The sequence below is a fragment of the Teichococcus aestuarii genome (genome assembly GCF_003116135.1).
GTDB lineage: Bacteria > Pseudomonadota > Alphaproteobacteria > Acetobacterales > Acetobacteraceae > Pseudoroseomonas > Pseudoroseomonas aestuarii.
The window spans coordinates 109,263-165,375 of sequence record NZ_PDOA01000001.1; the positions used below are offsets into that span (position 1 = coordinate 109,263).

Annotated in this window: 47 protein-coding genes, 3 tRNA genes and 2 pseudogenes (2 of these 52 only partly in view); 31 read left to right on the plus strand and 21 right to left on the minus strand. The window is 70.6% G+C overall.

What is annotated here, in order from left to right; translation table 11 throughout:
* Positions 1–1,821, plus strand: the 3' portion of a protein-coding gene (locus CR165_RS00560) for a methyl-accepting chemotaxis protein (protein WP_109515015.1). Its footprint begins 246 nt before the window's first position; the window shows 1,821 of its 2,067 coding nt (coding positions 247–2,067); the start codon falls outside the window, past its left edge; the stop codon is at positions 1,819–1,821.
* A gap of 8 nt (positions 1,822–1,829) precedes the next feature.
* On the opposite strand, the gene CR165_RS00565 is transcribed toward CR165_RS00560, so the two are convergent.
* The 9 genes from CR165_RS00565 to CR165_RS00605 form a co-directional block, all read right to left on the minus strand.
* Positions 1,830–3,020, minus strand: coding sequence for an alpha-hydroxy acid oxidase (locus CR165_RS00565; protein WP_109515016.1), 1,191 nt, complete (start codon positions 3,018–3,020; stop codon positions 1,830–1,832).
* A 486-nt stretch (positions 3,021–3,506) separates the two neighbouring features.
* The gene (locus tag CR165_RS00570; protein ID WP_109515017.1) at positions 3,507–4,514 is read right to left on the minus strand and encodes a YsnF/AvaK domain-containing protein; all 1,008 of its coding nucleotides are present in this window, start codon (positions 4,512–4,514) and stop codon (positions 3,507–3,509) included.
* Between the two features lie 26 nt (positions 4,515–4,540).
* Positions 4,541–4,963 carry a DUF2382 domain-containing protein gene (locus CR165_RS00575; protein WP_109515449.1) on the minus strand — a complete coding sequence of 141 codons (423 nt, stop codon included), beginning with the start codon at positions 4,961–4,963 and terminating at the stop codon, positions 4,541–4,543.
* Positions 4,964–5,051: 88 nt separating this feature from the next.
* Positions 5,052–5,789: a metallophosphoesterase gene (locus tag CR165_RS00580; protein ID WP_109515018.1), complete on the minus strand. Its 738-nt coding sequence runs from the start codon at positions 5,787–5,789 to the stop codon at positions 5,052–5,054.
* A complete protein-coding gene (locus CR165_RS00585; protein ID WP_109515019.1) occupies positions 5,786–7,216 on the minus strand; it encodes a cryptochrome/photolyase family protein in 1,431 nt (476 codons plus the stop codon). The genes CR165_RS00580 and CR165_RS00585 overlap by 4 nt, the downstream gene beginning before the upstream one ends.
* Complete coding sequence (pdeM, locus tag CR165_RS00590) at positions 7,213–7,920, minus strand: ligase-associated DNA damage response endonuclease PdeM (protein ID WP_367604193.1); 708 nt, start codon at positions 7,918–7,920, stop codon at positions 7,213–7,215. The genes CR165_RS00585 and pdeM overlap by 4 nt, the downstream gene beginning before the upstream one ends.
* Positions 7,921–8,008: 88 nt before the next feature.
* Positions 8,009–10,561, minus strand: coding sequence for a ligase-associated DNA damage response DEXH box helicase (locus CR165_RS00595; RefSeq protein WP_109515021.1), 2,553 nt, complete (start codon positions 10,559–10,561; stop codon positions 8,009–8,011).
* Positions 10,562–10,626: 65 nt separating this feature from the next.
* The gene (locus CR165_RS00600) at positions 10,627–11,127 is read right to left on the minus strand and encodes a hypothetical protein (protein WP_245906029.1); all 501 of its coding nucleotides are present in this window, start codon (positions 11,125–11,127) and stop codon (positions 10,627–10,629) included.
* A complete protein-coding gene (locus CR165_RS00605; RefSeq protein ID WP_181377954.1) occupies positions 11,124–11,618 on the minus strand; it encodes a hypothetical protein in 495 nt (164 codons plus the stop codon). Before CR165_RS00605 ends, CR165_RS00600 begins: the two co-directional genes overlap by 4 nt.
* A gap of 146 nt (positions 11,619–11,764) precedes the next feature.
* On the opposite strand from CR165_RS00605, the gene CR165_RS00610 reads away from it, so the two are divergent.
* Positions 11,765–12,544: an OBAP family protein gene (locus CR165_RS00610; protein WP_109515024.1), complete on the plus strand. Its 780-nt coding sequence runs from the start codon at positions 11,765–11,767 to the stop codon at positions 12,542–12,544.
* Positions 12,545–12,590: 46 nt separating this feature from the next.
* Here the strand turns inward: CR165_RS00610 and pcaB are convergent, their stop codons facing one another.
* The 7 genes from pcaB to CR165_RS00645 all read right to left on the minus strand — a co-directional run bounded on the left by pcaB (position 12,591) and on the right by CR165_RS00645 (position 19,458).
* Positions 12,591–13,943, minus strand: a complete 1,353-nt coding sequence (gene pcaB / locus CR165_RS00615; RefSeq protein ID WP_109515025.1) for a 3-carboxy-cis,cis-muconate cycloisomerase — start codon at positions 13,941–13,943, stop codon at positions 12,591–12,593.
* Between the two features lie 5 nt (positions 13,944–13,948).
* Positions 13,949–14,503 carry a protocatechuate 3,4-dioxygenase subunit alpha gene (pcaG, locus tag CR165_RS00620; protein ID WP_109515026.1) on the minus strand — a complete coding sequence of 185 codons (555 nt, stop codon included), beginning with the start codon at positions 14,501–14,503 and terminating at the stop codon, positions 13,949–13,951.
* Positions 14,500–15,216 (minus strand): protocatechuate 3,4-dioxygenase subunit beta, encoded by a 717-nt coding sequence (gene pcaH, locus CR165_RS00625; RefSeq protein ID WP_109515027.1) that lies wholly within the window; start codon positions 15,214–15,216, stop codon positions 14,500–14,502. Before pcaH ends, pcaG begins: the two co-directional genes overlap by 4 nt.
* Complete coding sequence (gene pcaDC / locus CR165_RS00630; RefSeq protein ID WP_109515028.1) at positions 15,213–16,370, minus strand: bifunctional 3-oxoadipate enol-lactonase/4-carboxymuconolactone decarboxylase PcaDC; 1,158 nt, start codon at positions 16,368–16,370, stop codon at positions 15,213–15,215. Before pcaDC ends, pcaH begins: the two co-directional genes overlap by 4 nt.
* Positions 16,371–16,453: 83 nt before the next feature.
* The gene (locus CR165_RS00635) at positions 16,454–17,776 is read right to left on the minus strand and encodes a TRAP transporter large permease (protein ID WP_109515029.1); all 1,323 of its coding nucleotides are present in this window, start codon (positions 17,774–17,776) and stop codon (positions 16,454–16,456) included.
* Complete coding sequence (locus CR165_RS00640; RefSeq protein WP_109515030.1) at positions 17,773–18,276, minus strand: TRAP transporter small permease; 504 nt, start codon at positions 18,274–18,276, stop codon at positions 17,773–17,775. The genes CR165_RS00635 and CR165_RS00640 overlap by 4 nt, the downstream gene beginning before the upstream one ends.
* Before the next feature lie 138 nt (positions 18,277–18,414).
* The gene (locus tag CR165_RS00645; protein ID WP_109515031.1) at positions 18,415–19,458 is read right to left on the minus strand and encodes a TRAP transporter substrate-binding protein; all 1,044 of its coding nucleotides are present in this window, start codon (positions 19,456–19,458) and stop codon (positions 18,415–18,417) included.
* 221 nt (positions 19,459–19,679) lie between these two features.
* Here CR165_RS00645 and CR165_RS00650 point away from each other — a divergent pair, with 221 nt between their 5' ends.
* Positions 19,680–21,023: a globin-coupled sensor protein gene (locus tag CR165_RS00650; RefSeq protein ID WP_109515032.1), complete on the plus strand. Its 1,344-nt coding sequence runs from the start codon at positions 19,680–19,682 to the stop codon at positions 21,021–21,023.
* A 21-nt stretch (positions 21,024–21,044) separates the two neighbouring features.
* Here CR165_RS00650 and CR165_RS00655 read toward each other — a convergent pair whose 3' ends face one another.
* Together CR165_RS00655 and CR165_RS00660 are read right to left on the minus strand one after the other, a co-directional pair.
* Positions 21,045–21,956 carry an ABC transporter permease gene (locus CR165_RS00655; RefSeq protein WP_109515033.1) on the minus strand — a complete coding sequence of 304 codons (912 nt, stop codon included), beginning with the start codon at positions 21,954–21,956 and terminating at the stop codon, positions 21,045–21,047.
* Positions 21,946–22,764 carry an ABC transporter ATP-binding protein gene (locus tag CR165_RS00660; RefSeq protein ID WP_109515034.1) on the minus strand — a complete coding sequence of 273 codons (819 nt, stop codon included), beginning with the start codon at positions 22,762–22,764 and terminating at the stop codon, positions 21,946–21,948. Before CR165_RS00660 ends, CR165_RS00655 begins: the two co-directional genes overlap by 11 nt.
* 210 nt (positions 22,765–22,974) lie before the next feature.
* Between CR165_RS00660 and CR165_RS00665 the strand changes: the two genes are divergently transcribed.
* Together CR165_RS00665 and CR165_RS00670 are read left to right on the plus strand one after the other, a co-directional pair.
* On the plus strand, positions 22,975–24,420 hold the full coding sequence (locus CR165_RS00665; RefSeq protein ID WP_109515035.1) for an NAD(P)H-hydrate dehydratase: 1,446 nt from the start codon (positions 22,975–22,977) through the stop codon (positions 24,418–24,420).
* Positions 24,421–24,529: 109 nt separating this feature from the next.
* Positions 24,530–25,927, plus strand: a complete 1,398-nt coding sequence (locus CR165_RS00670; protein WP_109515036.1) for a malonyl-CoA decarboxylase — start codon at positions 24,530–24,532, stop codon at positions 25,925–25,927.
* A 63-nt stretch (positions 25,928–25,990) separates the two neighbouring features.
* Here the strand turns inward: CR165_RS00670 and CR165_RS00675 are convergent, their stop codons facing one another.
* Entirely contained in the window at positions 25,991–26,773 is a 783-nt protein-coding gene (locus tag CR165_RS00675; RefSeq protein ID WP_367604194.1) for an EAL domain-containing protein, read from the minus strand.
* Between the two features lie 168 nt (positions 26,774–26,941).
* Between CR165_RS00675 and CR165_RS00680 the strand changes: the two genes are divergently transcribed.
* Positions 26,942–29,335 carry a 1-deoxy-D-xylulose-5-phosphate synthase N-terminal domain-containing protein gene (locus CR165_RS00680; RefSeq protein ID WP_109515038.1) on the plus strand — a complete coding sequence of 798 codons (2,394 nt, stop codon included), beginning with the start codon at positions 26,942–26,944 and terminating at the stop codon, positions 29,333–29,335.
* Between the two features lie 48 nt (positions 29,336–29,383).
* On the opposite strand, the gene CR165_RS00685 is transcribed toward CR165_RS00680, so the two are convergent.
* Entirely contained in the window at positions 29,384–30,586 is a 1,203-nt protein-coding gene (locus CR165_RS00685; protein WP_109515450.1) for a pyridoxal phosphate-dependent aminotransferase, read from the minus strand.
* Positions 30,587–30,736: 150 nt separating this feature from the next.
* On the opposite strand from CR165_RS00685, the gene CR165_RS00690 reads away from it, so the two are divergent.
* The 25 genes and pseudogenes from CR165_RS00690 to CR165_RS00810 all read left to right on the plus strand — a co-directional run bounded on the left by CR165_RS00690 (position 30,737) and on the right by CR165_RS00810 (position 55,829).
* Positions 30,737–30,821, plus strand: a tRNA-Leu gene (locus CR165_RS00690).
* 44 nt (positions 30,822–30,865) lie between these two features.
* A pseudogene (locus tag CR165_RS25500) lies at positions 30,866–31,231 on the plus strand (trigger factor); the annotation flags it as partial.
* 627 nt (positions 31,232–31,858) lie between these two features.
* Positions 31,859–32,647: pseudogene (tig, locus tag CR165_RS00700) on the plus strand (trigger factor); the annotation flags it as partial.
* Between the two features lie 215 nt (positions 32,648–32,862).
* Entirely contained in the window at positions 32,863–33,504 is a 642-nt protein-coding gene (gene clpP, locus CR165_RS00705) for an ATP-dependent Clp endopeptidase proteolytic subunit ClpP (protein WP_109515039.1), read from the plus strand.
* A 157-nt stretch (positions 33,505–33,661) separates the two neighbouring features.
* Positions 33,662–34,918, plus strand: coding sequence for an ATP-dependent Clp protease ATP-binding subunit ClpX (gene clpX / locus CR165_RS00710; protein WP_109515040.1), 1,257 nt, complete (start codon positions 33,662–33,664; stop codon positions 34,916–34,918).
* Positions 34,919–35,062: 144 nt separating this feature from the next.
* Entirely contained in the window at positions 35,063–37,480 is a 2,418-nt protein-coding gene (lon, locus tag CR165_RS00715; RefSeq protein WP_109515041.1) for an endopeptidase La, read from the plus strand.
* 253 nt (positions 37,481–37,733) lie between these two features.
* Positions 37,734–38,015 (plus strand): HU family DNA-binding protein, encoded by a 282-nt coding sequence (locus CR165_RS00720; RefSeq protein WP_109515042.1) that lies wholly within the window; start codon positions 37,734–37,736, stop codon positions 38,013–38,015.
* A 127-nt stretch (positions 38,016–38,142) separates the two neighbouring features.
* Positions 38,143–38,214 (plus strand) — tRNA-Val (locus tag CR165_RS00725).
* A 121-nt stretch (positions 38,215–38,335) separates the two neighbouring features.
* A tRNA-Asp gene (locus tag CR165_RS00730) sits at positions 38,336–38,412 on the plus strand.
* A 225-nt stretch (positions 38,413–38,637) separates the two neighbouring features.
* Positions 38,638–39,006 (plus strand): NADH-quinone oxidoreductase subunit A, encoded by a 369-nt coding sequence (locus CR165_RS00735; RefSeq protein WP_109515043.1) that lies wholly within the window; start codon positions 38,638–38,640, stop codon positions 39,004–39,006.
* Between the two features lie 7 nt (positions 39,007–39,013).
* The gene (locus CR165_RS00740; RefSeq protein ID WP_109515044.1) at positions 39,014–39,574 is read left to right on the plus strand and encodes a NuoB/complex I 20 kDa subunit family protein; all 561 of its coding nucleotides are present in this window, start codon (positions 39,014–39,016) and stop codon (positions 39,572–39,574) included.
* Entirely contained in the window at positions 39,567–40,232 is a 666-nt protein-coding gene (locus tag CR165_RS00745) for an NADH-quinone oxidoreductase subunit C (protein WP_245906031.1), read from the plus strand. Before CR165_RS00740 ends, CR165_RS00745 begins: the two co-directional genes overlap by 8 nt.
* Complete coding sequence (locus CR165_RS00750) at positions 40,229–41,446, plus strand: NADH-quinone oxidoreductase subunit D (protein WP_109515046.1); 1,218 nt, start codon at positions 40,229–40,231, stop codon at positions 41,444–41,446. The genes CR165_RS00745 and CR165_RS00750 overlap by 4 nt, the downstream gene beginning before the upstream one ends.
* Positions 41,443–42,102 (plus strand): NADH-quinone oxidoreductase subunit NuoE, encoded by a 660-nt coding sequence (gene nuoE, locus CR165_RS00755; protein WP_109515047.1) that lies wholly within the window; start codon positions 41,443–41,445, stop codon positions 42,100–42,102. Before CR165_RS00750 ends, nuoE begins: the two co-directional genes overlap by 4 nt.
* A gap of 4 nt (positions 42,103–42,106) precedes the next feature.
* Positions 42,107–43,417 carry an NADH-quinone oxidoreductase subunit NuoF gene (gene nuoF, locus CR165_RS00760; RefSeq protein ID WP_109515048.1) on the plus strand — a complete coding sequence of 437 codons (1,311 nt, stop codon included), beginning with the start codon at positions 42,107–42,109 and terminating at the stop codon, positions 43,415–43,417.
* A gap of 4 nt (positions 43,418–43,421) precedes the next feature.
* On the plus strand, positions 43,422–45,488 hold the full coding sequence (gene nuoG / locus CR165_RS00765) for an NADH-quinone oxidoreductase subunit NuoG (protein ID WP_109515049.1): 2,067 nt from the start codon (positions 43,422–43,424) through the stop codon (positions 45,486–45,488).
* 6 nt (positions 45,489–45,494) lie between these two features.
* A complete protein-coding gene (gene nuoH / locus CR165_RS00770) occupies positions 45,495–46,505 on the plus strand; it encodes an NADH-quinone oxidoreductase subunit NuoH (protein WP_109515050.1) in 1,011 nt (336 codons plus the stop codon).
* A gap of 71 nt (positions 46,506–46,576) precedes the next feature.
* The gene (nuoI, locus tag CR165_RS00775; RefSeq protein WP_109515051.1) at positions 46,577–47,065 is read left to right on the plus strand and encodes an NADH-quinone oxidoreductase subunit NuoI; all 489 of its coding nucleotides are present in this window, start codon (positions 46,577–46,579) and stop codon (positions 47,063–47,065) included.
* Positions 47,066–47,191: 126 nt separating this feature from the next.
* The gene (locus CR165_RS00780) at positions 47,192–47,893 is read left to right on the plus strand and encodes an NADH-quinone oxidoreductase subunit J (protein ID WP_109515052.1); all 702 of its coding nucleotides are present in this window, start codon (positions 47,192–47,194) and stop codon (positions 47,891–47,893) included.
* Between the two features lies 1 nt (position 47,894).
* Positions 47,895–48,206 (plus strand): NADH-quinone oxidoreductase subunit NuoK, encoded by a 312-nt coding sequence (gene nuoK / locus CR165_RS00785; RefSeq protein WP_181377956.1) that lies wholly within the window; start codon positions 47,895–47,897, stop codon positions 48,204–48,206.
* A gap of 4 nt (positions 48,207–48,210) precedes the next feature.
* Positions 48,211–50,127, plus strand: a complete 1,917-nt coding sequence (gene nuoL / locus CR165_RS00790) for an NADH-quinone oxidoreductase subunit L (RefSeq protein WP_109515053.1) — start codon at positions 48,211–48,213, stop codon at positions 50,125–50,127.
* The gene (locus CR165_RS00795) at positions 50,124–51,635 is read left to right on the plus strand and encodes an NADH-quinone oxidoreductase subunit M (protein WP_109515054.1); all 1,512 of its coding nucleotides are present in this window, start codon (positions 50,124–50,126) and stop codon (positions 51,633–51,635) included. The genes nuoL and CR165_RS00795 overlap by 4 nt, the downstream gene beginning before the upstream one ends.
* Positions 51,636–51,640: 5 nt before the next feature.
* Positions 51,641–53,059: an NADH-quinone oxidoreductase subunit NuoN gene (gene nuoN / locus CR165_RS00800; protein ID WP_109515055.1), complete on the plus strand. Its 1,419-nt coding sequence runs from the start codon at positions 51,641–51,643 to the stop codon at positions 53,057–53,059.
* 2 nt (positions 53,060–53,061) lie between these two features.
* Positions 53,062–53,820 (plus strand): biotin--[acetyl-CoA-carboxylase] ligase, encoded by a 759-nt coding sequence (locus CR165_RS00805; RefSeq protein WP_109515056.1) that lies wholly within the window; start codon positions 53,062–53,064, stop codon positions 53,818–53,820.
* Positions 53,821–54,173: 353 nt separating this feature from the next.
* Positions 54,174–55,829: a ribonuclease J gene (locus tag CR165_RS00810; protein ID WP_109515057.1), complete on the plus strand. Its 1,656-nt coding sequence runs from the start codon at positions 54,174–54,176 to the stop codon at positions 55,827–55,829.
* 171 nt (positions 55,830–56,000) lie between these two features.
* Here CR165_RS00810 and CR165_RS00815 read toward each other — a convergent pair whose 3' ends face one another.
* Positions 56,001–56,113: the 3' end of an ABC transporter ATP-binding protein gene (locus tag CR165_RS00815; protein WP_109515058.1), read on the minus strand. It continues 568 nt past the right edge of the window; only the last 113 of its 681 coding nucleotides appear in the window; the start codon falls outside the window, past its right edge — the gene reads right to left on this strand; the stop codon is at positions 56,001–56,003.

Sequence of the window (56,113 nt, forward strand, 5' to 3'; positions counted from 1 at the left end):
GAAACGGACCGGCTGCTGCGCCAGGCGGTGGAGAGCGTCGCCGCCGCCGGGCTCGACGCCGCCCCGGTGCGGGACCTCCTTGCCCGCGTGGCGGAGATGCGCGACCGCGGCCTGGCCGAGATGCGCCGGCCCCTGGCGGAGCGCGATGCCGCGATGCCCACCGCCGCCCAGCAGCTCCGCAACAGCGGCGTGGAGACCATGGCGCGGCTGGCAGCGGCGGCCTCCCGCCAGGTGGTGGAGATGGCGCCGGATGCCGGGCTGGTGCTGGAGGTGGCCAATGCCGTGATGGAGGCCCGCGATTTCGCCGGGCGGCGCAACACCGCCATCTCCTCCTGGGTTCTCGGCCAGCCGGTGACGGCGGCCGGAATGGACGCCGCCCTGCAGCAGACCGGACGCGTGGAGCAGGCCTGGCAGACGGCGCAGCGCCTGATCGCCGCTCTGCCGAGCAACCCGGCGCTTCAGGCGGCGCTGGAGGAGCAGCGCCGTGTCTTCCAGGGAGAGAGCGAGCCGCGCTGGCGCCAGCACCTCGAACGCGCCTGGCAGGCCCTGCAGGGGCGCCCTGTCATCTGGCCCATGCCGGCGGAGGAGTACCGGCCCTGGTCGATCGTGGCCCAGGCGCGGATGCTGTCGCTGCGCGACGCGGCGCTCGACGGCGCGATGGCGCTGGTGGAGGCGGGCGCCGCCAGGGCCCGGCTGCGCCTCGCCGCGGCCCTTGGCCTGGCCATGCTGGCCGCCGCCATGGCCGGGATCTCGGTGCTGCTGCTGCTGCGCCGGGTGGTGCTGCCGCTGCAGGCGCTCACCCAGCTGGTCACGCGCATCGCCGGCGGCGAGCTGAGCCTGGTCGTCCCCGGCCGTGACCGCCGGGACGAGCTTGGCAGCATGGCCTCGGCCATCGAGACGCTGCGCGCCAACTCGGCCGAGCGCCAGGCGATGGCGGCGGCGCAGCAGGAGGAGCAGCGCCAGCAGCTCGCCCGCGCCGAGCGGGTGGACACGCTGCTGCGCCGCTTCGAGGGGGAGACGGCGGAGGTGCTGCGCACCCTGGCGGCCTCGGCGGCGCGCATGGACTCGACGGCGGCGAACATGGTGGACATTGCCGCCAGCGGCAATGGCCGCGCCACGGCGGTGGCGCGTGCCTCGGAGCAGGCCAGCGGCAATGTGCAGACCGTGGCGGCGGCGGCGGAAGAGCTGACCGCCAGCATTGCCGAGGTGGCGCGCCAGGTGCGCGCCGGCGCCGCCCGCGCCCAGGCCGCGGCCGAGGCGGCGGCGAACACCGACCGCACGGTGCGCGGCCTCTCCGAGGCGGCAAGCCGGATCGGCGACGTGGTGCAGCTCATCAGCGGCATCGCCGGCCAGACCAACCTGCTGGCGTTGAACGCCACGATCGAGGCGGCGCGGGCCGGGGAGAGCGGCAAGGGCTTCGCCGTGGTCGCCGGGGAGGTGAAGAACCTGGCCAGCCAGACCGCCCGGGCGACCGAGGAGATCGGCCAGCAGATCGCCGCCATGCAGGCCGAGACGGGCCGGACGGTGCAGGCGATTGCCGAGATCGGGCGGATGATCCGCGAACTGAACGATGCGACCGGCGCCGTGGCGGAGGCGGCCCAGCAGCAGGCGGAGGCGACACAGGAGATCGGCCGCGCCGTGGCCGAGGCGGCCTCCGGCACGCAGGAGGCCTCGCACCACGCCGCCGGCGTCAGCGAGGATGCCGCGCGCACCGGTGCCGCCGCCGAGGAGGTGCGCGGCGCGGCCGGCGACCTCGCCCAGCAGTCCGGCGGGTTGCGCGTCCAGATGGACGGCTTCCTCTCCGCCTTGCGCGCCGCCTGAGGCGGCGGCTACTCCGCCGCTTCCAGCCGCGAGCCGCCGGAGCGCACCACATCGCCCCGGCGTGGCGCGTGCAGCACCTCGGCCGTGATGCCGGGGATGTCCTTCACGCCGGTCAGCGCCATGCAGACATCCAGCTCCTTGCGGATGATCCGCAGCGCCTGGGCGACGCCCGCCTCGCCGCCCGCCGCCAGCCCGTAGAGCCAGGACTTGCCGATCATGCAGCCCCTGGCGCCGAGGGCCAGCGCCTTCATCACGTCCTGGCCGGAGCGGATGCCGCCGTCGAACATCACCTCGATCCGGTCGCCCACCGCCTCGGCGATGGCGGGCAGCACGGAGATGGAGGAGGGGGCGCCGTCGAGCTGCCGCCCGCCATGGTTGGAGACGACCAGCGCATCCGCCCCCGTATCGGCGGCGATGCGGGCGTCGTCCACGTCCAGCACGCCCTTCAGGATCAGCTTGCCCGGCCAGATGGAGCGGATCCAGGCGACATCCTTCCAGGAGAGGGAGGGATCGAACTGCCCGGCGATCCAGTGCGAGAGGGTGTTGATCCCGTCCTTGGCGCCCGGCGCCTCGTTCAGGTTGCCGAAGGTCTTGCGCTTGCCGCGCAGCACTTCCAGCGCCCAGCGCGGCTTGGTCGCCACGTCGAGCATGTTGCGCACGGTGAGCTTCGGCGGCACGGCCAGGCCGTTCTTGATGTCCTGGTGCCGCTGGCCCTGGATCTGCAGGTCCAGCGTCAGCACCAGCGCCGAACACCGGGCCGCGATGGCGCGCTCCACCAGCGAGCGGGCGAAGCCGCGGTCGCGCATCACGTAGAGCTGGAACCAGAAGGGCTTGCCCACCGCCTCCGCCACATCCTCGATCGAGCAGATCGACATGGTGGAGAGGGTGAAGGGAATGCCGAAGGCATGCGCCGCGCGGCAGCCATGGATCTCGCCATCGGCGTGGAACAGGCCGGTCAGGCCGGTGGGGGCGATGGCCACGGGCATGGCCACCGGCTCGCCCAGCATGGTGCTGGCGGTGCTGCGGTCGGAGACGTCGATCATCACCCGCTGGCGCAGCTTGAGGGCCGAGAGGTCGTCGCGGTTGGCGCGCAGCGTCGCCTCGTCATAGGAGCCGCGGTCGGCATAATCGAAGATGGCGCGCGGAATGCGCCGCCGTGCGATGCGGCGCAGGTCCTCGATGTTGGTGACGGGCGGCATGGGGCTCTCCTCGATGGCGCCTGTTCCATCCGGCGCGGAGATTATGGCAAAAAGATTTTACCATACCTGCCGGATACCGACCATTCCTGATCCAATCCGGCCGCCACCCCTCGCCGCCGCCATCGCCGCCTGTCCGGGAAAGCCGATGCTGGAAGGCATCCCGTGCCCTGGCGACCGCCTGGCTCCCGAGCGCAACCTGGCCAGGGCGCCGGGTGTGTCGCGTCCATCGCCGCGGGAGGCGCGGGCGGCGCTGGAAGGGAAGGAGCCGGTGGAAGGAAACCACCCAGGGCGGCACCGCCCTGCGTGGTTCATGCACGGAATGGTGGGGACGCATGCCAGCGCCGCCCCAGCAGCCGGGGCGGCGGATGCGGCGCTGCACGAGGCCTCGCCAGGAGGATAGGCGCCTCGCCGCGGCACTCCGCAAGCGGGACCGGCACGGGCTGGCCGTGCCCTGAGCCGGCCGCCCCGCCCCCGGAGGTCGCGGTATCAGGCGGGGTTACGCGGCATCGGGCTCGTCGTGCCGGAGCGGTCGTCTTCCACCTCCACCTCCTGGCGGCGCAGGTTCTCGTGCACCGTCTCCTGGCGCTGGCTGGCATCCTTGCTCAGCGAGATCTCCTCGACGACCCGGGCCTCCTTGGAAACGACCGCCTCCTCGCCATGCTCGACCGCCTCGATGGTACGCTCGCGGAAGGCGTCATCGGCATCGGTGAGGGGGCGGTCCACGGCATGGCGCTCGACGTTGACATGCTCGTCGCGGAGGGAGACCTGCTCGGTCGCCTGGGTCTCGACCACGTAGGAACGCACGCGCACCCGGCCCCGCTCCGTCTCGCGCTTGCCGACGCGAAGCTGCTCCTCGACCACCGGGATCACGTCGCGCTCGCCGCCCAGGACGGCGGCATCCCGCCTCGTCTGCGGCAGGTCGCTGCCGGTCCCGCCGCTACCGATCCGGTCGCTGCCGGCCCGATCGCTGCCGGCCTGGTCGCTGCCGGTGAGGCCCGCGATGCCGCCCGCGGCGACCGCGTCACCGCCCGCCGCAACCGCGCCACCGCCCATGCCGGCGCCGGAGGCGATGCCGACACCGCCCGGCACGGAGGTCATGCTCGGCGTGGAGGCGGAGGTGCCGGCGTTGTAGCCGCTCCAGCCGCTGCCCCGCCACTCGACCTCACGCGAGTCGAGATCCACGGCGCCATTGCTCTCGAACACGTCCATGGCGTGGTCCACCTGTTCGTCGGCCACTTCCACCGAGACGACGATGCCGCCGCGGCGAATGCCCTCGGAATAGGCGTAGCGGTCCTCGTCCGGCATGAAGAGGTTCTTCAGGGATGCCCAGACGCCCTGGTCCTCCTCGCCCTGCATGGTCCCCGTGGCAGCTTGCTCTTCCCGGCCATGGATGCGGACAAGATTGCGGTCCACCCCATCATGGCTGGTCAGGTGGTCGACGACGTGCTGCGCCGCCTCGCGGGTGTCGAAAAGGCCGGTAATGGTGCAGGTCATGGGCTTCTCCTCAGATCGCCAATTCGTCACGAGATGTCTTTGCCCGGGTCGATGGAGGAATCGTCCGCTTCGGGTGCCAGCCGTTCGACAACGGCATGCTGAACCCGCCGCTCGACGGGTTGCCGCACCCATTCCTCCGTCTCGTCCATGCGGAGATGGATCTCTTCGCGCAGCACCAGCCGTTTCTCGACGACCAGCACCTCCTCGACCACCGGAATGATCAGGACGCCATCCACTTCCCGCGTCGGCGGAACCTCCTGGATTTCACGGTCGACCGGCACACGCTCCACGCTCGCATGGCTGCTGCGCAGGCTTTGCCCGACCTCCTCCGTTATGGTCCCGGTGCGGACCGAGACGCGCACGCGGCCTGTCTCGCGCCGGCGCGCCTCGACATGCAACTCCTCCTCCGCCAACCGCAGAACGGCTTCAGGGTCCGTCTGGGCCGGCATCGGCATTCTCCCGTGGCATCCGGGATAGAACCGCGGGAGGGCGCGGTTGTTCCGAACCGATTGCAGCAAAGGGGGAGAAACCCCCGTTCTACCAGGGCAGGTCGATCCAGGAGAGGTGGCCGCCCTTGCCGGCGCCGGTGTCGAGGAACACCGCCCGGCCGCCGGCGGCGGCCACCGCCACATAGGGGCGGCCATCCAGGCTGCGCATCTCGTGCCCGCAATAGACGGTGATGCCGGAGGGGATGCGGTGCACCCAGTTGTGCAGCCGCTCCGGGTAGCCATCGGCGCGGGTGCGGCTGGTCACCTGGCCGAAGAGCGCGCGCGGCACCAGCCCCTCCGGCTTGTGGGTGCCGGCCTCGGGCGGCGAGGGTTCGCGCAGCATGCGCGGATGGAAGCCGCCATGCACGAACAGCCATGGCCCGAGCCGCAGCCAGGCCGGCGCCTGACCGATGGCCTCCATCGCGCGGGCCTTCAGCACCGGCCCGTCCGGCGCGGCCTCGAGCTGCGCCAGGGTGACGCCCAGCCCCTCGGGGTCCGGCCGCACCAGGGCGCCGGCCAGGGCACGGCGCAGCTTGTGGTCGTGGTTGCCCAGGATGAACAGGCCGCGCCCGGCATCGAGCAGGTCGCAGGCCATGCGCAGCGTGGCCGGATTGTCCGGCCCCCGGTCGGTCAGGTCGCCGAGCTGGAGGACGAAGAGCCGCTTTTCCGCCGCCCCCTCGATGGCGGCGGCGAAGGCGCGGGCGTCGCCATGCACGTCCCCCACCACGCGCAGCCCTGCGTAGTCGTTCCGGATCCGGGGCAGCAGCGCGGTGGCGGAGAGCGTCATTCCACCCCTTTCAACGATCTCAGGGCGGCCAGGGCACGGGCGCGCCCGGCCTCGTGATCGACCACCGGGTTGGGGTAGGTCCGGCCCAGCGCCACGCCGGCGCCGCGCAGCACCTCGGCGGGCGCCTCCCAGGGGCGGTGCAGCCACCTGTCCGGCAGCTTCGCCAGCTCGGGGACGAATTCGCGGACATACTGTCCGCCGGCGTCGAACTTCTCGCCCTGCATGATCGGGTTGTAGATGCGGAAATAGGGCGCGGCATCCACCCCGCTGCCGGCAATCCACTGCCAGTTCAGGCTGTTGTTGGCCAGGTCGCCATCCACCAGCGTGTCCCAGAACCAGGCGGCGCCGTCCCACCAGGGCTGCAGCAGGTGCTTCACCAGCAGGCTGCCGACGATCATCCGCACCCGGTTGTGCATCCAGCCATGCCGCCAGAGCTGGCGCATGCCGGCATCGACGATGGGGTAGCCCGTCTGGCCCCGCTGCCAGGCGCGCAGCAGCGCCGGGTCCGGCTGGTAGGGGAATTTCGCGTATTCGGCGCGCAGCGGCTGCTCCGGCAGGGCCGGGTTGTGCCACAGCACGTGGTGGGCGAATTCGCGCCAGACCAGCTCCTTGCGGAAGGTCTGCCGGGCCGTCGTGTCGCCGATGCCGCCCGCCGCGTGCCAGGCCTGGCGCGGCGAGATCTCGCCCCAGTGCAGGTGCGGCGAGAGGCGGGAGGTGCCGTCCTCGCCGGGGAAGTCGCGCGCGCGGTCATAGCCCTCGGCGATGCCGTCCACGAAGTCGCGCAGCCGGGCCCCGGCGCCATCCTCGCCGGGGGTCCAGTACTCGGGGAAGGCGGCGGCCCAGTCCGGCTGCCGGGGCAGCAGGCCGAGGCCGGCCAGCTTCTCGCCCTGGCAGGGGTGCTTCACGCCCTTCAGCCGGCCCGGCGCCGGGATGGGCGGCGGCGGGTCGCCCAGCGCCATGACGGCGCGCGAGAAGGGGGTGTAGACCGCGTAGGGCTTGCCCTGCTGGGTGCGGATGCGCTCCGGCTCCACCAGCAGGCCGGAATTGTGCAGCGCCAGCGTGCGGCCCTCGGCCTCCAGCGCCTTCGCCACCGCCTCGTCCCGCGCGCGCGCCCAGGGCGCGTAGAGGCGCCCCGCCTGCACCGTCCTCGCGCCGGTCGCGGCGGCGAGGCGCGGGATCAGCGTGGCGGCCTCGCCGCGCAGCAGCAGCAGCGGCGCGCCGGCCCGCTCCAGCGCGGCGGCGAGGGCGGCGAGGCTGTGATGCAGCCACCAGCGATGCGCGCCGCCCGGCGCCCAGCGCCCGGCGGCGGCATCGTCCAGGATATAGACGGGCAGCACCGGGCCGTCCGCGGCGGCATGCAGGGCGGGGTTGTCGGCCAGGCGCAGATCGTGGCGCAGCCAGAGCAGGGTGGGGGGTGTCTCGGTCATGGCACCGATGTGGGCTCGGGCCGCGTCTTGGAGAGGGCCGCGAGGTGCTTCATCGGGCCGACGGCGAAGCTGAACAGCCGCTCCTTCCCCAGCAGGAAGGCACGGCCCCCGCGCGGGAACAGCGCCGCCACGGGCGGCGCGGTGATGGAGAGACCGCCCGTATAGGCGCCGAAGGCCGGCATCAGCAGCCGCCGCGCATCGGCGAGGAAGCAGGGGCGCTCCACCGGGCCGCAGCGCGTGGGCATGGCGGCGCGGGGGTGGAAGTGGCCGCTGACCTCGCCGGGGCGGGCGCCGGGCTGCCCCTCGTGCCGGAACAGCAACGGGCCGAGGGAAAGCTCCTCCACCGCCTCGCCGGGCAGCGCCTCGGGCGGCAGCGGGTCGTGGTTGCCCAGCACCCAGCTCACCCGCCGCCCCGCCAGCAGGTGCAGCAGCGTGGCGCGGTCCGTGGCGTGCAGGCGGGCGGCGCCGGCGGCGTCGTGGAAGCTGTCGCCCAGGAAGACCAGATGCGCCGGGCCGTAGCGCCGCAGCAGCGCCGCCAGCCGCGCCAGCGTCTCCCGCGTGTCGTAGGGCGGCACCAGCTGGCCGCGCGCGGCGAAGTGGCTGCCCTTCTCCAGATGCAGGTCCGAGAGCACGAGCAGCTGTTGCGCCGGCCAGAAGAGCGCGCCGGCCGGATCGAGGGCCAGGCGTTCGCCAGCCAGATGCAAGGGAGCGGAAATCATTGCTTCAACTGCGTTACCGGACGGAGGGCGGGGCGGGAAGGGGCGTTTTGGGGCGCGGGCGCCGATGCGGCGCTCAATGCGCGCCGTGGCGCAGCTTCTGCCGGGCGTAGCGCGGCGGGCGGCGCGCCCCGCGTGGCTCCCGGGGCGGGCGGGGCGTGGGGTGGGGGTCCAGCATCTCCAGCCCCAGCGTGCCGGTGAAGTGCTCGGCGCCCTCGGTTGCCTCCTCCACCAGCGCCTCTGCCTCGGCCAGCAGCGTGTCCTCGGCGGTGCCCGACACCCATTCCCGCCCCTCCTCGATCAGCGCCGGCACGGCGAGCGGCGAGACGCGCTCCAGCTCCACATGGCGGATGCGCCCCTGGATGCGCGCCAGCAGCGCGCCGATGCGGCCGACATCGGTGAGCCCCGCCGCCGCCTCGGCGCGCGTCGCGCGCAGCAGGATGTGGTCCGGCTGGTGGCGGCGCAGCACGTCGTAGATGAGGTCGGCGCCCATGGTCATCTGCCGGCCGGACTTCTCCTGGCCGGGGTGGTTCTTCTCCAGCAGCCCGGCGATGGTGGCGATGTTGCGGAAGGTGCGGCGCAGCATGGAGCTGTCGGCGATCCATTCCTCCAGCTCCTCGCCGAGCAGGTCCTCGGTGAAGAGGGCAGCGGCGTCGGCCACGGGAAAGGCGGACCATGTGGCCACCACATAGTCGGTGGCCAGGAAGCCGAGCGGGCCGAGCCCCAGCCGCTCCATCCGCTTGGTGACGAGCATGCCCAGCGTCTGGTGCGCCAGCCGCCCCTCGAAGCAGTAGGCCACGGTGAACCACCGCCCGCCGCGCGGGAAGCTTTCTATCAGTAGCCCTTCGGCGGGGGGCAGCTCGGAGGCGTGGGCCTGGAGCTTCAGCCAGTCCCGCACGGGCGCGGGCAGGGCCCGCCACTGGCGCGGATCGGCCAGGATGCCGCGCACCCGGCGGGCGAGGTGGGTGGAGAGCGGCAGCCGGCTGCCGGCATAGGCGGGCACGCGCGGCTCGCCCTCGCCGCCGCGGCTGACGATGACGGCACTGACATCGAGCGCCTCGTAGCGCAGCACCTGGCCGCCGAAGATGAAGGTGTGCCCCGGCTCCAGGGTGGAGACGAACCATTCCTCCACCTCGCCCAGCACCGGGCCGCCGCGCAGCCGCACCTTCATCAGCGGCGTCTCGACGATGGTGCCGAGGTTCATCCGCAGCTGCCGCGCCACCTGGGGCCCGCGCACATGGACCAGCCCCTCGGCGTCCTGGAACAGCTTGCGGAACCGCTCATAGCCGGAGAGGGCGTAGCCGCCATCCGCGACGAAGCGCAGCACGTCGTCGAAATCCTGGCGGGCGAGGGCGGCGTAGGGTGCGGCGCGGGTCACCTCGGCATAGAGGTCGTCGGGGTGGAAGGGGGCGTGGCAGGCCATGGCCAGGATGTGCTGGGCCAGCACGTCGAGCCCCCCGGGGCGGGGCGGGTCGCCATCCACCTCGCCGGCGGCCACGGCCTGCACGGCGGCGCGGCACTCGATCACCTCGAAGCGGTTGGCCGGCACCAGCGCGGCGCGGCTGGCCTCGTCCATGCGGTGGTTGGCGCGGCCCACGCGCTGCAGCAGCCGCGCCACGCCCTTGGGCGCGCCGACCTGGATCACCTGGTCCACCGCGCCCCAGTCGATGCCGAGGTCGAGCGAGGCGGTGGCGACCACGGCGCGCAGCTTCCCCGCCGCCATCGCCGCCTCCACCTTGCGGCGCTGCTCGACGGTGAGCGAGCCGTGGTGCAGCGCGATGGGCAGGTTCTCCTCGTTCAGCCGCCACAGCGCCTGGAAGGCCAGCTCCGCCTGGGCGCGGGTGTTGACGAAGACGATGCTCACCGCCGCCGCGCGCAGCCGGGCATAGACCTCGGGCATCGAGGCCAGCCCCATATGGCCGCCCCAGGGCAGCCGCCCCTCGGGGAGGATGACGTCGAGCGCCGGCGCGGCGCCGCCGGTGGCGCGCACCAGCCGCACGCTTTCGGGCCGGGCGTCCGGCGCCACCCAGGCGGCGATGGCCTCCGGGTGCGCCACGGTGGCGGAAAGGCCGACGCGGCGCAGCCGTGGCGCCAGGGTGGAGAGCCGCGCCAGGCAGAGCGCCAGCTGGTCGCCGCGCTTGCCGCCGGCCAGGGCGTGCACCTCGTCCACCACGGCGCATTCGAGATTGCCGAACATCGCCGCCGCCTCGGGCAGGGAGAGCAGCAGGGTCAGGCTCTCCGGCGTGGTGAGCAAAATGTGTGGCGGCTCGGCGCGCTGGCGGGCGCGGCGGTTGGCGGGGGTGTCGCCGGTGCGGGTCTCGATGCGGATATCGAGGCCCATCTCCTCGACCGGCGCCGTCAGGTTGCGGGCGATGTCCACCGCCAGCGCCTTCAGCGGCGAGATGTAGAGCGTGTGCAGCCCCTCATGCGGGGTGCCGGCCCGGGCCGCGCGGTGCAGGCCGGCCAGGCTGGGCAGGAAGCCGGCCAGCGTCTTGCCGCCGCCGGTGGGGGCCACCAGCAGGGCGGATTCCCCCGCCTCGGCGGCCGCCAGCATGGCCAGCTGGTGCGGGCGGGGGCGCCAGCCGCGCGCGGCGAACCAGCTTGCAAAAGGTTCCGGCAATGTTCGCATCGGTGGGGGCGGATATGGCGGTGTTTCCACCCCCTGCCAAGCTTGGCCTTTCCGGCCGGGGGCGTTTACTGCAACGCGCCCCAGCGATCGACCGCCGGCTCCGCGCTGGCCCATTTCCAGCCCTCCGCCTGGCGGCAGGCGGTGGCGACGAACAGCCCCTCGGGCGGCGCCTCCGGCTTGTCGCCGGCCACCGAGAACAGCACCTCGCGGCAGGCGGCCAGCGGCGTGTCGATCACCCGCGTCACCTGGAGCTGTCCGGCGGCGTCGCTGTAGCCGAAGGGCAGCTCGTGGGCGATCTGCCAGGGGCGGCTCTCGCCCGGCGCCATCTCGCCGGCGGCGCGGGCGATGGCGTCCTGCTCGTCCCGCTTCAGCCCGCGCATCCAGCCGCCGATGGCGGCGTTGGTGGCGGAGCGGACGCCGAGGCCCACCGCGTAGCCCACCGCCGGGTTGGCGGTGACGGCGCCGGTGGTGGCGCCCGAGACGCCGCCGGCGATGCCGCCGATCAGGTCGCAGCCGCCCAGCAGCAGCGCGCCCAGCGGCAGCGCCGCCAGGGAAAGGCGCCTCACTGCAGCGCCCCCCAGCGCTCGGTGGCCGGCTCGGCGCTGGCCCATTTCCAGCGCGTGCCGTTCTGGCAGATGATGGCGGTGTAGAAATCGGCCGCCTGCTTCTCGGCCTCCACCGAGAAGACGATCTCGCGGCAGCGCAGCGAGAGGGCGCCGATCTCGCGGCTGACCGTCACCTGCCCCGCGCGGTCCTCGGCGATGGGCAGGCTGTGGGCGATCGACCAGCGCGCCACGCGGCCCGCCGGCAGCGGCCCGGCGGCGCTGGCGATGCTGTCCTGCTCGGCGCGCTGCAGGCGGCGCTGGGTGTATTGCAGCCCCGCCCGCGCCGCCGACTGCACGCCGATGCCGATGCCGGCGGCCACCGCGCCATTGTCCGTCACCGCGTCGGCCAGGGCGGCGCCGCCGATGCCGGCGAGGTCGGCCGAGCCTTCCGAGAGCACGGCGTTGCAGCCCGGCAGGACTGCCAGCAGGGCGAGGAGGAACACGGGCTTCATCGTTGGGCATCCCTCCCGGGCCATGGGTCTGGCTTCCGGGATAGCCCGGTTTTCCACCCCGGGCCAAGCCCGGCCCTGGCCCGGAGGCGGGAACGAGCGCGTGCCCGCCCGGTTCCGCCCCCATCGCCACGGACCGGGAGGATACCATGAACCGCCTGAAATCACCGACGGGCCGCCGCGCCTTCGGCGCCAGCCTGGCGGCCGGGGCCGGCGCCCTGCTCTGCGCCTGCGGCCAGGCGCGCGCCCAGCACGCGGCGGCGCCGGAGGTGCCGGGCGGGCCGCCCTCCACCCGCAGCCGGGCGCTCGGCGCGGGGGCGGCGCTGCTGCAGGCCAAGGCGCCGCTGAACGCCATGGACCTCTACCTGAACGGCTTCCACTTCTACGCCGACGAGGCGGGCCGCCCGGTCGAGGCGCACCACTACTGCACCCACCTGACCGAGGAGATGCACCAGTGCGTCATCTTCGACAGCAACGAGGAAGGGGCGCGGCTGATCGGCATCGAGTACATCGTCTCGGAGCGGCTGTTCCGCGAATTGCCGGAGGAGGAGAAGCCGCTCTGGCACAGCCACCACTACGAGACCACCTCCGGCCAGCTGGCCATGCCCGGCGTGCCGGAGGCGGTGGAGACGGTGGCGATGCGCCAGCTCTCCACCACCTACGGCAAGACCTGGCACACCTGGCAGGTGGACCGTGGCGACGCCCTGCCGCTCGGCATCCCGCGGCTGATGATGGGCTACACCGCCGACGGCCAGCTCGACCCGGCGAAGCTCGCGGCGCGGGACGAGAAGCTGGGCATCGACACGGCGGCGAAGCGCCGCGCCCGCGCCGAGATCCCGGTGCCGGAGGTGGCCCCCGGCGCCAATGCCTGGGAAGGCGGCCAGACCCCGCAGCTCCGCCTCGAGCAGGTGCCCGTGCGGAAGCCTTGAGCCTGCGGCCGGGGGAGGGGAAGCCCTTCTCCCTCCCCGGCGGTGGCTACGGGTCGAGCCGTTGCAGCACCCGGTCGATGAAGGCGTCCGTCGCGCCCAGATAGTTGGCCGGCTCGGTCAGCCGGGCGATGGCCGCCTCGTCGAGCGCCGCGCTGATGCATTCGTCGCGGCGCAGCGCCTCGGCCAGCGGGATGGAATCCGCCAGGGCCACGTCGCAGGCATGGTGCACCGCATCATGCGCCGTGCCGCGGCCGATCAGCTCGGCCAGCGCCATCATCACCGCCTCGGCCATGATGAGGCCGCCGCTGGCATCGAGGTTGCGGCGCATCCGGGCGCCATCCACCGTCAGCCCCTCGGCGATGGTGACGGCCTGGGCCAGCGCGCCATGCGCCAGGGTGAAGGCCTGCGGCAGGGCCAGCGGCTCGGCCTGCCAGGGGCCGGTGCCGCGCTCCTGGTCCACCGCCATGGCGCCGAGCATCTGCGGCACCAGCGCGTGCACGCCACGCGCCTGCGCCAGCACGTATTCGCAGGCGATCGGGTTGCGCTTCTGCGGCATGGTGGAGGAGCCGCCGCGCCCCGGTGCGTGCGGCTCGAACACCTCCGCCACCTCGCTCTGCATCAGCAGCATCACGTCCGTGGCGAGCTTGGAGAGCGCGCCGGTGAGCAGGCCGAGGAAGCAGACGGCCTCCGCCATGGTGTCGCGCGCGACATGCCAGGGCGCGTCCGGCATGGCGAGGCCGAGCTCCTCCGCCAGCGCCTCCGCCACCTCCAGCCCACGCCCGCCCAGCGAGGCGAGGGTGCCGGCGGCGCCGCCGAACTGCACCTTCAGCAGGCGCGGCAGCAGCTGGTCCAGCCGCTCCCGCATGGTGATCAGCGGCGAGAGCCAGATGGCGCATTTGTAGCCGAAGGTGACGGGCAGCGCGTGCTGCAGGTGGGTGCGCCCCGCCATCACCAGCCCGCGGTGCTCCCGCGCCTGCCGGGCCAGCGCCTGGTTCAGCCGGTCCAGGTCGGCGCCCAGCAGCGCGAAGGCCTCGCGCAGCTGGAGCACGATGGCGGTGTCCATGATGTCCTGGGTGGTGGCGCCCCAATGGGTCCAGCGCCCCGCCTCGGTGCCGGCGAGCAACGAGAGCTGCTTGACCAGCCCCACCACCGGGTAGCCGGTGTTGCGCGTGGCGCGCGCCAGCGCCGGCAGGTCCAGCTTCTCGATCGAGGCCACCTCGGCGATGGCCGTGGCGGCTTCCTCGGGGATGATGCCGAGCCGCGCCTGGGCGCGGGCCAGCGCCGCCTCCACCGCCAGCATCTGCCCGATGAAGGCCCGCTCGCCGATCACCGCCCGCATGGCATCGGTGCCGTAGAGGACGGAGAGCACGGCGCCATCGGCTGGGTTGACGGAAAGCATGCGGCTCAGATCTCCAGGAACACGGTTTCGCCCTCGCCCTGCAGGCGGAGGTCGAGCACCCAGCGCGCCGCGCCCTCGGGGCGGGCGATCAGGGTGGCGCGGCGCTCCGGCTCGGCGATGGCGGCGAGCAGCGGGTCGGTCTCGTTCAGCGCCTCGCCCGCGAAGTAGAGGCGGGTGACGAGCGGCTTCAGCAGCCCGCGGGCGAAGATGGAGAGTGCCACATGCGGCGCCTGCCAGCCATTGCCGCCGCCGGCCGCCGGCACCGGGCCGGGGCGCAGCGTGACGAAGCGGTAGCGCCCCTCGCGGTCGGTGGCGCAGCGGCCGAAGCCGTGGAAGGCGCCGTCGTAGCGGCCATCCGCGTCGGCCTGCCAGATCTCCACCATCGCATCCGTCACCGGGCTGCCGGCGCCGTCGGCGATGCGCCCGGCCAGCTCGATGCGGCTGGTGGCGAGGCCGGCATTCGGCCCGTCGGCACGCAGCAGGTCGGCCCATTCGGGATGGTCGATCAGGTGCCAGTAGGGGCCGGCGGTCTGGCTGGCGGTGGCGCGCGCGCCGCTCATTCCGGGTGGTCCTCCTCGAAGGGCGTCGCGGCACGGCCACGGAGCACGATATCGAACCGGTAGCCCAGCGCGTGGTTCGGCTGGGTGATGCCGAGGTCGAAGCGCGCCACGAGCCGCTCCCGCGCGGCGGCATCGGGCGTCGCGTTGAAGATGGGGTCGAGCGGCAGCAGCGGGTCGCCGGGGAAGTACATCTGGGTGATCAGCCGCTGCGCGAAGCCGGCGCCGAACAGGCTGTAGTGGATGTGCACCGGGCGCCAGGCATTGTGGTGGTTGCCCCACGGGTAGGCGCCGGGGCGGATGGTGGTGTAGCGGTACCAGCCTTCCTCGTCGGTGAACACCCGCGCCTGGCCGGAGAAATGCGGATCGAGCGGCGCGTCGTGCGTGTCGCCCGGGTGGGCGTAGCGGCCGGCGGCGTTGGCCTGCCAGATCTCCAGCATGGTGCCGCGGAGCGGGCGGCCATCCTCGTCCAGCACCCGGCCGGCGACAATGATGCGCTCGCCCACCGCCTCGCCGCCGGCATGGCGCGTCATGTCGGGCATCGGCGCGTAGAGGGCCGGGCTCATCGCCGGCGCGGTGGTCTCGGTGGGGCCGTGCGGCACGCGCAGCAGCGGGCGCACGGGGTGGCGCAGCCGCGTGCTGCCGTAATCCGGCACGTCGTAGCCCGGCTGGGTGCCGGGCCGGGGCCGGCGGTAGCCGGCCGGGCTTTCGGTCATGTCGCTTCCTCCATGGCGCGCAGCGTCTCCTTGGCGAGCTTCAGCGCGTGATTGGCCACCGGCACGCCGGCATAGGCGCCCACCTGCAGCAGCAGCTCGGCCAACTCCTCCGGCGTCACGCCGGTCTGGCGCGTGGCCTTCACATGCAGCACGAACTCCTCATGCCGGCCGAGGGCTGCCATCATGGCGAGCGTCAGCAGGCTGCGCGCGTGGCGGGAGAGGCCGGGGCGGGTCCAGATCTGCCCCCAGACGTTGCGGGTGATATAGTCCTGGAAGGGCGCGTCCAGCGCCGTGACGGCGGCGCTGGCGCGCGCCACATGCGCCTCCCCCAGCACGGCGCGGCGCACGGCGAGGCCCGCCTCCAGCGGGTCCGGCGCGGGCGCGGCCAGGGCGCCGAGATGCGCCAGCATCGCCGCCGTCACCGTCTCCGCCGCCTCGTAGTTCGGGATGTGCCGCATCCCTGGCAGAACGACGAGGCCGGCGCCGGGGATGCCGTCGCGCAGCGCCTCGGCCGCCGCGATGGGCGAGGCCGGGTCCAGCTCGCCCACCAGCAGGGTGGTGGGGGCGCGCACGCGGCCCTCCACCCCGGCGGCGCGCGCGTCGCGCAGGGCGGCGGCGGCGCCGGCATAGCCCTCCGCGTCGGTGCGCAGCAGCATGGTGCGCAGGCCGAGGCCGGAGGGCGCGTCGGGCTGCGACACCCAGCGCGGCATCACGGCATCGGCCAGCACCTGCGTGCCCTCGGCCCGCACGGCGTCGATGCGCGCCTGCCAGGTGGCAGGGTCCGGGTACTCCAGCGCGGCGCCGATCAGCAGCAGGGAGGCGACGCGCTCCGGGAAGTCCGCCGCCAGCTGCAGCGCGATGCGCCCGCCGATGGACAGCCCCGCCACATGCGCGCGCGCGATGCCCAGCGCGTCGAGCAGCGCCACCACGTCCCGCGCCAGCCCCTGCATCGTGTGGTCGCCCGGCGTCACGCCGGTGAGGCCGTGGCCGCGCATGTCGGGGCGGATGACGCGGAAGCACCGCGCCAGGGCCGGGGCCTGCGGGTCCCAGACATGCTGGGTGGTGCCGATGGAGTGCAGCAGCACCAGCGGCGGCGCATCCTGCGGACCCTCGACGACGCAATGGACCAGATGATCCGCAATCTGGATGAACATGGCTTTTGCCGATCCGCCTTGTATCGATGTGCCGCGACGGTCGCGCCCGCGGTGGCGCCGGTCAATACCCCGTGAAATGCGGCTCAGCCCAGCCACCGCACCAGTGCAAGGGGCAGCGCCGGAAAGGCGACGCAGAGCAGCAGCCTTACCACGTCCATGGCCAGGTAGGGCAGCACGCCGCGGTAGATGCGGGCCATCGGCACGTCCCGCGCCAGGGCGGCGACGACGAAGACGTTCAGCCCGATCGGCGGCGCGGTGAGGCCGATGCCCACCACCACCAGCACCAGCACGCCGAACCAGATCGCCGTCTCCTCCGGCGCCAAGCCGAAATCGAGCGCGGTGACGACGGGGAAGAAGATCGGCAGCGTCAGCAGGATCATCGCCAGCTCGTCCATCACGGCGCCGAGCAGGATGTAGCTGAGCAGCAGCAGCGCCAGGATGCCGTAGGGCGGCAGCGCCTGCTCCGAGATCCACAGCGCCAGCAGGTCCGGCGCCTGGGTCAGCGCCAGGAAGGCGTTGAACACCTCGGCGCCAAGCAGGATGACAAAGATCATCGCCGTGGTCTCGGCGGTGCCGCGCAGCGCCTGCCACAGCCCGGCAAGGCCCAGGCTGCCGCGCAGCAGCGCCACCGCCAGCGTCGCGACGACGCCGATGGCCGCGCTCTCGGTCGGCGTGAAGACGCCGCCATAGATGCCGCCGACGACGATGACGGCGATGGCCAGCACCGGCAGCACGGCGCGCAGCGCGGCGCGGCGCCCGGCGGCGGAGAGGGCGGGGGCGGGGGGCATCGCCTCCGGCCGGCGCCGCGCCAGCAGCAGGATGGCCAGCATGTAGAGCGCCGCCGCCAGCAGCCCGGGGATGAGCGCCGCCATGAACAGCTTGGCGATGTTCTGCTCCGTGCTGATGGCATAGACCACCAGGATGACGCTGGGCGGGATCAGGATGCCCAGCGTGCCGCCCACCGCGATGGTGCCGGCGGCGAGGCCGGGCTCGTAGCCGTGGCGGCGCAGTTCCGGCAGGGCGGCGCGGCCGAAGGTGGCGGTGGTGGCCACCGAGGAGCCGCACACCGCCCCGAACGCCGCGCAGGCGCCGATGACGCCGATGGCCAGGCCCCCGCGCCGCTGGCCCACCAGCGCCTGGGCGGCGGTGAACAGGTCGCCCGCCAGCCCGCCGCGCTCGGCGATGGCACCCATCAGGATGAAGAGGGGGATGACGGAGAAGGTGTAGCTGGCGAAGAGATGCCAGGGCGTGGCCTTCAGGTAGTTGGCCAGCACCTCCCACCCCACGATGTGCTGGTAGCCGAAGGCGCCCACCAGCAGCATGGCCAGACCCACCGGCGCCCGCAGCGCGATGAGCAGCAGCAGCGCGCCGAAGCCGGTGCCGGCGAGCAGGAACTCCTCGCTCATGTCTTCTCCGCCGGCTGCAGGGCGCAGCGCAGCGCCGCCAGGGCGGTGGCCAGCAGCGCCAGCGCGCCGAGGCCGATGGCCCACCACAGCGGCATGGAGAGCACCATGCTGCGCGTGTCGCTGCGCCACGCATCGAGCGCGCCGAGCACCATGCGCCAGCCCAGCAGCGCCGCCGCAGCGGCCCAGACGAGATTCCAGAAGGCGTCGATGACGCGGCACAGCCCGGTGGGCAGCCAGCTCGTGAAGCTGTCCACCAGGATGTTGGCGCGCCGCAGCGTGCCGAAGGCCAGGAAGCCGAACACGGCGAGGCCCGAGCCGGCCTGCACCAGCTCGAAATCGCCCGGGATGGGCTGGCCCAGCAGCCAGCGGCGCAGCACGCTGGCCGCGGTGAGCAGGGCGGTGGCCAGCAGCATGGCACCGCCGGCCAGCATCAGCGCCCGGCAGAGCAGCGCCACCGGGCCATGCTGCGGCCGGCCTCCGGGGGAGGCGGTCAGGGCCATTGGGTACGGCTCCGGCAGGGGGCGGGGGTCATGGGGGGGCTTCCTGGGGCGGCGGCGTTCGGGCGGGACGCCGGCTGGCCCCGGGCGTGGGGAGCCGGCCGGCGGAGGCGGCGCGGACGGCCCGCCCGGGCCGCGGCTTCAGGCGGCGTAGCGGGCGAACAGCGCGCGGGCATCGGCCAGCAGGGCCGCGCCATCGACATTGCGCCCCTGCATCTGGCCGAGCCATGCCTCCGTCACCGGCGCGCAGGCGGCGCGCCAGCGTTCCGCCTCGGCCGGCTCCAGCTCGATCAGCGTGTTGCCGCGGCGGCGCGCCTGCTCGGAGACGATGACGGCCTGCTCGTCCAGCATGGCGCCCACCATGGCGGCGGCGGCCTGGCCGGATTGCGCATCCAGCACCGCGCGCAGGTCGGCGGGGAGAGACTGGTACTTCGCCTTGTTCATCGCCAGCACGTTGGTGGCGACATAGAAGGTGGGGCTGCCGGGGAAGGCGGTGTGGTTGCGCACCAGCTCCTGCAGCTTGATGGAGGGCACCACCTCCCACGGCACCACGGCGCCGTCCAGCACGCCCTGGGTCAGCGCCTCCGGCACCTGCGGCACCGGCATGCCGACGGGCGCGGCACCGAGCGCGCGCAGCCCCTCGCCGGCCTGGCGGGTCGGGAAGCGCAGCTTCATGCCGCGCAGATCCTCGAGCTTCCGCACCGGGCTGCGGGAGTGGATCAGCCCCCCATCATGCGACCAGAAGCAGAGCGGGTGCACCTCGCCGAACTCCTCGGCCAGGTGCCTCTCGGCGAAGGCCTGGGTGGCGCGGGCATTGGCCAGGCCGCTGCGGTTGGCGGTGAAGGGCAGCTCCAGCGCCTCGATGCGGGGGAAGCGGCCGGCGGTGTAGCCGGGCAGGGTCCAGATGATGTCGGCCACGCCGTCGCGCGCCTGGTCGTAGAGCTGCGGCGGCGCGCCGCCGAGCTGCATGGCGGGGAAGATGCGGATCTTCAGCCGGCCGGCCGAGGCCTCCTCCACCTTCTTCGCCCAGGGCGCCAGGAAGTTGCGGTGCACGTTGGAGACGGCGGGGAGGAAGTGGTGCAGCCGCAGCGTCACCTCCTCGGCGCGCGCGGGGCGGGGGCCGAGCAGGGTGGGCGCGGCGAGGGCGGCGGAGGCCAGCCCCAGCAGATGGCGGCGTTGCACCATGGACGGTTTCCTTATGTCTTCCGGACGGCGGGCGGCGGTCGGGCGGCCTCCAAACTTTCTAACGTGACGCCAGTGACGGCCGCAATCATCTTGCGCGTCCGCCGGGCGGGGCCGGCCGAGGCACGGGGAAAGGCCCACTCAGCGTTTCCTTAATCCTCTTCGTACAGAGTCGAAGCGCCTGAAACATCCAACGCTTGCCGCCCCACGGCCAGAGGTTCCGCATGACAGTTTCCATCCCACCCGAGCTGCGGCAGCGCCTGTCCACCTTCGGCATCACCGCGGAGGATCTGGAAGTGCTTCCGAGCCTGCGCGACTTCGCCGAGAAGACCCTGCCGGGCCTTCTGGAGCGGGGCCTCTCCCGCCTGGCCAGCTGGCCGGAGGCGATGGCGGCCCTGCGCCACCCGGAGGTGCACCGCCTGCGGGTGGCGCACTGGCAGCGGGTGGCCACGGGACAGCTGGATGCGGGATTCCTGGAATCGGCGGAGGCGCTGGGGGTGGCGTTGCACCGCCATGGCATGCCGATCTACGGGGTCGGCCTTTGCGGTGTCACCACCCTGAACCTGATCAGCGAGGAGCTGGGCCTGAACCCGCCCGGCCCCGGCTGGGTGCGGCGGGAGGCGGCCCGCAAATTCGCCCTGCGGCTGAGCCTCTCGCATGTCGCCTGGCTGCATTGCGAGCTGCTGCTGGAGTGTTTCACGCGGGCCGAGAAGGCAGCGCGGACCAGCCTGACCAACCGTCTCGTCGGCACCTTCGAGCAACGCATGAGCGGCGTGGTGGAGGAGCTCGGCCAGTCGGTGCGGCAGATGGAGGAGGCTGTCCAGGTCATCGTCGGCAATGCGGGCCGCATCGGCGAGGTGTCCGGCACCGTGGCGCAGTCCGCCGCGCGGGCGGACCAGGATGTGCAGGCGGCCGCCAGCTCGGCCGAGCAGCTCACCAATTCGGTCGGCCAGATCAGCCGCCAGCTCGGCGAGGCGACCCGCATCGCCGCCCGCGCCGTGGAGGATGCCCGCCGCACGGACACGGTGGTGCAGGCCCTGGCCGAGGGCGCCAAGCGGATCGACGACGTGGTGAGCCTCATCAACAGCATCGCCGGCCAGACCAACCTGCTGGCGCTGAACGCCACCATCGAGGCGGCGCGGGCCGGCGAGGCGGGCAAGGGCTTCGCGGTTGTGGCCAGTGAGGTGAAGAACCTCGCCAACCAGACGGCCAAGGCCACGGAGGAGATCAGCGGCCAGATCGGGCAGGTGCAGGGCGCGACGCGCGAGGCGGTGGCCGCGATCGAGAACATCGCCCGCACCATCGACGAGATCAACCAGATCGCCGCCGCCATCGCCGAGGCGGTCGCGCAGCAGGGCCAGACGGCCGACGCCATTGCCCGCACCGTGCAGCAGGCCGCCGCCGGCAACCGCCGCGTCAGCGAGATGATGCGCGGCTTCGAGGCGGATGCCTCCTCCGCCCGTCAGGTGGCCGGGCAGCTCAGCAGTGCGGCCGGCGGTCTCGGCGGCCATTCCCGCTCGCTGCGCCAGGCGATGGATGGCTTCATGAGCGAGGTGCGCAGCGCCTGACGCAAAGCCCGGGGAAGCGGCTCAGGCGCCGCCCACCCCCGACACCTGCTGCTCACCCTGGCCGCGCATCGCCCAGCCGGTGGTGCGCTGCTCGATGGCGGCGGCCACCGCGTACATGGCCACGCCCATGAAGGCCGTGACCATCAGCCCGGCGAAGACCAGCGGCACGTCGAAGCGGCTGCTGGCCAGCATCATCAGCTGGCCGATGCCCTTGTTGGCCGCCACCGTCTCCGCCAGGATCGAGCCGACGAAGGCCACCGTGATGGCGATCTTCAGCGAGGCGAAGAAATAGGGCATCGCCCGCGGCAGCCCCACCTTGCGGATGATGTCGAGCGGCCGGGCGCCCAGCGCCCGCAGCACGTCCCGCAGCTCCGGCTCCACGGTGGCGATGCCGGTGGCCACGTTCACCACGATCGGGAAGAAGCTGATCAGGAAGGCGGTGATGATGGCGGGCACTGTGCCGATGCCGAACCAGATCACCAGGATCGGCACCACCGCCACCTTGGGCACCGAGTTGAAGCCGATCAGCAGCGGGTAGAGCCCGTGGTAGAGCAGGGTGGATGAGCCGATCGCCACCCCCAGCGCCAGGCCAAAGACGATGGCCAGGCCGAAGCCCACCAGCGTCGTCATCAGCGTCTGCCAGGCATTTTCCAGCAGCGGCTGCCACCACTGCACCATGCTGGCGGCGATGGCCGAGGGGGCGGGCAGGATGAAGGCGTCGATGGCGAAGCCATGCACCGCCGCCTCCCACAGCAGGAAGGTGCCGAGGATGATCAGCCAGGGCAGCATCCCTTGCAGCCGGCGGCGGCGGCGGGCGGCGGCGGCCATCGCCTCCACGCGCCGGGCATTGGCGTCCCCGCGGCGGGGGGCTGGGGCGTCGCCGCGCGGCGGGGCTGGGGCGCCTTCGCCCTGGGGGCCGGCGTCATGCGGCATGGTCGGTCTCCTGCCCCTGGCGGGCGGCGTTGATGTGGTCGCGCAGCTCGTGCACCAGGGCCTGGAACTCGGCGGTGTAGGTGTCATCCAGCCGGCGCGGGCGGGGGAAGGGGACGCGCCGCTCGGCCAGGATGCGGCCGGGGCGGGAGGACATCACCAGCACCCGGTCGGCCAGGTACACGGCCTCCTTCAGGTCGTGCGTCACCAGGATGACGGTGGGCTTCAGCGTCAGGCAGACCTCCTGCAGCTGCGCCCAGAGATCCTCGCGGGTGAAGATGTCGAGCGCGCCGAAGGGCTCGTCCAGCATCAGCAGCTGCGGGTCGTGGATCAGGGCGCGGCAGAGGCTGGCGCGCTGCTGCATGCCGCCCGAGAGCTGGTAGGGGTACTTCCCCTCGAAGCCGGCGAGGCCGACCATGGCGAGAAGCTGCCGCGCCTTCGCCTCATAGGCGGCCCGCTCGGCGCGCAGGCGGCGGCGGTGCGGCTCCACCACCTCCAGCGGCAGCATCACATTGGCCAGGATGGTGCGCCAGGGCAGCAGGGTGGGGTTCTGGAAGGCCATGCCCACCATGGGCAGCGGCCGGTCCACCTCCTGCCCGCCGACGATGACGCTGCCGGCGCTGGAGGGCCACAGCCCGCTCACCAGCTTCATCAGCGTGGACTTGCCGCAGCCCGAGGGGCCCACCACGGCGACGAACTCGCCCCGCGCCACGGAGAGCGTGGCATCGCGCAGCGCCAGCGTGCCCTCGGCCCCGCCATAGCGCATCGAGACCTGATCGATCTCGACGAAAGGTCGCTCCACCGCCGCCATGCCGCACCTCCACCCTGCCGGTCCCGTTGACCGGGGGCCAACTGCCAGCCCAGCCCAGGCGAAGCAAGCGCCGCGCCAGGGGGTGGGGCCGGAAAGCGCGGGCGGCGGCACGGTTCTGCCCGCCCGCTGGGCAATCCGGCCCGGCCGGGCGCAACGCCGCCGGGCAGGGCGCGTTCCCGCCACATCCCGAGCGCGCTAGCCTGGCCTGGCATGATGATCGACGCCCTCCTCACCCCCTCCGAGATGGCGGAGGCCGACCGCGCGGCCGCCGCCGCCGGCCATGCCGGCCTCGCGCTGATGCGCGCGGCGGGCGGCGCGGTGGCGCGCGCGGTGCGCCGGCGCTTCCGCCCCTGCCGCGTTCTGGTGCTGGCCGGCCCCGGCAACAATGGCGGCGACGGCTATGTGGCGGCGCGCCTGCTGGAGCAGGCGGGCTGGCCGGTGGCCGTGGCGCCGCTCGCGGCTCCGCGCCCGGGCACCGACGCCGCCATGGTGGCCGCCGAATGGCGCGGCCCGGTGGTGCCGCTGGATGCCACCGAGATCGGCCGGGCCGGGCTGGTGATCGACGCGCTGTTCGGCGCCGGCCTCGCGCGGCCGCTGGCGCCGGATCTGGCCTCGCTGCTGCGCGGCGTGGCGGCGCCGCTGGTGGCGGTGGATGTCCCGTCGGGGCTGGATGGCGCCACCGGCCAGCCGCTGGGCGGCTTCGCGCCGCAGGCGGCACTCACCGTCACCTTCTTCCGCCAGAAGCCGGGGCACCTGCTGCTGCCGGGGCGGGCGCTTTGCGGCACGGTCGAGCTGGCGCAGATCGGCCTGCCGGAGAGCGTGCTGCCCGGCATCGGGCCGCGCGCCTTCCGCAACGGTCCGGGGCTGTGGGCGCTGCCGCGCCGTGATGCCGGGAGCCACAAGTTCAGCCTGGGCCATGTCACGCTCCTGGCCGGGGCGGAGATGCCGGGTGCCGCCCGGCTGGCGGCCGGGGCCGCGCGGCGGGCCGGGGCCGGTCTGGTGACGGTGGCGGCGCCGGATGCCGCCACCGCCGCCCTGTTCCGCGCCGGCGAGCCGGGGCTGCTGGTGACCGAGGCGCCCCCCGCGGCGCTGCTGGAGGATACCCGGCGCAATGCCTGGCTGCTCGGCCCCGGCCTGCCGGCGGGGCCGGAGGCGCTGGCGGTGCTGCGCCAGGTGGTGCGGGCCGGGCGCGCCGTGGTGGCCGATGGCGGCGCGCTGACGGCTGCCGCCGGCAACCCCGGGGCGCTGCATGGCACGGCGGTACTGACGCCCCATGCCGGGGAATTCGCCCGCGTCTTCGGCCCGCCCGGCGCCGACCGGCTGGCCGCCGCCCGCGCCGCCGCCGCGCGGACCGGCGCGGTAACGGTCCTGAAAGGTGCCGACAGCATCATCGCCGCGCCGGATGGCCGTGTGGCGATCAACGACCATGCGCCGCCCGCCCTGGCCACCGCCGGCAGCGGCGATGTGCTGGCCGGGCTGGTGGCCGGGTTGCTGGCGCAGGGCATGGCGCCGTTCGAGGCGGCCTGCGCCGCCGTGTGGCTGCATGGCGAGGCGGCGTTCCGTGCCCTGGGCGGCGCGCCGCCGCAGGCGCCGCTGGTGGCGGAGGCGCTGCTGCCGGAAATCGGCGCGAGTATCGCCGCACGCCTTTCCTTTTGACCCTGGGCTGCGGCAGATTGCTCACCACATGTTTCATCAGATTTCAGGATCGCGTGGTCCACACTGCCGTCGAGGGTCTCCCGGCCCGGGCTGAATGGAGGAGGGATCAATGTCGGATGTCGCCGTCGCCGAAGTCGGCTTCTTCGATCGGGCGCTGAAGAAGGTCTCGCTGCTGTGGCGGGACATGGCCTCCTCTGTCTCCACCCCGGCCGAGGGGCTGTCCTGGGAGGCGCGGATGCGCGCCTGCCTGGAGGCGCGCGGTGGCGAGGTCTCCGCCCGGGCACGCGCCGCCGACCTGGCGCAGGCCTATCTGGGGCTGGACGAGACAGGACGGGTGGCCTTCTTCAGGGCGCTGGCCGGCTTCGACTCAGACCCGGCAGCGGTGGAGGGGGCAATGCGCGAGGTGAGCGCGGCGCCGGACGCCGCTGCCCGCGCCAGCGCCAAGGCGAAGCTGCGCCGGGTGCTGGAGCCGCCGCGCCTGCGGCTGCTGACGCAGTTCACCTCCATCCCCAACGGCATGAAGTTCCTGGTGGACCTGCGCGCCGACCTGGTGCGGCTGATGGGGGCCGACCCGATGCTGCGGGCGCTGGACGCCGACCTGCGCAGCCTGCTGGGAAGCTGGTTCGACCTCGGCTTCCTCGACCTGCGGCGGATCGACTGGAACTCGCCTGCCGCGCTGCTGGAGAAGCTGGTGGGCTACGAGGCGGTGCACCGCATCCGCACCTGGCGGGACCTCAAGAACCGGCTGGATTCCGACCGCCGCTGCTACGCCTTCTTCCACCCCCGCATGCCGGAGGAGCCGCTGATCTTCGTCGAGGTGGCGCTGGTGAAGGGGCTGTCCGGCTCGGTGCAGACGCTGCTGGACGAGCGCGCCCCGGTGCAGGACCCCCGCGCTGCGGACACGGCCATCTTCTACTCCATCAACAATTGCCAGCGCGGGCTGGACGGCATCTCCTTCGGCAATTTCCTGATCAAGCGGGTGGTCTCGCTGCTGTCGGAGGAGTTCTCGAACCTCAAGACCTTCTCCACCCTCTCCCCCATTCCCGGCTTCCGCCGCTGGCTGGAGGAGCAGCTCATCGAGCCGCACCCGAAGCTGCTGACGGAGGAGGAGAACAAGCAGCTTGTCGAGCTCTCCGGCCTGGCCGACGGCAATGCCGCGCTGCGCGCGCTGCTGGGCGGCCGCCGGCCGCTGACCGAAGGGTGGGGGCCGAAGACCGAGCCGGTGCTGACGCGGCTCTGCGCCCGCTACCTCGTGCTGGAGACCGGCCGCGGCGGCCGCCGTGCGCGCGACCCGGTGGGGCATTTCCACCTCTCGAATGGCGCCCGGGTGGAGCGGATCTGCTGGCGCGGCGACATCTCGGAGAAGGGAATGCGCGAGAGCCTCGGCTTCATGGTCAACTATCTCTACGATCCGGCCAAGATCGAGGATTACCACGAGGGCTATGTCGGCGAGGGCAGCCGCGCCGCCGCCACCGCGCTGCGCAAGCTGGCCCGCAGCGGGCCCTGAACCCGTAGCCCCTGAACCACAGTCCGGGGACGACTAGTCGGCCCTGGTCCCAGGGCGGGGACCTCACCTCGGCAGGGGAGACGGGACGGGAAGGGCGTTGAAGCCGGGCCGCGCGAACAGATAGCCCTGGAACAGCGTGACCCCGAGTTCCCGCAGCACCTGGAGCTCGCCTTCCGTCTCCACGCCCTCCGCCACCACCTGGATGGACAGGTCCCGGCACATCGCGACGGTATGGCGCAGGATGATGCGCCGTGCGGCGTCCGTATCCGCCCCGCGCAGCAGCCCCATGTCGAGCTTGACGATATCGGGCTGGAACATGGCCAGCAGGTTGAGGCCCGACCAGCCACTGCCGAAATCGTCGATGGCGGTGCGGAAGCCGGTGGCGCGGTAGGTGGAGAGGATGTTCAGCAGGTGCGCGGGGTCCGCCATCGCCTCCCCCTCGGTGAACTCGAAGATCAGGCGCTCGCGCGGCAGGCTGACGCGGCGGGCCGCCTCCAGGCTGGCACGGATGCAGGCCTGGGGCTCGTACACGGCGTTGGGCATGAAGTTGATGGAGAGCGAGGCCTCCGTCCCGCCCAGCCCCAGCGCCGCCGCCTGCTCGATCGCCTGCACGCGGCAGCGCTGGTCGAAGGCATAGCGGTTGTCCGGCCCCACCTGGGCGAGGACGTGGCTGGCCGGCTCCCCCTGCGCCCCGCGCACCAGCGCCTCATAGGCAAAGATGGCGGTGCCGCCGGGGACCAGGGCGACGATGGGCTGGAAGGCCATAGCGATCGGCGGCAGGCTTGCCAGGGCCTCCGAGCGGCATCCGAGGCAGCCGCGCGCGGAGGGCAGAGAATCGTGCGGCATGGGGAAGGACCTTTGTGCAGACGGCAAGCCTGCGACCTTGCACCAATCCGACGGCCGCCTCGTCCCGGTTGATAAGGTCAAGTGGTGAACATGCGGTGACTTGGTGGCGGGCCCAAAGCCTCCTAGGCTGGCCTGGTCCAGGACCAGATCACCCGGAAAGGGGAGCCCATGAACGCCACGCCAGACCGGCGCGCGCTGCGCGCCGCGGAAGACCCCGCCCGGCGCCTCCGCCTCCTGCGCGCGCTGGAGAAGAAGCTCCTCTGGCTTTCGGCCTGGACCATCCACAACGCCAACCACATCCGCCCCAACCGGGACGGGCTCAAGGTGGGCGGGCACCAGGCCTCCTCCGCCTCGGTCGCCGCGATCATGACGGCGCTCTACTTCGACATCCTGCGGCCGCAGGACCGGGTGGCGGTGAAGCCGCATGCCGGGCCGGTGTTCCACGCGGTGAACTACCTGCTGGGCCGGCAGGAGCGGGAGAAGCTCGCCACGCTGCGGCAGTTCGGCGGCATCCAGCCCTATCCGAGCCGGGTGAAGGACGGGGCGGAGGTGGATTTCTCCACCGGCTCCGTGGGCCTCGGCGTGGCGCTCACCTCCTTCGCCGCGCTGGTGCAGGACTATGTGCACCTGCACGGGCTGGCGCGGGAGGGCATGCCCCAGGGGCGGCACGTCGCCATCGTGGGCGATGCGGAACTCGATGAAGGCAACATCTACGAGGCCCTGCTGGAGGGCTGGAAGCACGACATCCGCGATGTCTGGTGGGTGATCGACTACAACCGCCAGAGCCTCGATTCCGTGGTGCCGGACCGGCTGTTCGGCCGCATCGAGGGGCTGTTCCGCGACATGGGGTGGAACGTCGTCACCCTGAAATACGGCCGCAAGCTGGAGGCCGCCTTCGCCCGCGAGGATGGCGAGCACCTGCGCCGCTGGATCGACGACTGCCCGAACAGCCTCTACTCGGCGCTCACCTTCCAGGGCGGCGCCGCCTGGCGGGCCGCGCTGCTGGCGGAGTTGGGGCGCATCGACGGCATCCGCGCCATCATCGACCCGCTGACCGACGAGGAGCTGGGCGCGCTGATGACCAATCTCGGCGGCCACGACATCGAGACGCTGACGGAGGCCTTCCGCGCCCAGGAGGCGGCGGGGGACCAGCCCACCTGCTTCATCGCATACACGGTGAAGGGCATGGGCCTGCCCTTCGCCGGGCACAAGGACAACCATGCCGGGCTGATGACCCGCGAGCAGATGGAGGTGTTCCGCGCCGAGATGGGCATCCGCCCCGGCCATGAGTGGGACCGCTTCGAGGGGCTCGACATCCCGGAGGACGAGCTGGCCGATTTCCTGGCCGGCCTGCCCTTCGCGCAGAAGCTGACGCCGGAGGGGCGCTGCCTCTCGGCGTCCGAGGTGCCGGTGCCGGCCACGCTCAGCCCGCCGCGCCTGCCGCCCAACAGGATGCTCTCCACCCAGGCGGGCTTCGGCGAGATGCTGGCCGAGATCGGCCGCGGCGGGCGCGAGACGCAGGCGATGGCCAGCCGCATCGTCACCACCAGCCCGGACGTGACGGTCTCAACCAGCCTCGGCCCCTGGGTGAACCGGCGCGGCATCTTCGACCGGCACCTGAAGAACGACGTGTTCCGCGATGCCAAGCTGGCTTCCGCGCAGCGCTGGGGCATGTCGCCCAAGGGGCAGCATGTGGAGCTGGGCATCGCCGAGCAGAACCTGTTCCTGGTGCTGGGCGCGCTGGGGCTGGCGGACCGGATGCACGGCGCCCGGCTGCTGCCTGTGGGCACGGTGTACGACCCCTTCGTCAACCGCGGCCTCGATGCGCTGATCTATGCCTGCTACCAGGATGCGCGCTTCCTGCTGGTCTCCACCCCCTCCGGCCTGACGCTGGCGCCGGAGGGCGGGCAGCACCAGAGCAGCAACACGCCGCTGCTCGGTATCGCGCAGGACCGGCTGGCGAGCTACGAGCCGGCGCACACGGATGAGCTGGCGATCCTGCTGCGCCACGCCTTCCACCACATGCAGCAGCCGGATGGCTCGGCGGTGTGGCTGCGGCTTTCCACCCGCAGTATCGTGCAGCCCGAGCGGGTGCTGGACCCGGCGGCGGTGATCGCCGGCGGCTACTGGGCGGTGGCGCCGGAGCCCGGCGCGCGCATCGCCATCGCCTACCAGGGCCCGGTGGCGCCGGAGGCCATGGCCGCCTTCGAGGCGCTGCGGGAGGAGGAGCCGGGGGCGGGGCTGCTCGCCGTCACCAGCCCGGACCGGCTGCATGCCGGCTGGCTGGCCTCGCGCCGCGCGGCGCGGCAGGGGCCCGGGGCCGCGTCGTCCGCGATCGAGCGGCTGCTGGCGCCGCTGGCGCCGGGTGCCGCCATCGTCTCGGTGCTGGACGGCCACCCGGCGGCGCATGCCTGGATGGGGGCGGTGCGCGGCCAGCGCGTGGTGCCGCTGGGCGTGGACCGTTTCGGCCAGTCCGGCGACATCCCCGACCTCTACCGGGAATACGGCCTGGACACCGACGCCATCCTGGACGCCTGCGCCCAGGCGCTTCTGGAAAGCTGACAGAGAAAAGAAGGGGGCTTCCGGGGGAATTCCTTCCCCCGGCCCTTTTTACTTCCTGAAGAACTCGCTCAGCCGCCGCACCGTCTCGCGTGCCAGCGCCGTGTCGATGGCGAAGCACAGCCGGAGCTTGCCCTGCCCGGAGGGCCCGAAGGCGGTGCCCGGCGCCAGCCCCACCTTGGCTTCGCGCAGGATGCGGACGGCGAGGGCCTTGGCGTCCGTCTCCCCCTCCACCGAGAACATCACGTAGAAGCTGCCTTCCGGCGCCTCGGCGCGGATGCCGGGGATGGCGGCCAGCCCCTCGCAGATGATGCGGCGGCTCTCCTGGCAGCGCCCCACCATGGTGCGGATGAAGTCGTCCCCCTGCTCCAGCGCGGCGATGCAGGCGTACTGGATGAAGGTGGGGATGCTGGTGGTGTTGTACTGGCCGAGGTTGTCGAACACCGCGGCCATGCCCTCGGGGAAGATCAGCCAGCCGGCGCGCCAGCCGGTCATCGCCCAGTTCTTCGAGAAGGTGTTGCTGACCAGCAGCCTGTCCGTGCCGTCGCAGATCTCGAGGAAGGAGGGGGCGATGGCGTTGCCGTAGGTGAAGTGGTTGTACACCTCGTCCGACAGGATCCAGAGGCCGTGCTTCCGGGCGAGGTCGCGCACCGCCTCCATCTCGGCCCGCGGCATCACCCAGCCGGTCGGGTTGGAGGGGGAATTGATGGCGATGACGCGGGTGCGGGGCGTGATGGCGGCGGCGATGTCCTCCAGCGCCAGGTGGAAGCCGCCCGCCTCGGTCTGGCGCAGCGCCACCGGCACCGGGCTGCCCCCCAGCACGCGCACCGTCTCGGCCAGGTTCGGCCAGTGGGGGGCGGGGAAGATCACCTCGTCGCCCGGGCTGAGCACGGCCTGCAGGCCCTGCATGATGGCGTTCATGCCGCCGGCGGTGAGGGTGAAGCGGCTGGCCGGCACCTCCACCCCCCAGTGGCGGCGGTGGTAGTCGGAGAGCGCCTGGCGCAGCCGGGGCAGGCCGAGGGCGTAGGTGTAGCGGGTCTGGCCCTCCCGCATGGCGGCGGCGGCGGCCTCGACGATGAAGGGCGGGGTGGGCAGGTCGCCCTCGCCGATCCAGAGCTTGATCACCTCCGGGTCGTCCCGCCCCAGATCGGCGATCTCGGCGATCTGGTTGGTGGACAGGGCGCGGATGCGCTCCGGCAGGTCGTCCAGCGGCGCGTGGAGGGCGGGGGAGGAGGCTGTGGTGGCGGTGCTCATGCGGACCTCGGGCATCGTCCAGACTGTGTGCCGGGCGCCGCGCAGCCGCGCAAGCGGGATGGAATGGGCGCCGATGACGGCGGGGACCCTTTCAAAGACGATGCCACTGCGCTAAACGCGCCCCCTTATGGAGACGCCGGGACTGCGTTCGCGGGCGTGGTGGAACTGGCAGACACGCTGGATTTAGGTTCCAGTGGCGCAAGCCGTGGGGGTTCAAATCCCTCCGCCCGCACCACCGGCGACCGGCGCAGGACTGAATTTCAGGAGCATGGTGTGGCGATGCAGGTGACCGAGCTGGCAGCCGAGGGGCTGAAGCGGGCCTTTACCGTGGTGGTTCCGGCGGCTGATATCGCCGCGGCGCGCGATCAGCGTCTGGTCTCGCTGGCCAAGGAGATCCGCATGCCGGGCTTCCGCCCCGGCAAGATCCCGATGGGCGTGGTGAAGCAGCGCTACGGCTCCGCCATCATGGGCGAGGTGCTGGAGGAGCAGGTGCAGTCGGTCACCAAGACGGTGATCGACGAGCGCGGCCTGCGCCCGGCCATGCAGCCCAAGATCGAGCTGGTGAATTTCTCGGAGGGCGCCGACCTCGAGTTCAAGATCGAGCTGGAGCAGCTGCCCGAGATCCCGCTGCCCGATTTCTCGGCGATCAGCCTGGAGAAGCCGGTGGCCAAGGTGGGCGACGAGGACGTCACCAAGGCGCTGGAAGGCATCGCCTCCCGCAACCGCGCCATGGAGGATGTGGCCGAGTCCCGCCCCGCCGCCCAGGGCGACGTGGTGGTGACGGATTTTGTCGGGCGGCTGGTCGAGGGGAAGGAGCTGCTTTCGGGCGAGCCGGTGCAGAGCTGGAAGCTGACCCACGCGGAAGGCAGCGGGAGCCTGGAGCCGGCGGAAGGTGGCGCCCAGGTCAAGCTTTCGGAGACCAAGGCGGCGCGCATCGTCTTCGCGGCCGGACTGCCTGCCGAAGGCGGCGCTTCCTTGACGCTGTCCTTCCGCTGGAAGGCTGACGCCGCCCTGCCGGAGAGCGCCAAGTCGGTCGTGTTCTTCGAGCTGCAGGACGGCGGCACCGTCCTGCAGTCCGGCGAGACGCAGATCGCCAATCCTGGCCCGGCCGAGTCGCCCGTGACCGCGAGCTGGACCGTGCCGGCGGATGCCAAGGGCCAGTTGCGCGTCAGCGTGCGCATCGAGCTGGGTGGCAAGCAGGACGACACCATCCTGACCGTGACCCAGGCGAGCCTGCGCCAGGGTGGCGATGCGGCCGGGCTTTCCGAGCCCTTCCCCGGCGGCACGGGCACGGACATGCCGGTGGAGATCGGCGGCAGCGGGTTCATCCCCGGCTTCGCCGAGGGTCTGGAGGGCATCCAGGTGGGTGAGACCCGCCATGTGGACGTGACCTTCCCGGCCGAGTACGGCGCCGCCGAGCTGGCCGGCAAGCCGGCCCGCTTCGAGCTGACCGCCAAGAAGCTGCAGAAGCCGGTCGATGCCGCGCTGGACGACGAGTTCGCCAAGAAGCTCGGCCTGGCCAGCCTGGACGAGCTGAAGCAGCGCATCACCGAGACGCTGCAGGGCGAGTACGACCAGCTCTCCCGCCTCAACGTGAAGCGCAAGCTGCTCGACGCCCTCTCGGCCCAGGCCAGCTTCGAGGTGCCGCCCTCGATGGTGGAGGCCGAGTTCGCCCAGATCTGGCAGCGGGTCGAGGCCGACCTGAAGGCCGGGCAGCTGGACGAGGAGGACAAGGGCAAGGATGAGGAAGCGCTGAAGAGCGACTACCGCGCCATTGCCGAGCGCCGCATCCGCCTCGGGCTGCTGCTGTCCGAGATCGGCCGCAGCAACAACATCCAGGTGACGAACGAGGAGCTCTCGCGCGCCATGCGCACCGAGGCCCAGCGCTACCCGGGCCAGGAGCGGCAGGTGCTGGAGTTCTTCCAGAAGAACCCGCAGGCGATCGAGAATCTGCGCGCCCCGATCTTCGAGGAGAAGGTCGTCGACTTCATGCTCGAACTGGCCCAGGTCACCGAGAAGGAAGTGCCGGCGGGCGAGCTCTCGGCCGATCCGGCCGGCTGAGCACCGCCTCAGGGCCAGGTGAGACCGCGGGCCGGGGGTGGATTTGCCGCTCCCGGCCCGCTGCCATGTGCGCCGGCCCTCTTTCGCGCCGGCTCCGGCTGCCCCATGTTAACCTGTGAAGCTTTAGGGTGACGGTGGCGGGCCGGTGCCGGGGCGCCGCGGGCAGGGGCCCGCGGGAGGGTTCCGGGGCACCCGCTGCCGCGAGAGGATGCAAAATGCGGGACCGCGATCCGGTCGAACTGTACAACAACCTCGTCCCGATGGTCATCGAGCAGACCGCCCGGGGCGAACGGGCCTTCGACATCTATTCGCGCCTGCTGAAGGAGCGGATCATCTTCCTGACGGGTCCGGTCTACGACCAGATGTCGTCGCTGATCTGCGCCCAGCTGCTGTTCCTGGAGAGCGAGAATCCGAACAAGGATATCGCGTTCTACATCAACAGCCCGGGCGGCGTGGTCTCGGCCGGCCTCGCGATGTACGACACCATGCAGTACATCCGCAGCCCGGTCAGCACCGTCTGCCTCGGCATGGCCGCCTCGATGGGCAGCCTGCTGCTGACGGCCGGCGAGAAGGGCAAGCGATTCGCCCTCCCCAACAGCCGCATCATGGTGCACCAGCCCTCGGGCGGGGCGCAGGGGCAGGCCACGGACATCGAGATCCAGGCGCGTGAGATCCTGGCGCTGCGCAAGCGGCTGAACCAGATCTACGTGAAGCACACCGGCCAGCCGATCGAGGAGATCGAGCGCAAGCTCGAGCGCGACAGCTACATGTCGGCCGAGGAAGCGAAGGAGTTCGGGCTGATCGACCAGGTGGTCGAGGAGCGGCCCACGACCCCGGCGGAAGCGCCGAAGGGGTGACATGGCACCGGGGCCGCACAGTCCCGGGGCAGACCCGCAGGGCGGGGGTGGGAGCGGCGCGGGCCGCCCGCCCCTGTTCCAACTTCCCCCTGGATGACAGGGGGGCTACAGTCCCGCAAGATCGCCCGGCCCAACGCCGGGGGGTCCAGGAGCGCGCATGAGCAAGTCCGGCGACTCAAAGAACACCCTGTATTGCTCGTTCTGCGGCAAGTCGCAGCACGAGGTACGCAAACTCATCGCCGGCCCGACGGTCTTCATCTGCGACGAGTGCGTCGAACTCTGCATGGACATCATCCGTGAGGAGCACAAGACGCATCTGGTGAAGTCCCGTGACGGGGTGCCGACCCCGCGCGAGATCTGCAAGGTGCTGGATGATTACGTGATCGGGCAGGAACACGCCAAGCGCGTGCTCTCGGTTGCGGTGCACAATCATTACAAGCGCCTGGCCCACGGCGCGAAGACCGGCGAAGTCGAGATCGCCAAGTCCAACATCATGCTGGTCGGCCCCACCGGCTCCGGCAAGACGCTGCTGGCCCAGACCCTGGCGCGCATCCTCGATGTGCCCTTCACCATGGCCGACGCCACCACGCTGACCGAGGCCGGCTATGTCGGCGAGGATGTCGAGAACATCATCCTCAAGCTGCTCCAGTCGGCCGACTACAATGTGGAGCGGGCCCAGCGCGGCATCGTCTATATCGACGAGGTCGACAAGATCAGCCGCAAGTCGGACAACCCCTCGATCACGCGCGACGTGTCGGGCGAGGGCGTCCAGCAGGCGCTGCTCAAGATCATGGAAGGCACCGTGGCCTCCGTGCCGCCGCAGGGCGGGCGCAAGCACCCGCAGCAGGAATTCCTGCAGGTCGACACCTCGAACATCCTCTTCATCGTCGGCGGCGCCTTCGCCGGCCTCGAGAAGATCATCGCCGGCCGCGGCAAGGGCTCGGGCATCGGCTATGGCGCCGAGGTCAAGGGGCCGGATGAGCGCCGCACCGGCCAGATCCTGCGCGAGGTGGAGCCCGAGGACCTGCTGAAGTTCGGCCTGATCCCGGAATTCATCGGCCGCCTGCCGGTCATCGCCACGCTCGACGACCTGGACGAGAAGGCGCTGATCGAGATCCTGACCAAGCCGAAGAATGCCCTGGTCAAGCAGTACCAGCGCCTGTTCGAGATGGAGGCCACCAAGCTGACCTTCACCGAGGACGCGCTGCGCTCGGTCGCCACCCGCGCCATCCAGCGCAAGACGGGCGCCCGCGGGCTGCGTTCCATCATGGAAGGCATTCTTTTGGGCACCATGTTCGACCTTCCCGGTTTGGAAGATGTCGAGGAGGTGGTGGTGAACAAGGAGGTGGCCGAAGGCCGCGCCGCCCCCCTGTTCATCTATGGTGAACGGGCGGCGGAGCAGTCTTCCGCATGAGGTCGGCCCGGCCTGGAACGCGGGGCTGGCCTGCATGGCTTGCCCAGCGCACCGGCCGATCCCATCTCCTGGGAGAACCCCGTGGCGCGGGGCCGTGCCGAGAAGCGGGCGGGCCTGCGCCGACTGTCCTGAGTGAGGTCCCCTATGGCGGATAAGAAACCCGAATTGACGAGCGGTGAACTGCTCCCCGTGCTGCCGCTGCGGGACATTGTCGTCTTCCCCCACATGATCGTTCCCCTCTTTGTGGGCCGGGAGAAGAGCGTCCGCGCCCTGGAGGCGGTGATGCGGGAGGACAAGCAGATCCTGCTCGTCGCCCAGCGCAACGCCGCGCAGGACGACCCGGGCGCCGAGGACCTGTACGATGTCGGCACCGTCTCCACCGTGCTGCAGCTGCTCAAGCTGCCGGACGGGACCGTCAAGGTCCTGGTCGAGGGTGGCAAGCGGGCGCGCGTGCTCGGCTTCAAGGAAACCGACCAGTACTTCGAGGCCTACACGGCCCCGCAGGAGGAGGATGCCGCCGAGTCGCCCGAGATCGAGGCGCTGGCGCGCACCGTGGTCGGGCAGTTCGAGCAGTACATCAAGCTCAACAAGAAGATCGCGCCCGAGGTGCTGGTCTCGATCAACCAGATCGAGGATTCGGCCAAGCTCGCGGACACGGTCGCCAGCCACCTGAACCTGAAGATCGCCGAGAAGCAGGAGCTGCTCGAGATCGGCAGCGTCTCGGCCCGGCTGGAGCGTGTCTTCGCCCATATGGAGAGCGAGATCGGCGTTCTTCAGGTGGAGAAGCGCATCCGCAACCGCGTCAAGCGGCAGATGGAGAAGACCCAGCGCGAGTACTATCTGAACGAGCAGCTGAAGGCGATCCAGAAGGAGCTGGGCGAGGGCGAGGACGGCAAGGACGAGTCGGCCGAGCTGGAGGCCAAGATCAAGGCCACCAAGCTCTCCCCCGAGGCGCGCGACAAGGCGCTGGGCGAGTTGAAGAAGCTCCGCTCCATGTCGCCGATGAGCGCCGAGGCGACGGTGGTGCGCAACTACCTCGACTGGATCCTCTCCATCCCGTGGAAGAAGAAGTCGAAGGTCCGCAACGACCTGGCCAAGGCCGAGGAGGTGCTGGACGCCGACCATTACGGGCTGGACAAGGTGAAGGAGCGGATCCTGGAGTACCTGGCGGTGCAGTCGCGCTCGCCCAAGGTGCGCGGCCCGATCCTCTGCCTGGTCGGCCCCCCGGGCGTCGGCAAGACCAGCCTCGGCAAGTCCATCGCCAAGGCCACCAACCGCAACTTCGTGCGCATGTCGCTGGGCGGCGTGCGGGACGAGGCGGAGGTGCGCGGCCACCGGCGGACCTATATCGGCTCCATGCCGGGCAAGGTCATCCAGGGCATGAAGAAGGCCAAGACCTCCAACCCGCTCTTCCTGCTGGACGAGATCGACAAGCTCGGCGCCGACTGGCGTGGGGACCCGTCCTCGGCCCTGCTCGAGGTGCTGGACCCGGAGCAGAACTCCACCTTCGGCGACCACTACCTGGAGGTGGATTACGACCTCTCGGACGTGATGTTCGTCACCACGGCCAACTCCTTGCGCATGCCGCAGCCGCTGCTGGACCGCATGGAGATCATCCGCATCCCCGGCTACACCGAGGATGAGAAGGTGCAGATCGCCCGCCGCCACCTGATGCCCAAGGTCACCGAGGCCAACGGGCTGAAGGAGAACGAGTGGAGCGTGACGGACGAGGCGCTGCTCGACCTGGTGCGCTACTACACGCGCGAGGCCGGCGTGCGGAACCTGGAGCGCGAGGTGGGCGGGCTGGCCCGCAAGGCCGTCAAGGAGATCGTCTCCAAGAAGGCCAAGAAGGTCGCCATCAACCGCAAGAACCTCGAGAAGTACGCGGGCGTGAAGAAGTTCCGCTACGGCGAGGCCGAGGCGGAGGACATGGTGGGCGTCGTCACCGGCCTGGCCTGGACCGAGGTGGGCGGCGAGATCCTGACCATCGAGTCGGTGCTGGTGCCCGGCAAGGGCAAGGTGCAGACCACCGGCAAGCTGGGCGACGTGATGCAGGAGAGCGTCTCCGCGGCGCTGTCCTATGTCCGCAGCCGCTCGGCCAGCTTCGGCATCAAGCCGACGCTGTACGAGAAGCGGGACATCCATGTGCACGTGCCGGAGGGCGCGACTCCGAAGGACGGCCCCTCCGCCGGCATCGCCATGGCGACGTCCATCGTCTCCGTGCTGACCGGTATCCCGGTGCGCAAGGATGTCGCCATGACGGGCGAGATCACGCTGCGTGGCCGCGTGCTGCCGATCGGCGGGCTGAAGGAGAAGCTGCTGGCGGCGCTGCGCGCCGGCATCACCACGGTCTTCATCCCCAAGGACAATGAAAAGGATCTCGCCGAGATCCCGGACAACGTGAAGAAGGGGCTGACGATCAACGCCGTCTCGCATGTGGACGAGGTGATCAGCAAGGCGCTGGCGCGCCCGCCCGAGGCGATCGACTGGTCGGAGCCGGAGGAGGCCCCGCCGGCCGCCGCCGATGGCAAGGCCGCCCAGCCGGCCAGCCTGCCGCATTGATTCGCTCTGGCGCGGCCTCCAGGCCGCGCCGGACAGGCTTCTGAACCCGGGGGAGGGATACCTTCCCCGGGTTTTTTTGTGGCTTCCAGGGGCATGGCGACGCTCGCGCCGTGACCGGGCTGCATCAGCCCCGGAAATTGGCCGCGGCCGGCCGGCTTGCCTTCAGCGCGGCGTTGACGGCGGAAAAATCGGCTGCCTAGTGTCGCCGACGATACGGGCCGGCTTCCGTTGGCCCCGACCCCCCAGGGCGAGGATGAACCACGTGAACAAACAGGATCTCGTCGCGGTTGTCGCCGAGACGGGCGAGCTTTCCAAGGCCAAGGCCGGCGAGGTGCTCGACGCGGTGTTCGACGCGATCAGCCAGTCGCTGAAGGCGAAGCAGGAAGTCCGCCTGGTGGGCTTCGGCACGTTTTCCACCTCGCGCCGCAAGGCCGGCAAGGGGCGCAACCCGCGCACCGGCGAGGAGATCGAGATCGCCGCGTCCGTCACGGTGCGCTTCAAGGCCGGCAAGGCGCTGAAGGACGACCTGAACTGAGACTCCGCGCGTTCTCCGGCCGCGGTCTGGCCGGGGCAGGGCCGTGGGGCTGGCAGCGATGCCGGCCCCGTGTTGTTTTAAGGCTTGGCCAAGGGCGTGCGGGGAGGGTATCGCAGCCCTGCTGTGCGGGCACTTAGCTCAGCGGTAGAGCGCCTCGCTTACACCGAGGATGCCGGCGGTTCGAATCCGTCAGTGCCCAATCCTGCGCAGGGCGGCCCAGCGGGAGCTGGTCAGTTCTGCATCAAATCAATCGGCGCTAATCTGCTTTTCGCCGATTGACACAAACCGGGCGGCGCCGTATTTCCCGCCCCACGACGCAAGCGGGTGTAGCTCAGTTGGTTAGAGCGCCGGCCTGTCACGCCGGAGGTCGCGGGTTCGAGCCCCGTCACTCGCGCCAGTCGCATCGGCAAAACGCCGCCCCGGGGAGATCCGGGGCGGCGTTTTGGCTTGCGTCGCTTTCATTTTTCAATGTTCAGCAATGCCCTCCGGGCTATGGCGAAGCGTGCGTTGGGGGGGTAATGTCCGCCCAGCGTTGCGCTACGGCATGCCCCGTGGCGTGACTGGCCATGCGCTTCCCTGCGCATGGCACTGTTGGGCCGCAGGCCCGAGGGACGGACGCATCATGACCCAGCCCCTGCTGGCGAACTATTTCCCGATCCTGGTCTTCCTGGCCATTGCCGCGGGCATCGCCGTGGCGATGGTGGGCGGCAGCGTGCTGGCGGCCCGCCAGAAACCGTATGCGGAAAAAGTCTCCGCCTATGAGTGCGGCTTCGAGCCGTTCGACGACACGCGCCGGCGCTTCGATGTGCGATTCTACCTCGTCGCCATCCTGTTCATCATCTTCGACCTCGAAGTGGCCTTCCTGTTCCCCTGGGCGGTGGCGCTGGGCGACATCGGCTGGCTGGGTTTCCTCTCGATGATGGCGTTCCTGGGCGTGCTGACGGTGGGCTTCATCTACGAATGGCGCAAAGGCGCCCTGGACTGGGAGTGAGCCGCCAATGAGCGCGAGCAACCAAAGCGACCTGAGCTGGAACCGGCAGGGTCTGCCGCCGGGCCCCGAGCAGGACGCCGTCATCAAGGGCGTCACCGGCGAGATCGAGGATAAGGGCTTCGTCGTCGCCAATATCGACAAGGTGGTGAACTGGGCGCGCACCGGCAGCCTGTGGCCGATGACCTTCGGCCTGGCCTGCTGCGCCGTGCCGATGATCCATGCCTACATGCCGCGCTACGACCTCGACCGCTTCGGCGTCATCCCGCGCGGCTCGCCGCGCCAGTCGGACGTGATGATCGTGGCCGGCACGCTGACCAACAAGATGGCCCCCGCGCTGCGCAAGGTCTATGACCAGATGGCCGAGCCGCGCTGGGTCATCTCCATGGGCAGCTGCGCCAATGGCGGCGGCTACTACCACTACAGCTACAGCGTCGTCCGCGGCTGCGACCGGATCGTGCCGGTGGACGTCTATGTGCCGGGCTGCCCGCCGACCGCCGAGGCGCTGGTCTATGGCGTGCTGCAGCTCCAGAAGAAGATCCGCCGGACGGGGAGCATCCTCCGTGGCTGACCAGACCGCGATCGAGACCGCCGAGGCGCCGCGCGCGCCGACGGCGAATGAGGCCCTGCTCGCCGCCGTGCTGGGCGCCATCCCCGAGGGGGCCGTGCTCGGCTCCCAGGTGGCGCGCGGCGCCGAGGTGGAAATCCGCGTGCGGCGCGAAGCCCTGCACGCCGTGCTGCAGATGCTGCGCGACGATCCGCGCTTCGCCTTCCAGCAGTGCATGGATATCTGCGGCGTCGACTGGCCTGGCCGGCCGGAGCGCTTCGAGGTGGTCTACAACCTCCTCTCGATGACCCACAATCACCGCATCCGCGTCATCACCACGACCGATGAAGCGACGCCCGTGCCCACCGTGGTCGACCTGTGGCCCTCCGCCACCTGGTTCGAGCGCGAGGCGTGGGACATGTACGGCATCGTCTTCGAGGGCCAGACCGACCTGCGCCGCATCCTCACCGATTACGGCTTCGAGGGGCATCCGCTGCGCAAGGACTTCCCCCTGACCGGCTTCGTCGAGGTCCGCTACGACCCGGAGCGGCAGGCGGTGGTCTATGAGCCGGTGAAGCTGACGCAGGATTTCCGCAACTTCGATTTCCTCTCGCCCTGGGAAGGCATGACGACGCTGCCCGGCGACGAGAAGGTGCATCTGAACCGGATCGGCCGCGAATGAGCCTGAGCACCGAAGACACCCCGGCCGCCGGCGGCACCCGCACGGTCGAGATCGACAGCCACACCATCAATTTCGGCCCGCAGCATCCGGCGGCGCATGGCGTGCTGCGCCTGATCCTGGAGATGCAGGGCGAGGTGGTGGAGCGTGCCGACCCGCATATCGGCCTGCTGCACCGCGGCACCGAGAAGCTGATCGAGCACAAGACCTACCTCCAGGCGCTGCCCTATTTCGACCGCCTGGACTACGTGGCGCCGATGGCGCAGGAGCATTGCTTCGCCCTGGCCGTCGAGAAGCTTCTCGGCATCGAGGCGCCGATCCGCGCGCAGTATATCCGTGTGCTGTTCGCCGAGATCAGCCGCGTCCTGAACCACATCCTGAACATCACCACCTATGCGCTGGATGTGGGCGCGACGACGCCGAGCCTCTGGGGCTTCGAGCAGCGCGAGGTGCTGCTGGAGTTCTACGACGCCACCTCCGGCTCGCACTACCACGCCAACTACTTCCGCGCCGGCGGCGTGCTGAAGGACCTGCCGGCCGGGCTGACCGACCGCATCGCGGCCTGGGCGGAGCAGTTCCCGAAATTCGTCGACGACATCGAGCGCCTGCTGACGGGCAACCGCATCTTCAAGCAGCGCACCGTCGATATCGGCATCATGACGGCCGAGGAGGCGATGGAATGGGGCTTCTCCGGCCCCTGCATCCGCGCCTCGGGCTGCGCCTGGGATCTGCGCCGCAGCCAGCCCTACGACGTGTACGACCAGCTCGACTTCGAGATCCCGGTGGGCAGCCATGGCGATTGCTATGAGCGCTACCTGGTCCGCATCGCCGAGATGCGCGAGAGCCTGAAGATCATCAAGCAGTGCCTGGCGCAGATGCCCGGCGGCCCGGTCAAGATCCCGGACAGCAAGATCGTCTCGCCGCGGCGGGGTGAGATGAAGCGCTCGATGGAGGCGCTCATCCACCATTTCAAGCTCTACAGCGAGGGCTACCACGTGCCGGCGGGCTCCACCTACACGGCGGTCGAGGCGCCGAAGGGCGAGTTCGGCGTCTATCTGGTGGCTGACGGCACCAACCGCCCCTATCGCTGCAAGATCCGCGCCCCTGGCTTCGCGCATCTGCAGGCGATGGAGAAGCTGTCGAAGGGGCACATGCTGGCGGACGCCGTCTCCGTCATCGGCAGCCTGGATATCGTGTTCGGAGAGATCGACCGGTGAGCGCCCCGCATTCCCCCCACCACGAGGAGCCGGCGAGCTTCGCCTTCGACGCCGAGAGCGAGGCGCAGATCGAGAAGATCCTGAAGCGCTATCCGGAAGGCAAGCAGGCCAGCGGCGTCATTCCGCTGCTCTACGTCGCGCAGAAGCAGATGGGGCGCGCCACCGGCAGCGCCTGGGTGCCGCGCGTGGCGATGGACACGATCGCGGAGCGCCTCGGCATGGCGCCGATCCGCGTCTACGAGGTCGCCACCTTCTACTTCATGTTCAACACCAAGCCGATCGGCCGGTTTCACCTGCAGGTCTGCGGCACGACGCCCTGCTGGCTGCGTGGCTCGGACGAGGTTCTCCGGGCTTGCAAGGATGCCGGCCACCTCAAGGGCTATGGCGACACCAGCGAGGACGGTTTGTTCACCATGACCGAGGTGGAATGCCTCGGTGGCTGCGTGAACGCGCCGATCCTGCAGGTGGATGACGACTACTACGAGGACATGGACTACGAGAGCACGGTGAAGCTGCTCGAGGCGCTGAAGCGCGGCGAGCGGCCGAAGCCGGGCAGCATGCAGGGCCGCCAGGGCAGCGCGCCAATCGGCGGGCCGGAGACGGTGCTGGATATTCCCATGCGGCATGCGGCCCCCGGCCGCGCGGGGGAGGAGTGAGACCATGGCGCTGAGCGACAAGGACCGCATCTTCACCAACCTCTACGGCCTGCATCCGTGGAACCTGAAGGATGCGCAGCGGCGCGGCAGCTGGGACGGCACCGCCGCCATCATCGCCAAGGGGCGGGACTGGATCATCGAGGAGATGAAGCAGTCCGGCCTGCGCGGCCGTGGCGGCGCGGGCTTCCCGACCGGCATGAAGTGGAGCTTCATGCCGAAGTCGAACCCGGATGGGCGCCCCTCCTACCTCGTCGTCAATGGCGACGAGTCGGAGCCGGGCACCTGCAAGGACCGCGACATCATCCGCAACGATCCGCACCTGCTGATCGAAGGCTGCCTCTATGCCGGCGTCGCCATGGGCGCGCATGCCGGCTACATCTACGTGCGCGGCGAGTACTACAACGAGATCCAGGTCCTCCAGGCGGCGATCGACGAGGCGTATGAGGCCGGGCTGCTCGGCCCCAACGCCGCGGGCAGCGGCTGGGATTTCGACCTCTACGTGCACCGCGGCGCCGGCGCCTATATCTGCGGCGAGGAGACGGCGCTGATCGAGAGCCTCGAGGGCAAGAAGGGCATGCCGCGGCTGAAGCCGCCATTCCCCGCCGCCGTCGGCCTCTATGGCTGCCCGACCACGGTCAACAACGTCGAGACCATCGCGGTGGTGCCCGCCATCCTGAAGCGCGGCGCAAGCTGGTTCTCCAGCTTCGGCCGCCCGAAGAATGTGGGAACAAAAATCTTCTGCATCCAGGGCCATGTGAACAAGCCCTGCAATGTGGAAGCCGAGATGAGCATCCCGATGCGGGAGCTGATCGAGCGCTATGCCGGCGGCGTGCGCGGGGGGTGGGACAACCTCCTGGCCGTCATCCCCGGCGGCTCCTCGACGCCGCTGCTGCCCAAGCACATCTGCGACGACGTGCTGATGGATTTCGACGCGCTGCGCGAGCACAAGTCGGGCCTCGGCACGGCGGGCGTGATCGTGATGGACAAGTCCACCGACATCATCAAGGCGATCGCCCGCCTCGCGCAGTTCTACAAGCATGAGAGCTGCGGCCAGTGCACCCCCTGCCGCGAGGGCATGGGCTGGCAGAAGCGCCTGATGGACCGCATGGTCGAGGGCCGCGCCGAGATCGCCGAGATCGACGTGCTGGAGAGCGTGACCCGCCAGATCGAGGGCCACACCATCTGCGCGCTGGCCGATGGCGGCGTCTGGCCGGTGCAGGGGCTGATCCGCCACTTCCGCCCGCTGATGGAAGAGCGCATCCGGGAATACCACGCCAAAAAGAGCGGCGGCGCCATGCCGCTGGCCGCGGAGTAAGACCATGGCGAAGGTCACGATCGACGGCATCGAGGTCGAGGTCCCGAACGGGGCCACCGTCCTCCAGGCCTGCGAAGCAGCGGGGAAGGAAATTCCCCGCTTCTGCTATCATGAGCGGCTGAGCGTCGCCGGCAATTGCCGCATGTGCCTGGTCGAGGTGGAGAAGGCGCCGAAGCCGGTGGCCTCCTGCGCCTACCCCGTGGCGGACGGCATGAAGGTGTTCACGGACAGCGCGCTGGTCCGCAACGCCCGCCGCAACGTCATGGAATTCCTGCTGATCAACCACCCGCTCGATTGCCCGATCTGCGACCAGGGCGGCGAGTGCGACCTGCAGGACCAGGCCACCGCCTATGGCGGCCAGGGCGGCCGCTACCGCGAGCAGAAGCGCGCGGTGAAGGACAAGTATCTCGGCCCGCTGGTCAAGACGATCATGACCCGCTGCATCCAGTGCACCCGCTGCGTGCGCTTCGCGACCGAGGTCGCGGGCGTGCCGGAGCTGGGCGCCACCGGCCGCGGCGAGGACATGCAGATCGGCACCTATGTCGAGAAGGCGCTGACCACCGAGCTGTCCGGCAACCTGATCGACATCTGCCCGGTCGGCGCGCTGACCAGCCGCCCCTACGCCTTCGTCTCCCGCCCCTGGGAGCTGCGCAAGACGGACAGCGTCGATGTGCTGGACGCGGTCGGCGCTGCCATCCGCGTGGACACGCGCGGGCCCGAGGTGCTGCGCATCCTGCCGCGCATCAATGAGGAGGTGAACGAGGAGTGGATGGCCGACCGTGGCCGCTTCTCCTTCGACGGCCTCAAGCGCCGCCGGCTGGACCGCCCCTGGATCCGCGTCGAGGGCAAGCTGAAGCCTGCCTCCTGGCAGGAGGCCTTCGCGGTCGTCGCCGAGCGGCTGAAGGGCATCCCCGGCCAGCGTCTCGGCGCCGTGGCCGGCGATCTGGTGGACGCCGAGAGCGCCTTCGCGCTGCGCGAGCTGATGGTGGGCCTCGGCTCGGCCAATCTCGACTGCCGGCAGGATGGCGCGGCGATCGATGTCTCGCGCCGCGACCACTACCTGTTCAACTCGGGCATCGCCGGCATCGACGAGGCGGATGCGTTGCTGCTGATCGGCACCAACCCGCGCAAGGAAGCGCCGGTGCTCAATGCGCGCATCCGCAAGCGCTGGTCCTCCGGCGCGCTGAAGGTGGCGAGCATCGGCCCGGCCGGGCTCGACCTCACCTACAAGGCCGAGCATCTGGGGGAGGGGCCTGACGCCCTCGCCACGCTGCGCGATGGCGGCCACGCCTTCGCCGAGGTGCTGAAGGGTGCGAAGCGCCCGATGATCGTGCTCGGCCGCGCCGCCGTGGCGCGCCCGGATGGCGCCGCCATCCTGGCCGCCGCCTGGGCGCTGGCCGAGAGCGTCGGCGCGCTGACGCCGGAGTGGCACGGCTTCAACATGCTGCACCTGTTCGGCGGGCAGGTCGGCGCGCTCGATGCCGGCTTCGTGCCGGGCGAGGGCGGGCTGGACCTGGCCGGCATGCTGGGCGGCGGCGTCGATGCGCTGTGGCTGCTGGGCGCCGATGGCTTCGAGCCCGGGCTGATCCCGCCCGGCACCTTCGTCATCTACCAGGGCCACCATGGCGACCGGGCGGCGGCGCGGGCGGATGTCATCCTGCCCGGCGCGGCCTACACGGAGAAGGACGGCACCTACGTCAACACCGAGGGCCGGGTGCAGCGGGGCCGCATGGCCCTGCACCCGCCGGGCGAGGCGCGGGAGGATTGGCGCATCATCCGCGCCGCCGGCGCGGCGCTGGACGTGAGCCTCGCCTTCGACACGCTGGACGCGCTGCGGGCCCGCATGGCGGCGGCGAATCCGGTCTTCGGCATGGTCGATGGCCGGATCGCCGAGGGCTGCCACGACACCGCCGGGCCGAGGCTGGCGGAGGGCGCGGCGCCGGAGGCCACGTCCTTCACCCTCCCGATCACCGATTACTGGCAGGCGGATGCGATCAGCCGCGCCTCGGAGACGATGGCCGAGTGCAGCCGCATCTATAACGACGCCACACCCAAGCTGGCGGCGGAGTAACGCGGCATGGACGCTTTCCTCGCATCCCCCATCGGCATCCTGGCGCTGACGGTCGCGCAGACCCTGGCGCTGCTGGTGCCGCTGCTGATCGCGGTGGCCTACCTCACCTATGCCGAGCGCAAGGTGATGGCGGCGATGCAGATGCGGAAGGGCCCGAACGTGGTCGGCCCCTTCGGCCTGCTGCAGCCCTTCGCCGACGCGCTGAAGATGCTGCTGAAGGAGACCATCATCCCGTCGGGCGCCAACCGGGCGCTGTTCATCCTGGGCCCGATGCTGACGCTGATCCTGGCGCTCATCGCCTGGGCGGTGATCCCGGTGAATGATGGCTGGGCGATCGCCGACATCAATGTCGGCGTGCTCTACCTGCTGGCCATCTCCTCGCTCGGCGTCTATGGCATCGTCATCGCCGGCTGGGCCTCGAACTCCAAGTACGCCTTCCTCGGCGCGCTGCGCTCGGCGGCGCAGATGGTCTCCTACGAGGTCTCGATGGGCCTCGTCATCGTGACCGTCCTGCTCTGCGTGGGCAGCCTGAACCTGAGCGAGATCGTGCGCGCGCAGAAGACGGTGTGGTTCGCCATCCCGCTCTTCCCGATGTTCGTGATCTTCTTCATCTCGACGCTCGCCGAGACGAACCGCCCGCCCTTCGACCTGGCCGAGGGCGAGTCGGAGCTGGTGGCGGGCTTCATGGTGGAATACTCCTCCATGACCTACGCCCTGTTCTTCCTGGGCGAATACGCCAACATGATCCTCATGTCGGCGATGACCAGCATCCTGTTCCTGGGTGGCTGGCTGCCGCCGATGGACATCGCGCCCTTCAACTGGGTGCCGGGGCCGATCTGGTTCATCCTCAAGATCATGCTCTGCCTGTTCACCTTCATCTGGGTGCGTGCCACCTTCCCGCGCTACCGGTACGACCAGCTGATGCGGCTGGGCTGGAAGATCTTCCTGCCCTTCAGCCTGGTCTATCTGGTGCTGACGGCCTTCGTGCTGAAGCTGACGGGGTGGCTGCCGGTATGAGGTGCCCTGTCGCGATGATGACGCTTGTCGATATGAGTGGCGCGGGCTACCCCCGCGCGGCGAGGTGAGAAATGGCAACGCTTGACCGCGTGGCGCGCAGCCTGCTGCTGACCGAGCTGGCCTCGGGCATGGCGCTGACGCTGAAGTATTTCTTCAGTCCGAAGACCACGATCAGCTACCCCTTCGAGAAGACCGCGCTCTCGCCCCGGTTCAAGGGCGAGCACGCGCTGCGCCGCTACCCCAACGGGGAGGAGCGGTGCATCGCCTGCAAGCTGTGCGAGGCGATCTGTCCGGCGCTGGCCATCACCATCGAGGCCGAGCCGCGCGAGGATGGCAGCCGCCGCACCACGCGCTACGACATCGACATGACGAAGTGCATCTATTGCGGCATGTGCGAGGAAGCCTGCCCGGTCGATGCCATCGTCGAGGGGCCGAATTTCGAGTTCGCGACGGAGACGCGCGAGGAGCTGATCTACAACAAGGATCGGCTGCTCGCGAATGGCGACCGGTGGGAGCCGGAGATCGCCAAGCGCCTCGAGCTCGACGCGCCCTACCGCTGAGTTCCGCGGCGGGGGCGGTCCGGTCCGTGCCTCCCCCGCGGCTTTCCTTCACGGCCCCGTCCTCCTGCCAGGACGGCTCTCTCGGAACGGTGCCATGATGCTGCATCTGCACGCGGGCGGGCTGCGATGATCGCCGCACTCGCCTTCTATGTCTTCGCGGCCATCCTGATCGCGTCCGCGGTCATGGTGGTGACCAGCCGCAACCCCGTGCACAGCGTGCTGTTCCTGATCCTGGCGTTCTTCAACGCCGCGGCGCTGTTCCTGATCGCGGGGGCCGAGTTCCTGGCGATGATCCTGGTCATCGTCTATGTGGGCGCGGTCGCGGTGCTCTTCCTCTTCATCGTCATGATGCTGGACATCGATTTCAGCCGCATGCGGGAGGGGCTGCAGCGCTACGCGCCGATCGGCGCCGTCATCGGCGGCATCCTGTTCCTCGAGCTGCTCTTCGTGTTCGGCAGCTGGCAGTTCGCGCCGGACGCCGCCACGCTGCGGCTGAACGCGACGCCGGGCCCAGAGGTGACCAACACCGAGGCGCTGGGCCAGCTGATCTACACGGACTACATCTACCTGTTCCAGGTGGCCGGGCTGATCCTGCTGGTGGCGATGATCGGCGCCATCGTGCTGACGCTGCGCGACAAGCCGGCCAACAGCAAGCGGCAGGATATCGGCGTGCAGGTGGCGCGGGCCGAGGCGGTGAAGCTCGCCAACCCGCCCTCGCGCGCCGGCCTCGGCCAGCTCGGCATCATCCGCCGGCCGCTGCCGGAGGCGCCGAAGCCCAAGGCGGTGGGCCACGACCACCACGACCATCACGGCGGGGGGCACCACTGAGATGCTGACCATCGGTCTTGGCCACTACCTGACGGTGAGCGCCATCCTCTTCGTGCTGGGCGTGCTGGGCATCTTCCTCAACCGGAAGAACGTCATCGTCATCCTGATGTCGATCGAGCTGCTGCTGCTCTCGGTGAACCTGAACATGGTGGCCTTCTCGGCCGCCCTGCAGGACCTCACCGGCCAGGTCTTCGCCCTGTTCATCCTGACCGTGGCGGCGGCCGAGGCGGCCATCGGCCTGGCCATCGTCGTCATCTACTTCCGCAATCGCGGCAGCATCGAGGTGGAGGATATCTCCACCCTGAAGGGTTAAGCCCATGTATGTCGGTGCGGTTTTCTTCCCGCTGCTCGGTGCCTGCATCTCCGGCTTCTTCGGCCGCTGGATCGGCGACAAGGCGGCGCAATGGGCCAGCGTGATCTGCATGGCGCTGGCCGCCATCTGCGGCGTGAGCGCCTTCATCCAGGTCGCCTACGGCCATGCGCCGGCCACGCTGGAGATCGCCACCTGGCTCGATGTCGGCGGGCTGCAGCTCTCCTGGGCGCTGCGCTACGACACGCTGGCGGCGGTGATGGTGGGCATGGTGACGGTCGCCTCCACCATGATCCACCTCTACAGCGTCGGCTACATGTCGCATGACCCGACACAGCCCCGCTTCTTCGCCTATCTCTCGCTCTTCACCTTCATGATGCTCATGCTGGTGACGGCCGACAACCTGCTCCAGCTCTTCTTTGGCTGGGAGGGCATCGGCCTCGCGAGCTACCTGCTGATCGGCTACTGGTACGAGAAGGAGAGCGCCAACCGCGCGGCGATGAAGGCCTTCATCGTCAACCGCGTGGGCGACCTCTTCTTCATGCTGGGCATGGGCCTGACCTTCTGGACCTTCGGCAGCATCGAGTTCAACACCATCTTCCAGGGTGTCGAGGCGGCGCGTCAGGTCACCTTCGCCGGCTTCCCGGTGGTCGAGGTGATCGCGCTGCTGTTCTTCCTGGGCGCCATGGGCAAGTCGGCCCAGATCGGCCTGCACACCTGGCTGCCGGACGCGATGGAGGGCCCGACCCCCGTCTCCGCCCTCATCCATGCGGCGACGCTCGTCACCGCCGGCGTGTTCCTGATGGCGCGCATGTCGCCCGTCGTGGAGTACGCGCCGAACGTGCTGGGCTTCATCACCTTCATCGGCGCCACCACGGCCTTCTTCGCCGCCAGCGTCGGCATGGTGCAGAACGACATCAAGCGGGTCATCGCCTACTCGACCTGCTCGCAGCTCGGCTACATGTTCTTCGCCATCGGTGTCGGCGCCTACCAGGCGGCGGTGTTCCACCTCTTCACCCACGCCTTCTTCAAGGCGCTGCTCTTCCTCTCGGCGGGCTCCGTGATCCACGCCATGTCGGACGAGCAGGACATCCGCAAGATGGGCGGCATCTGGAAGAAGATCCCGGTCACCTACGCCATGTTCTGGATCGGCTCCCTGGCGCTGGCCGGCGTGCCCTACTTCGCCGGCTACTACTCGAAGGACTTCGTGCTGGAGGCGGCCTATGCCGGCCATGGCTGGACGGCGAAGTACGCCTTCCTCATGGGCATCGTCGCCGCCTTCATGACGGCCTTCTACTCCTGGCGCCTGATCATCCTGACCTTCCACGGCACGCCGCGCGCGGACCATCACACGATGGAGCACGTGCATGAGAGCCCGGCGGTCATGCTGATCCCGCTCTTCGGGCTGGCGGTCGGCGCGCTGTTCGCCGGCGCCTACTTCTCCGGCGACTTCGTCGGCCACCATTGGGCCGAGTTCTGGAACGGCTCGATCGTCAACGCGCCGCACAACCACATCATGCACGAGGCGCACGAGGTTCCCTCCTGGGTGCCGCTGGCGCCGACGGTGGTGGGCGTCGCCGGCATCGTCCTGGCCTATGTGCTGTACATGTTCCTGCCGCACCTGCCGGGGCGCATCGCCGCGGCGGTGCCGGGGCTGTACCGCTTCCTGCTCAACAAGTGGTACTTCGACGAGCTTTATGACCGCGCCATCGTCCAACCGCTGCGCCGCCTCGCCGTGCAGCTCTGGAAGGTGGGCGACGTCAAGATCATCGACGGCATGCCGAACGGCGCCGCCAGCCTCACGGCGCAGGCCTCCGGCCGCGTGGTGCGCTTCCAGACGGGCCGCGTGGCGAACTACGCCTTCGCCATGATCATCGGCCTCGTCCTCTTCGTCAGCATCTTCCTGTTCGGGGTCGGCCGATGAACGCCGCGGGTTTTCCCCTGCTCTCGCTGCTCACCTTCCTGCCGCTGGTGGGCGCCGGCATCATCCTGTTCGTGCGGGGGGAGGAGGCGGTCGTCGCCTCCAACGCCCGCTGGACGGCGCTGTGGACCAGCCTGATCACCTTCGGGCTCTCGCTGATCCTGTGGTTCCAGTTCGACAAGAGCACGGCGGACTTCCAGTTCGTCGAGCAGATGAGCTGGATGCCGGAGTTCGGCCTGGGCTACCACATGGGCGTGGACGGCATCTCGGTGCTGTTCGTGCTGCTCTCGACGGCGCTGACGCCGCTCTGCATCCTCTCCTCCTGGGAGGCCATCCAGAGCCGCGTGCGCGAATACATGATCGCCTTCCTCGTCCTCGAGACGATGATGGTCGGCATGTTCTCCTCGCTCGACGTGGTGATGTTCTACATCTTCTTCGAGGGCGTGCTGATCCCGATGTTCCTGATCATCGGGGTCTGGGGCGGTGCGCGGCGGGTCTATGCCGCCTACAAGCTGTTCCTCTACACGCTGCTCGGCTCGCTGCTGATGCTGCTGGCCATGCTGGTGCTGTGGTACCAGGCCGGCACCACCTCGATCCCCGCCATCTTCGAGCTGACCATCGCGCCCAGCACGCAGATGTGGCTGTTCCTGGCCTTCTTCGCCTCCTTCGCCGTGAAGGTGCCGATGTGGCCGGTGCACACCTGGCTGCCTGACGCCCATGTGGAGGCGCCGACCGCCGGCTCCGTCATCCTGGCGGGCGTGCTGCTGAAGATGGGGGCCTACGGCTTCCTGCGCTTCTCGCTGCCGCTGCTGCCGCAGGCCACCGAGTGGTTCGCGCCGCTGATCTTCGCCCTCTCCGTCGTCGCCGTGGTCTACACCTCGCTGGTGGCGCTGGCGCAGGAGGACATGAAGAAGCTGATCGCCTATTCCTCGGTCGCCCATATGGGCATCGTCACGATCGGCATCTTCACCCTGAACCACCAGGGCATCTCGGGCGCCATCTTCCAGATGCTGAGCCACGGCGTGGTCTCCGGCGCGCTCTTCCTCTGCGTGGGCGTGCTGTACGACCGGGTGCACTCGCGCGAGATCGCCCGCTACGGCGGCGTCGCCAAGATCATGCCCAGCTACGCCATGGTGTTCATGCTGTTCACCATGGGCTCGGTCGCGCTGCCCGGCACCGCCGGCTTCCCGGGCGAGTTCCTGGTCATCGTCGGCGCCTGGCATGCCAACCCCTGGGTGGCCTTCGGCGCCGCCCTCGGCATGATCCTGGGCGCGGGCTACATGCTCTACCTCTACCGCCGGGTGGTGTTCAGCAAGATCACGCGCGAGGACCTGAAGGCCCTGCTGGACCTCAGCCCGCGCGAATACGTCACCTTCGCGCCGCTGATCCTGCTGACGCTGTGGATGGGTATCTACCCGTCTTCCTTCCTTTCCTTCTTCGAGGCCAGCGTGGCGGCCCTCGTCTCGCGGCATGAGGCCGCGATGGCGCTGCCGCGCCTGGCCGGGATGTGACCGGTATGAACTGGACCCTCGTCCTCCCCGAGCTGGTGCTGGCGCTTGCCGGGCTGGCGGCGCTGGTCGCCGGCGTGCTGCCGAAGCGCGACACCAGCTTCGCCATCAACATGGGCGTGTTCGGCGCCATGCTATTGGCCGCCGTGCTGGTGATGGCGCAGCCGGAGGGCACCGCCTTCGCCGGCCAGTATGTGTCGGACGCCTTCACCCGCTTCATGAAGCTCCTCGTGCTGGCCGGCGCCGCGCTCGGCCTGCTCGTGGCGATGGACTGGAACGTGAAGGAGGGGCTCGCCAAGTTCGAGTTCCCGCTGCTGCTGCTGTTCAGCAGCCTCGGCATGATGGTCATGGTCTCGGCCAACGACCTGATCGCGCTCTATCTGGGCCTCGAGCTGCTCTCGCTCTCGCTCTACGTCATCGCCGCCTTCAATCGGGACAGCGAGCGCTCGGCCGAGGCGGGGCTGAAATACTTCATCCTGGGCTCACTGGCCTCCGGCCTGCTGCTCTATGGCGCGAGCCTCATCTATGGCTTCGCCGGCTCCACCAATTTCGACCGCATCGCCGATGCGGTGAGCGCCACCGAAGGCGTGCCCTTCGGCCTGGTGGTGGGCCTCGTCTTCGTGCTGGCGGCGCTGGCCTTCAAGGTCTCGGCCGTGCCCTTCCACATGTGGACGCCGGATGTCTACGAGGGCGCGCCGACCCCGGTCACGGCCTTCTTCGCCTCGGCGCCCAAGGTGGCGGCCATCGCGTTGCTCACCCGCGTCGCCGCCGGCCCCTTCGGGGAGCTGGTGGAGCAATGGCAGCAGGTGCTGATCCTGGCCTCGCTGGGCTCCATGATCCTCGGCGCGCTTGCCGCCATCGGGCAGAAGAACATCAAGCGCCTGATGGCCTATTCCTCCATCGGCCATATCGGCTACGCGCTGATGGGCCTGGCGGTGGGCAGCGACCTCGGCATCCGCGGCCTGCTGCTCTACATGGCCATCTACCTCTTCACCAATGTCGGCGCCTTCGCCGTGCTGGTGGCCATGCGCCGCAACGGCCGCGCCCTGGAGGGGATCGACGACCTCGCCGGCCTCGGCAGGACGGACCCCGCCATGGCGCTGGCCATGACGGTGTTCATGCTCTCCATGGCCGGCATCCCGCCGCTCGCCGGCTTCTTCGGCAAGCTCTACGTCTTCCTGGCGGCGGTCTATGGCGGCTACTGGACCCTGGCGGTGGTCGGCGTGCTCACCTCGGCCGTCTCCGCCTACTACTATCTGCGCGTCATCAAGGTGATGTACTTCGATGCGGGCGAGGCGCTGGATGCGCGCCCGACCAGCCTCTCCGTCGTCCTGGCGGGGACCGGGCTGTTCACCGTGTTCTTCTTCGCCTTTCCGGCGCCTTTCCTGGCCGCGGCGCAGGCGGCCGTGGCCGCTCTGGTGGGGTGAGGGTGACAGGCGCCGCCCGCGCGTGGCGTCTGCGCGTTCATGACGAACTGGCCAGCACGCAGGATGGCGTGCTGGCCGCCGCCCAGGCGGGCGAGCCGGAGGGGCTGGCCATCCTGGCACGCCGGCAGAGCGCCGGGCGCGGCACGCAGGGGCGGTCCTGGCGCTCGCCCGCAGGCAATCTCTACCTCTCCTTCCTGTTGCGCCCCGAGGGCTCGGCGCGGGAACTGCCGCAATGGTCGCTGCTGATGGCCGTCGCGCTGGCTGAGGCCTTGGCGCCGCTGCTGCCGGATCCGGACCGCCTGCGCCTGAAATGGCCCAATGACGTGCTGCTGGATGGTGCCAAATGCGCCGGCATCCTCACCCAGGCCGCGCCGGGGGAGGGGGGAGGCATCGCCTGGCTGGTCTTCGGAATCGGCGTGAACCTGGCCGAGGCTCCGCTTCTGCCCGACCGGCCCACCGCCAGCCTGCGCCAGACCGGCGTCATCCCGCCCGAGCCGGTCGCCTTTGCCTGGTCGCTCCTGTCCTCGGTGGATCGCTGGCGCGGGATTCAGGCCATGGAAGGCTTCGCCCCCGTGCGGGAGGCCTGGGCGGCACGCGGCCCGGCCCTGGGCGCCACCCTGAGGCTCAGCCGGCCGGAAGGCGGCTTCGAGGGCCGCTATCGGGGCCTGTCGGACGATGGCCGCCTTTTGCTGGACACTGCCTCCGGCCGCCGCGCCCTGGCTTCGGGCGAGGTTCTGGCGGCGCCAGCCATGGGTGCATGAGCAGCGCCGTCCGCAATCCGTGATTGGTCCAGACCGCGTTCTGCCGATGCATTTGGCCCCAGGCTGGGGTTATGTGAACAAGATGAGACGGGAACGGGCGCGACTCAGGCCTGTTGAGGCCTCGATGGCGTGGGTTTGCGGCAGCGCCACCGGCCTGGATGGCCGCTGCGGAGGCAAGACGCGGCGCGCCCCATCTGAGGAGTGGCGGTTGGCTTTTCCGCCGCTGCGCCCCATTTGTTCTTTTACGAGTTTGCCTGACGCGCCAGGGCCCCGGAAGGGCGCTGGACTGACGAGGGCCAAGGAACCTGCCCCTTGGGGCAAGACTTCATGAACATCACCACTGGCGAGCATCAATGAACAATAACGGAGACTTGGCCTTCATCCCGCTCGGCGGGACGGGGGAGATCGGCCTCAACCTGAACGTCTATCGCTGCGACGGGCAGCTTCTGGCGATCGATTGCGGCATCGGCTTCGGCGGGGCTGAGCAGCCCGAGGCGGAAGTTATGGTGCCTGACCCCGCCTGGCTGGCCGAACGCCGCGACAAGCTGCTGGGCCTGGTCATCACCCACGCGCATGAGGACCATCTCGGCGCCGTCGCACCGCTCTGGCCGCAGCTGCGCTGCCCCGTCTATGCCAGCCCCTTCGCGGCCGCCGTGCTGCGCCGCAAGCTGGGCGAGGCCGGGCTGATGGGGCAGGTCAAGCTCATCACCGTGCCGCTCGGCGGCACGCTGCAGCTTGGGCCGTTCGGCCTGCAGTTCATCCGCGTCACCCATTCGGTGCCGGAGCCGCAATCCATCGCCATCCGCACGCCCTATGGCACGGTGCTGCACACCGGCGACTGGAAGCTGGACCCCGACCCGCTGGTGGGCGAGCCGACCGACGAGGCGGCCTTCGCCGAGCTGGGCCGGGAAGGCGTGCTGGCCATGGTGTGCGACAGCACCAACGCCCTGGTGGAAGGCCATTCCGGCAGCGAGGGCGAGGTGCGCCGCAACCTCACGGCGCTGATCCGCCAGCTCAAGGGCCGTGTCGCCGTCACCTGCTTCGCCACCAATGTGGCGCGGGTGGAATCCATCGCGCTGGCCGCCCAGGCGGCGGGGCGCAAGGTGGCGCTGTTCGGCCGCAGCCTGCGCAATGCCGAGGCCGCCGCCCGCGAATGCGGCTACATGCGCGAGGTGCCGCCCTTCATCCACGAGGATGATGCGGACGACGTGCCGGACGACCAGCTGCTGATCATCTGCACGGGCAGCCAGGGCGAGCAGCGCTCGGCCATGTCCAAGATCGCCGCCGACACCCACCCCCGCATCTCGCTGGGCGAGGGGGACACGGTGATCTTCTCCTCCCGCATGATCCCGGGCAATGAGCGCGCCATCCTGCGCATGCAGGACGAGCTGGCCCGCGGCGGCTGCCGGGTGATGACGGCGGACGACCACATGGTGCACGTCTCCGGCCACCCGGCGCGGGACGAGCTGAAGCGCCTCTACAGCCTGGTGAAGCCGCGCTTCGCCGTGCCGGTGCATGGCGAGTGGCGCCACCTGCAGGAGCATGCCGCGCTGGCCCGCGAGATGGGCGCCACGCCGGTGCTGGTGGAGGATGGCGACGTGCTGCGCCTCGGCCCGCTCTCCGGCAACGCCACGCCGGATGTGGTGGAGGGGGTGCCCACCGGCCAGCTGGCGCTGGATGGCGAGAGGCTGCTGCCGCTGGAAGGCGGCGTGCTGGGTGCGCGGCGGCGGATGCTGTTCAACGGCATCGTCATGGCCTCGCTGGCGGTCGATCAGTCGGGCCGCGTGCTGGGCAACCCGGTGGTTTCCGCCCCCGGCCTGTTCGACATGGGCGACAGCGAGCCGGGGCAGATTGCCGACGAGCTGGCCCGCGCCGTCTCCGACATGCCGCCCGCCCTGAAGCGGGAGGACGACACGCTGCGCGACGCCGCCCGCACCGCGCTGCGCAAGGCGATGGGGCGCCGGCTGCGCAAGCGGCCGAGCGTCGAGATCCACCTGCTCCGGGTCTGAACGCAAAAAGCTGAGGGGGTGCTCCCCTCAGCTTTCTTTCTTCTTTTTCTGAAGAAAAAGAAGCAAAAAGACTTCTCTTGTCTGGCGTTTCGCGATCAGCAAGCAAGCGCCAAAATGACAAAAGTTTTTTGGTTCTTTTTTTCAAAAAAGAACGTCACTCCAAGCACTTCTTCAGGCCGCGACCACCTTGCCATCGCGCAGGGTGACGACGCGGTCCATGCGGGCCGCCAGATCCGGGTTGTGGGTGGCGATCAGTGCCGCCACGCCGGCGCCCCGCACCGCCT

What these genes read in the sequence shown, in the direction of transcription:
- CR165_RS00635 (WP_109515029.1), bottom strand. Translation starts at nt 17,776, where the DNA reads ATGAGCGAGGAGTTCCTGCTCGCCGGCACCGGCTTCGGCGCGCTGCTG.
- CR165_RS00675 (WP_367604194.1), bottom strand. Translation starts at nt 26,773, where the DNA reads ATGCCGCACGATTCTCTGCCCTCCGCGCGCGGCTGCCTCGGATGCCGC.
- CR165_RS00680 (WP_109515038.1), top strand. Translation starts at nt 26,942, where the DNA reads ATGAACGCCACGCCAGACCGGCGCGCGCTGCGCGCCGCGGAAGACCCC.
- nuoG (WP_109515049.1), top strand. Translation starts at nt 43,422, where the DNA reads ATGGCGAAGGTCACGATCGACGGCATCGAGGTCGAGGTCCCGAACGGG.
- nuoL (WP_109515053.1), top strand. Translation starts at nt 48,211, where the DNA reads ATGTATGTCGGTGCGGTTTTCTTCCCGCTGCTCGGTGCCTGCATCTCC.
- pcaB (WP_109515025.1), bottom strand. Translation starts at nt 13,943, where the DNA reads ATGCTTTCCGTCAACCCAGCCGATGGCGCCGTGCTCTCCGTCCTCTAC.
- nuoI (WP_109515051.1), top strand. Translation starts at nt 46,577, where the DNA reads ATGGCAACGCTTGACCGCGTGGCGCGCAGCCTGCTGCTGACCGAGCTG.
- CR165_RS00650 (WP_109515032.1), top strand. Translation starts at nt 19,680, where the DNA reads ATGACAGTTTCCATCCCACCCGAGCTGCGGCAGCGCCTGTCCACCTTC.
- CR165_RS00810 (WP_109515057.1), top strand. Translation starts at nt 54,174, where the DNA reads ATGAACAATAACGGAGACTTGGCCTTCATCCCGCTCGGCGGGACGGGG.
- CR165_RS00595 (WP_109515021.1), bottom strand. Translation starts at nt 10,561, where the DNA reads ATGCGAACATTGCCGGAACCTTTTGCAAGCTGGTTCGCCGCGCGCGGC.
- nuoK (WP_181377956.1), top strand. Translation starts at nt 47,895, where the DNA reads ATGCTGACCATCGGTCTTGGCCACTACCTGACGGTGAGCGCCATCCTC.
- lon (WP_109515041.1), top strand. Translation starts at nt 35,063, where the DNA reads ATGGCGGATAAGAAACCCGAATTGACGAGCGGTGAACTGCTCCCCGTG.
- pcaG (WP_109515026.1), bottom strand. Translation starts at nt 14,503, where the DNA reads ATGAGCGGCGCGCGCGCCACCGCCAGCCAGACCGCCGGCCCCTACTGG.
- CR165_RS00610 (WP_109515024.1), top strand. Translation starts at nt 11,765, where the DNA reads ATGAACCGCCTGAAATCACCGACGGGCCGCCGCGCCTTCGGCGCCAGC.
- CR165_RS00735 (WP_109515043.1), top strand. Translation starts at nt 38,638, where the DNA reads ATGACCCAGCCCCTGCTGGCGAACTATTTCCCGATCCTGGTCTTCCTG.
- CR165_RS00720 (WP_109515042.1), top strand. Translation starts at nt 37,734, where the DNA reads ATGAACCACGTGAACAAACAGGATCTCGTCGCGGTTGTCGCCGAGACG.
- CR165_RS00660 (WP_109515034.1), bottom strand. Translation starts at nt 22,764, where the DNA reads ATGGCGGCGGTGGAGCGACCTTTCGTCGAGATCGATCAGGTCTCGATG.
- nuoF (WP_109515048.1), top strand. Translation starts at nt 42,107, where the DNA reads ATGGCGCTGAGCGACAAGGACCGCATCTTCACCAACCTCTACGGCCTG.
- CR165_RS00685 (WP_109515450.1), bottom strand. Translation starts at nt 30,586, where the DNA reads ATGAGCACCGCCACCACAGCCTCCTCCCCCGCCCTCCACGCGCCGCTG.
- CR165_RS00655 (WP_109515033.1), bottom strand. Translation starts at nt 21,956, where the DNA reads ATGCCGCATGACGCCGGCCCCCAGGGCGAAGGCGCCCCAGCCCCGCCG.
- CR165_RS00565 (WP_109515016.1), bottom strand. Translation starts at nt 3,020, where the DNA reads ATGCCGCCCGTCACCAACATCGAGGACCTGCGCCGCATCGCACGGCGG.
- CR165_RS00640 (WP_109515030.1), bottom strand. Translation starts at nt 18,276, where the DNA reads ATGGCCCTGACCGCCTCCCCCGGAGGCCGGCCGCAGCATGGCCCGGTG.
- CR165_RS00795 (WP_109515054.1), top strand. Translation starts at nt 50,124, where the DNA reads ATGAACGCCGCGGGTTTTCCCCTGCTCTCGCTGCTCACCTTCCTGCCG.
- nuoN (WP_109515055.1), top strand. Translation starts at nt 51,641, where the DNA reads ATGAACTGGACCCTCGTCCTCCCCGAGCTGGTGCTGGCGCTTGCCGGG.
- CR165_RS00665 (WP_109515035.1), top strand. Translation starts at nt 22,975, where the DNA reads ATGATGATCGACGCCCTCCTCACCCCCTCCGAGATGGCGGAGGCCGAC.
- CR165_RS00740 (WP_109515044.1), top strand. Translation starts at nt 39,014, where the DNA reads ATGAGCGCGAGCAACCAAAGCGACCTGAGCTGGAACCGGCAGGGTCTG.
- CR165_RS00750 (WP_109515046.1), top strand. Translation starts at nt 40,229, where the DNA reads ATGAGCCTGAGCACCGAAGACACCCCGGCCGCCGGCGGCACCCGCACG.
- pcaDC (WP_109515028.1), bottom strand. Translation starts at nt 16,370, where the DNA reads ATGTTCATCCAGATTGCGGATCATCTGGTCCATTGCGTCGTCGAGGGT.
- CR165_RS00580 (WP_109515018.1), bottom strand. Translation starts at nt 5,789, where the DNA reads ATGACGCTCTCCGCCACCGCGCTGCTGCCCCGGATCCGGAACGACTAC.
- CR165_RS00780 (WP_109515052.1), top strand. Translation starts at nt 47,192, where the DNA reads ATGATCGCCGCACTCGCCTTCTATGTCTTCGCGGCCATCCTGATCGCG.
- pcaH (WP_109515027.1), bottom strand. Translation starts at nt 15,216, where the DNA reads ATGACCGAAAGCCCGGCCGGCTACCGCCGGCCCCGGCCCGGCACCCAG.
- CR165_RS00570 (WP_109515017.1), bottom strand. Translation starts at nt 4,514, where the DNA reads ATGACCTGCACCATTACCGGCCTTTTCGACACCCGCGAGGCGGCGCAG.
- CR165_RS00645 (WP_109515031.1), bottom strand. Translation starts at nt 19,458, where the DNA reads ATGGTGCAACGCCGCCATCTGCTGGGGCTGGCCTCCGCCGCCCTCGCC.
- CR165_RS00585 (WP_109515019.1), bottom strand. Translation starts at nt 7,216, where the DNA reads ATGACCGAGACACCCCCCACCCTGCTCTGGCTGCGCCACGATCTGCGC.
- CR165_RS00670 (WP_109515036.1), top strand. Translation starts at nt 24,530, where the DNA reads ATGTCGGATGTCGCCGTCGCCGAAGTCGGCTTCTTCGATCGGGCGCTG.
- clpP (WP_109515039.1), top strand. Translation starts at nt 32,863, where the DNA reads ATGCGGGACCGCGATCCGGTCGAACTGTACAACAACCTCGTCCCGATG.
- nuoH (WP_109515050.1), top strand. Translation starts at nt 45,495, where the DNA reads ATGGACGCTTTCCTCGCATCCCCCATCGGCATCCTGGCGCTGACGGTC.
- CR165_RS00575 (WP_109515449.1), bottom strand. Translation starts at nt 4,963, where the DNA reads ATGCCGGCCCAGACGGACCCTGAAGCCGTTCTGCGGTTGGCGGAGGAG.
- clpX (WP_109515040.1), top strand. Translation starts at nt 33,662, where the DNA reads ATGAGCAAGTCCGGCGACTCAAAGAACACCCTGTATTGCTCGTTCTGC.
- CR165_RS00605 (WP_181377954.1), bottom strand. Translation starts at nt 11,618, where the DNA reads ATGAAGCCCGTGTTCCTCCTCGCCCTGCTGGCAGTCCTGCCGGGCTGC.